The organism is Tateyamaria sp. syn59, assembly GCF_007995245.1.
GTDB lineage: Bacteria > Pseudomonadota > Alphaproteobacteria > Rhodobacterales > Rhodobacteraceae > Tateyamaria.
Window position 1 is genome coordinate 1 of record NZ_VCBA01000001.1, and the last position, 56,944, is coordinate 56,944.

Here is a 56,944-nt window from a genome sequence, read left to right on the forward strand (position 1 = left end):
GGTTGGGTGCGTTTTCAGCCCGTTTTGTCAGACGATGTAAATTGCGCAAGTGACCAGCATTCCTTTGATTTGGTTTATTATTTGTGAGACTATTTCCCAGTATCAATCCTAGACGAGCCCGCGAATGAAAGCCGCTTTTGTGACCGTTTTTTCAGTCATTAGTCTGGCGATGATTTTCACAAGCTCAGCGACGGCAAATCTGTCCGGAAGCCAAATCTGCGATAAAATGATGGCTGATGGACGCGGCGGAGGTTTTTCGCGAAGCGATTGCCTATGCACGTACCGGGTCGCGGATGCGGTTCTGGACGAAGACTTAAAGTCTTTGCTGTTCGACTCTTGGTACAATGGAACGAACAACATGCGCGCAATGGAAAGACTGCCAAGACAGAACCGGGTCAGAAAACAGCTTCGAACGATGGAACGTTCACTCAACACAAATTGTGGATTGAGGAATTAAGACTGCCGCGTGCGCAACGACACTGCGCCTTTTGTAAAGACTGTTCAAGCCATGCCATGTTGCGAGGTGTCGCAAAACTTGGTGGTGTAGAAGAGCACCAGTCAGTTCGCGCCCGTATCCAGCCAAATTGTCACTGGTCCGTCGTTTGTGAGACCTACCGACATTTCCGCGCCGAATTTACCTGTTTCAGTTTTGATACCCAGATCACGCAGGGCTTGGGCAAATTGCAGGTAAAGCGCCTCGGCCTCATCCGGATTGCCCGCTCCCGAAAAGCCGGGGCGGTTGCCGCGTGATGTGTCTGCGGCCAGCGTGAACTGGCTGACCACCAGTGCGCTGCCGCCAGATTGCAGGATCGAGAGGTTCATCTTGCCCGCGTCATCCTTGAACAGTCGCAGTTTGGAGACCTTCGTAGCGAGCGTCTTGGCCGTGTCAGACGTGTCGCCGGGCATGGCGCAAACTAGGACCAGGAGGCCCGGACCGCATTGGCCGACCACTGCGCCGTCGACTCTGACGGAGGCTTCGGACACGCGCTGTAGGAGCGCTCTCATTCCTTCCACTCCATGACGTCTGCGACCTGTGCTCGGTCTGTGCGGAAGCTGTTGGCAGGGTGGTCTGTATCGGGATAGCCGAGGGATATGGCGCAGAGGATGTGTCGATCTTCTGCGATGTTGAAATGCTCACGTACAAACGGGGCTTGGGCGGCGATGGCGGCTTGGGGGATGGTTGCGACGCCCAAAGCCTGAGCGGCGAGGCAGAAGGCTGTGACAAAGCCGCCCGTGTCCATGGCGCCGTAGGGGCCGAGCACTTTGGGGCTGGTGATGATTGCAACGTGGGGTGCGCCGAAGAGGCGATAGTTCTCCATCATCTGCTGGGCAGAGGAGGCGAGGTCGCCTTTTTCGATGCCCACCGCGTCGTACAGTTGGAAGCCGCAGGTGCGGCGGCGGTCGCCATAGATGCCGGGGTAGCCTTCGGGCCAGGGCATGTCCGGGGCTGGTGGTGTGGTGCTGGCAGCGGTGTAGAGTGCGTCGCGGAAGCGGTCGGTTTCGGCCCCGGCGGTCACGATCACCTGCCAGGGCTGGGCGTTGCACCAGCTTGGAACCTTTTGTGCGGTTGCGATGATGCGTTCAATGTCGGCGCGTGGTACTGGATCGCCCCGGAAGGCGCGGCATGAGAAGCGGGCGGACAGGAGCGCGTCGAGGGTGTCGAAATCGGTCATTATTGGGCTGCCGCAACAAGGCCTATGGCGGTCGCCACGATCAGGCCGATAACGACGGCGATGGCGATCTTGATCGTGGACCACGGCCGTTCACCCTGCACCCGGCCGGTGCGTCCGTTCACCACAAAGCGGTAAGTCTCGCCCCGGTACTTGTAGGCGGCGAGCCAGACGGGCAGCAGCACGTGTTTGAAGGTGATGGCCCCCAGCTTGGTGTCGATCGAATGGATGCGCTGGCGGTCGCCGCCGATGTCGAATTTGACGTCGCGGGCGATCACGCGGTCCATTTTCGCGCGGGCTTCCTCGAAGCCCTCTTCCAACTCGACTGCATAGCCTTCGGCCCTGAAACCTGCCAGGAATTCGGGGGCGTAGGGCTCCATTTCGCTCAGGTCCCAAGGCTCCAGCGCGTCGGTGAAGCGGTTGGGGAGAGATTTGGAGGCCAGCACCAGCACGTCGTCGAAGAAGCGGGCGACCTTGCCCCGGGCGGGGCGCCAGCGCACTTTGGCCACCTGCACCTGCTGGCGTTTGCCGTCCCGCATGACGGTTTTTGTCTCATAGTAAACGGTGCCACGTTCGCCGGAATAGCGGCTGCGGGTGTCGGCATCAAAGGTCCAGTAGGGGACGTAAATGCCCTGCATGGCGCGGCCCTTCCGGGCGTAGTCTTGCAGGCCGTTCGGGGCGAACCAAAGGCTGCCCAGCCAGTTGGTCATGGCGTCCCGCGCCTCCGCCTCTGTTAGGGCGAAAGGTAAGACGGCGCGCGGCTTGATGTGCCGGTGTGCGCCGGTGTCTGTGACGACGGGGGTGGCGCAGAACGGGCATTCGGTGGCGTGGAGGGTGGCGTCGAATTCCACTTGCGCCGCGCAGTTGGGGCAGGTCGAGACGCGGGTTTCCTCGATCTCTGTGCTGGGCAGGTCAGCGGTGAGGGCGGCGCGGTAGTCCAGTTCGGCAATTGGGGCGAGGGTGCGGGGGGCGTCGGTGTCCATGGGGGCCGTGTTGCCGCAATGGTCGCAGACAAGGAGCCCCGCGCGTGGGTCAAAGCGGAAGTCGGCCCCGCAATTGTCGCAGGGAAAGCGGTGATCAGCCTGGGTGGCCGGTGTGGTCTGGTCGGGAAGATTGGTCATAGGATGGAGTGCATCGCCTTGGGCGTGATGCGACGCAAGGCGCCGTCGCCAAGTGCGGTGTGTCGCCAGAGGTGGAAGATTGCGTGCAGGGACGAGGCGGCGATCAGGTAGGAGTAGAGATCGACGAGTGCCGGACCGCCCCAACGCCCGCCGAGCATATACCAGGCGGTGAGGGCGGCCACGAGGCCAAGCGCTGCGTACATGCCACGGCTGAGCCAGGGATGGGCGGTGCGTAAAGCGCCTTCAAGCTTGGGGCCGGGACCGTTCAGCAAGCCCTGCGCGACGGCAAGCGCGCACATGCCGAGGCCAGTCAGCACAAAAGCCCAAGCAACCACCGGGATCGGCCCGCCTGCCACCAGCAAGATTAGGAAAACGAAATTCGCCCAGTGCAGGGCAATGGTGGCTGCGCGGCGCATGGCTGTTCCTTGTCCAGTCGCGGCGAGGGTATCGGCCTTGGCCGGGGATGGCTACTGTGAAAGGGGCGTGTATCAGAGTGCAGCGCCTGCGTCGGTGACCCGCCCTTCGATCAAGTGCAGCCGCTTGGCGATGGTGAACTCGCCGTCCGAGCGCTTCATCGTATCATGGACGGCTCTTTCGATCTTTTGTCGGGCTCTCGCACCCGCTGCGTCTGCCTGTGGGGTCGACAGGAGATAGCTGACGAGGTCCTCAGCCTCGGTCACCACCATGACATCATAAAGATCGTGGCGCACCACGTTCGAGAAGGTGCTGCACATCAGGGTTTCGGTAGCCTTTGCATCCAGGGTCGTGTCTCCCCATCCGCCGTTGGCTGTTCCAAAGACATGAGCCGCGAGTGCGCGCAGTTCGGCCATGTTGTCGGTGCCATTGACTGTCACGCAACACCGCCCAGCTGGTCGTAGAACGCGGGCAAGCTCGCGCAGGGCGCCTGCGGGGTTTGGCACGTGGTACATCATATGCATGGCGAGGACTGCATCGAAACGTGCCGCAGCGAAGGGGAGGGCAGTGGCATCGGCAGCGATATAGGCGATGTTGTGCGACGGGTGTGTGATGCTCAATGATGCTTGAGCCTGTGCGACCATGCCCGGCGACAGGTCGGTGAGGGTCAGTGACAGGTTTGAGGGTGTGGCAGGCAACGTTGCCTGCCAAAAGGTGCCTGTACCACAGCCGATATCCAGCACGTGTTCTGTGTCACCCGGTGCCAAGTGCTCGGACACCCAGGAAAACCAGTCGACGTTTGCATACTTCGCGTGCAGGGTCTGACGCGCCATAAGCCGGTCTGGCGTGGCGTAGTGTTCAGGAGCAGCTTTGGACATGGGGCGAGGTTAGCCGCGCGCGTGTTGGGCGACCACTGCGGGTACGGCTCTGGGCTTTTTCCCGCCGCTGGATCGGCCTCAGATCCCAGGCGGAGGCGGCGGGGGCAAGATTGTGAAAAGCTGCGCCAGTTCGGTGACGTCCTCTGCCTTCATCCAGCCGTCCTGACCTGCCGTCCAGACATAGCTTTCGCGGCTCAACTCTCCAGCTTGAGCCATGCGGCCAAGCTGGGCTTTTGAGAACGGGCCTTTTGTTTCGCCATTCTCGGCCACGTGCCAGACATGCTCGACCGGGGGCGGGGGTGGCGTTGCGCCGCCGCGTGCGGGTTGCGCGCCCCACGGGCCTGAGCTTGCGGCCTGCTGGCCCATTTGCAGGCCCATCGCTGCGCCCAGCCCGGCCTGCATTGCATCTGATGCGCCACTGCCCTCGCGCCCGAGCGCTTCTGCCGCCTGGAACTGCATGTATTCGTTCAAATTTCCGATCACGCCCATGGAGGAGCGCTTGTCCATCACCTCTTCCACCGCGGGCGGGAGCGAGATGTTTTCGATGTAAAGCTCGGGCAGGGTCAGGCCGTATTCAGCGATCTGGGCGCTGATCTCCTTGGCCACGAGCTGGCCCAGCTCGCGCGTGTTGGCGGCCATGTCCATGACGGGGATGCCCGATTTGGCGAGGGACCGCGACATTTCCTGCACGATGATGTTGCGGATCTGGAAGCTGATCTCGTCCATAGTGAACTCGCCATCGGTGCCGACGATTTCCAAGAGGAAGCGGGCCGGATCCGCCACCTTGACCGAGTAGGTGCCGAATGCGCGCAGGCGGACGGGACCGAATTCCGGGTCGCGGCAGATGATCGGGTTCTTGGTGCCCCATTTCAGGTCGTTGAAGCGGGTGGTGTTGACGAAATAGACCTCGGATTTGAACGGGCTTTTGAAGCCGTGGTCCCAGTGCTGCAGCGTTGTCATGATGGGCATGTTGTTGGTCTCAAGCATGTAGAGACCGGGGGTGAAGACGTCGGCCAACTGTCCTTCGTGCACGAAGACGGCGGCCTGGCCCTCGCGGACGGTCAGCTTGGCGCCATACTTGATTTCGTGGCCATGACGCTCAAACCGCCAGACCATGGTGTCGCGGCTGTCGTCCACCCAATGGATGACGTCGATGAACTGGCCGGAGAGGAAGTCGAAAATGCTCATGCTGAGCCTCCTTTGGTCTGGTCGTCACGATGGGCCGATGGCGGTGGCCTCGGCCGCGAGGGTGCGGACGATGGGCTGCGCCTCGGTCAGGCCGATGCCGGGGCGCAGGCGTTCGTCGTAGAGCATCCCCAGCAGCTTCACGTCATGGCCTGTGAGCAGCGCAAACTCGTCGTCATCGTTGAAGATGGACGGGCGCGCGTCGGGGCTGTCATTGGCAAGGCCCAAGCCCTGTGCCAGTTCCTCGTGTATGCAGGACAGGCGCAGAAGATCTGGGTTTTCGGCACGGATCACGGCCACGGCGGCGGTGTAGGTCGATCTTTCGGGGCCGCTGGAATACGCCGCGACCGCGCAATAGGCGTCGCGCGGCAGGTCGCGGACGGGGCCGACATTGATGCGGTTGACGCCCGGCAGGCGCGTGGCGCGGGCATTGAGTGTGTCGGCCCGGTCGTCTTCGGACACGAAGAAGACCAGGAAGTTCGGGTTGTCGGACACGGAGACGGGGTGGCCCGTCGCCTGCGAAAGCCTCCGCGCATAGGCGATCACGTCGTTGGTGTCGCGTGTGCGTTGGCTGGGCGGGACGGATGGCCCAAATTCGATCCCGATGCGCACGGGCGCGGTCCAGCGGCGCAGGGCGCTGGCCGATCCAGGCCGCACGCCGGGCCCCGCATATTCGTTGAAGAAAACGATGTTTTCGAAGTTGCGCGCCAACATGTCAGCGGTGAAGGGCGTGTCGGGCCCGCCGCCATCCTGCCGCAGCAGCCCGGCGGTCAACTGGCTGGACTGAACTTGCGCAAGATATGCGCGCAGTGCGGCGCTTTCCTGCGACGTGGCCTGAATGTCCGGGACCGGAGGAGGGGCAAGTCCCGCGGGCCTGGCCCGTGGGGTCAGCACTGGCTCGACCGGTTGGAACATCTCGCACGCGCCAAGCAGGCCCAGGACGATCAAGCCGCCCCAGGCTTTGATACCGCGTGTGATCCGTGTCGCCGTCATCGTCGTCTGGTCAGTTCGGCACCGACGTGCCCGCGGTGTCGCCCACGCCGTCCTTTCGCGCCTTGGCGGAGGCCAGCGTGTCGCGCAGGTCGGCCTCCATCTTCTTCAGTTCTTCTTCGGCGGCGGCGCGCTTGGCTTTGCCTTCGTCGGCAATCTGGAGGCTTTCCTCGATGGTGCCGATCAGGTCGGCGTTGGCCTGTTTGACGGCTTCGATGTCGAACACGCCGCGCTCCATCTCGGTCCGGATCGCCTTGTTGCTTTCGCGCAGGTTCGCGGCGTTGGCCGTGAGTAGTTCGTTGGTCAGGTCGTTGGCGTCACGGACGGCGGCAGCGGCTTCGGCGCTGCGCTGGATCGTGACAGCCTGCGCCAGTTGAGTTTCCCACAGGGGGACAGTGTTGACGAGGGTCGAGTTGATCTTGGTCACCAGCGACTTGTCGTTTTCCTGCACCAACCGGATTGAGGGCAGGGATTGCATGGTCACCTGACGGGTCAGTTTCAGGTCGTGCACCCGCCGCTCCAAATCATCGCGGGCGGCGCGCAGGTCGCGCAGTTCCTGCGCTTTCATCACTTGATCATCTTCGGCAGCGGCGTCCACTTCGGCCTGTTTTGCCGGGATCACCTTGTCGTCCAGTTCCTTGATCTTCTCCTCGCCCGCGGCGATGTAGAGCGCCAGTTCGTCGTAGAACTGCAACGTCTTTTCGTAGAGCAGGTCGAGCGACTTGATGTCCTTCAAGAGCGTGTGTTCATGCGCCAGCAGGTCGTCGGTGATCTTGTCGATCTGGCCCTGCACCGTCTCGAACTTGGCGGTGAACTTGGCGAAGGGGGCGGCACGGCCCAGCAGCTTCTCCCAGAAGCTGCGCTCGCGCCGCACGTCGAGTTCGGAGACCGAAAAGCCACGGATTGTGGTCACGATGTTGCGCAAGCTGTCGCCTGCCGGGCCCACATCCTTGTTGCGGACGTCCTGCAGCATGGACTGGCTGATTTCCTGCAATTCGGCCTGCGCGGCAGAACCGAAGGACACGATGGATTGCGTGTCTTCCATGTCGATCTCGTCCATACGGGCGCGGATTTCTGTGCCCACGGGCGCGTCGGCCTGTTCGAGCAGGACAATCGCGTTGGCGTCCTTGGGTTCGGGCAGCACCACGGCGGTGACTTCCTCGACTTGGGCGAGGGCGGCTTCGGCCTTTTGGCGGACTGTTTCGGACATGACGTGATCCTTATGTTTAGACATCATCGGCGGGCGACACGCGCACGCCTTCGCGCTGCAAGCGGTCGCGCAGCACGTCGATTTCGATGGTGAGGTCGGAGCGATCCTCGGTGAGCAATTTGCGGGTGCGCGCGGCGAAATTCTCTTCCAGATCGTCCAGAAGGGCCGCGTAGTCGGCGCGGGCTTGTGCGTCGCGGCTGCGCCCGTAGATGTCGGCGAACTTGACCGTCGCGTCACGCGCGCCGATCAGGTAAATACCCAGATATTTGCGGGCGGCGGTCAGGTCGCGCGGATCTTCCTCGACCGTGCGGATTAGGTCGCGCACGGTGGTCTGGAATTGGTCAAGCCGCAGTTCCATCTTGCGGTCCTCGGCCCGTTTCATGGCGTCGCGCATGTCGGCCAGCAACTCTTCGGCCCCGTCCACGACGCGGGCCACGCGGTCTTGTTGGAAGCTGTCGACGCCTTCGAGCCCCTTGGATTTCAGGGGGTCAATGCCGAAGGCTGCAAAGTGCAGGCCGAAAGCTGCGAGGCCGTAGAGGAGCGGTGCGATGATGCCGGGATCAGAGCGGTAGGCGGCCAGGGTGATGCCGAAGCCGACGAGGAAGGCGGCGATGATCTTGCGCGGCAGGGCCGGGCGGCGGGCGACCTTGCGTGCGTGGTAGGCCGCTTCGGCCTTGAGCCCTTCGCGCAGCATGAAGGCACCGCCGGTCAGAAAGCCTGCGGACACCAGTGCGGTGACAAGGCCCGCGGCACCGTCGTTCAGCGCCAGAAACACCATCGGAACGGCGGGCACGAACATCAGGTTGGCGCGCGCACCGACGGGATCGACCTTGGCCCGGTCAAAGGCCGGGCGGTTGCTCGTGTCGGGTGCGTCGGTGGGGGCGGGGCTGAATTTGCCGCCAAAGCGCTTGGCCATTGTTTCAGCTCCTTCCCGCGCAGGGAACGGGGTAGGTCAGCGTTCCGGCGGGGTATGCGCGCCCGGATTCAAAACAGGTGACACGGTTGGGACCGTCGGCCCAGTATTGATGCGGATTGGTGCCGCGCTTGCCGTCCTGCAGATAGCGCATGTGGCCCCAGAAGGTCCCCTTTTCCGGCCCGCGCCAGGCACGACCCAGTTGGAAGTGCAGGTGGCGCACGGCCACGATACATTTGAAATCTCTGTGGTTGTTGCCAAGCACACCGATGGTCTGCCCGCGCCGCACGCTCTGGCCCGCCTTGACCTTCATCTGGCCGAGATGCCCGTAGGCGGCAATCAGGCGTTTGCCGTCGGTGCCAGTGCCATGATCGACCACGATTGTCGGCCCCCAGCAGGACCCGATATCGGTTTCGAGTACGCGCCCGTCGGCGGCAGCGATGATCGGCATGCCGTTGGGGCCCTTGATGTCGATGCCCTGATGTCGCGCTCCGCGGCGCAAGCCGTTCACGCCCATGCGCGACTGGAATTCGGAGGCGATCTTGGGCGCGCCTGTCGGGTACGTCACCTTGGCACTGTTCTGCGCCTGCGCGGTCGTGTGCGGGATGGCAAGCAGGGCGCATGCGGCGATGGCCAACGCCTTGACTGCGTGCCGAGCTTTGACCCGGCGCGAGATGAGTGCGATGGGCTGCGCCAACCTACAGACCGCCCAACAGGCCCAGCGTCACGCCAAACATCAGCGCAAGCAGCGCGGCAAAGGCGATTTTCTGAAATGCGGTTGGCTCCATCCCGGACTTCCCTGTTGGCTATCAGACATATAGCCCCTTTGCTGATGCGGCACTAGGGGGGCACGCGTCCGCTCCTCTGCATGAGAGGTGTGATGCGCAAACGACTGGCGCAAGGGGAAAGATTTGCGCATTGCGTCATATGCGGGGCTAGCGCCGCGTGGGCTTGCGTGTGCGACGCGGTTTGCCCTTGGGTTTCGCCGCGCCGGTCTCCGGTTCGGGGTCGAGACCCAGCTGGTCGCGCAGGACGCGGCGTCGAACTTCTTCGACCGTGCCCTGTTTCAGATCGCCCAGTTGGAACGGGCCGTAGCTGACCCGGATCAGCCGGTTTACCGACAAGCCGATGCTGTCCATGGCGCGCCGGATTTCGCGGTTCTTGCCCTCGCGCAGCCCCACTGTCAGCCACGCATTGGCGCCCTGTTGCCGGTCAAGCGTGACTTGCATGGGTTGGAAGCGCTCACCCTCGACCGTAATGCCCTTTCGCAGTGGCTCAAGCTGTGGGTCGGTGGGCCGCCCGTTCACCCGCACACGGTAGCGGCGCATCCAGCCGGTGGAGGGCAGTTCCAGCTTGCGCTTGATCCCGCCATCATTGGTCAGGAGCAGGAGCCCCTCTGAATTTAGGTCCAGCCGCCCGATGCTCATCACCCTTGGCATGTCTTCGGGCAGGGCGTCGAAGATGGTCTTCCGCCCTTGTTCGTCTTTGGTTGTCGTCACGAGGCCCGCGGGCTTGTGGTAGAGCCAGAGCCGTTCCGGCTCGGCCGCTTGCAGGGGTTTGCCATCGACGCTGATCTTGTCGGCATCCGTGACGTTCAGCGCCGGACTGTCGATGCGCTTGCCGTTCACGCTGACGCGGCCTGCGGCAATGATCTCTTCGGCGCCGCGGCGGCTGGCGATGCCGGCGCGGGCGAGAACCTTGGCGATGCGGTCGCCTTTCGGGGTGCTGTCGGTCATAGGGTGCCCTTAGCGGTGGGTTGCGCGCCACGCAAGCGGCGTGGCAGTGGAAGGAGATGGAGTTTCGGTCGTTCATGGATCAGGCGCTGGAAGAGGCGCGGGCAGCGGGCGCGCGCGGCGAGGTGCCTGTGGGCGCGGTGGTCGTGTCGCCCGAAGGACAGATCGTGGCGCGGGCCGGGAACCGTACGCGGGAGCTGAGCGATCCGACGGCCCATGCAGAGGTGCTGGCAATCCGCGCGGCCTGTGCGGATGCCGGGTCGGAACGGTTGGTCGGTCATGATCTTTACGTGACGCTGGAGCCTTGCGCGATGTGTGCGGCGGCCATTGCGGCTGCGCGGATCGGGCGTTTGTATTACGGGGCGTCTGATCCAAAATCGGGCGGTGTTGCCCACGGGGCGCGGGTGTTTTCGCATGCCCAGTCCCATCATGTGCCGGAGGTTTATGACGGGATTGGTGGAAGCGAGGCTGAAGAGATGTTGAAACGCTTTTTTGCATCTCGCCGGTAGCCGTTTTCTTTGAAAGAAAACGGGCCAGAATTTCTGGAAAATTTCGGGTACGCGGTCAGAGAGAGATGGGTTTCATCACCTCGGGTTCGATCACCTTGACTCCGGGCAGACCTTCGCGCAGCACGTCTGCGGATTGTTCGAGAAGCGGGAACGTCCTGTAATGACACGGGATTACCGTTTCGAAGTGGAAGTAGTGGCGCGCGGCATATGCCGCCCCTGCCATGTCCATCGTATAGTAGCCGCCCGCCGACAGGAGGCCGATGTCGGGTTTGTGGTAGTCCCCAATCCATTGCATGTCGGCCATGATATCTGTGTCGCCGGAGATGTAGATCACCTTCTCTTCGCCCCGGATGATGAAGCCGCATTCCTGGCCTGAATAGCGCGGATTTGCGTCCTCACCGATGGAGGAAGAGTGCGAGGCTGGCACCAGGGTCGCGGTGACATTTCCGAGGCTGATCGTGCCGCCGCGACCGTATGCGTGACCTTGGATCGCTCCCTGTGCAAAGAGGAGGTTGCCCAGTTCGAAGATGGCCGAGACGGGCGCGCCGGTTTTCTTGCTGATCTCGACGATGTCCGAGGTGTGGTCGAAATGGCCGTGCGTCACGAGGATATGTGTGGCGTCTTGGAGGGCCGCTTCATGCTGGTCTTTAGCGAGCATGGGGTTGCCGGTGAGCCAGGGGTCGATCAGTAGGACCTGGTCCTCAATCTCGATGCGGAAGCTGCCGTGGCCAAGCCAGATGATGTTCATGTTAGTCTCCCTTTTTGGGCGAGTTTAGCGCCTGTTTCCGGCTGCGGGAGCCTCCGGCGGCGGTTTTTTTGGCAAAGTGAAGAGGGATGCGATTCGCGGCGTGATTTACTCGGTTTTAGAGAAGGTTAGGCGACGGAAGTGTGATGCACCGCACATGCACAACCTGTACACAGCCCGTGCACTGCATTGGAGCATCCTGTGTCGGGCTAACCTGGCGTGCGGTGCCCCCTCTTGAACCGCGCGGGTTGAAGGGTAGGTGAGGTTTTATGGAACTCTTGCGTCAGATTGACGGGTATTGCGAGCGGGTGGGGCCGCACTATTGGGCCGAGCCGGTCAATGCGGTGACCAATGCCGCCTTTGTTCTGGCCGCGCTCTGGATGTGGCGGCGTAGCGCGGGGGTGCCGTTGGCGCGTGCCTTGTGCGGTGTTCTGGCGCTGATTGGGCTGGGCAGTTACCTGTTTCATACCCATGCGCAGGTCTGGTCGGCCATTGTTGATGTGGTGCCCATCGCGGCGTTCATCCTTTTGTACATCTTTGCCATCAACCGGGATGTGTGGGGGATGCGGACGGGCTGGGCGCTGGGCGCCACGGCGCTGTTTTTCCCCTATGCCGCCGCGACCGTGCCACTGTTTCAATACGTGCCTGTGCTGGGTGTATCGGCGAGCTATTTACCTGTTCCAACCCTGATCCTGATCTATGCCGCGCTGCTGTATCGGCGTCACCCGGATCTTGCGCGCGGGTTTGCTATTGGGGCCGCCATCCTGCTGGTGTCCCTGACGGCGCGTTCCGTCGATGAAATGCTTTGCGCGCAGATCCCGCTGGGCACTCATTTCCTGTGGCACATCCTGAATGGCGTCATGCTGGGCTGGATGATCGAGGTGTATGTGCGTCATATGCGCAGCCAATAAGGGGCCAACAGGCTTGAAGGCGCACCCGCCCCGCGATAAAGCCGCCCAAGACGCAAAAGAGGGATTTCATGTCCATCGATCAAAGCACCGCCGCGCGCGTGGCGAAACTGGCCCGGATCAAGGTCGAGGAGGATCAGCTTCCGGCCCTGGCCGCTGAATTCAATACGATCCTTGGCTTCATCGAGCAGCTGAGTGAGGTGGATGTCGAGGGCGTGGAGCCGATGACCTCCGTCACACCGCAGCGCCTCAAGCGGCGCGTGGACGAGGTGACCGATGGCGGCCAGCAGAACAAGGTGCTGGCCAATGCCCCCGACGCCCGCGAGGGGTTCTTTGCCGTGCCAAAGGTGGTTGAATAATGGCTGATTTGAACAAGCTGGGGCTAGCAGAGGCCCGTGATGCACTGCGCAAGGGTGATGTGACATCTGTCGACTTGACCGAGGCGTGTCTGACCGAGATCGAAGGGGCAGGGGCGTTGAACGCTTTTGTCCACAACACGCCCGAGATTGCGCGTGAGCAGGCCAAGGCGGCGGATGCGCGGATCAAGGCCGGTGATGCGCCTGACATGTGCGGGTTGCCCATTGGCATCAAGGACCTGTTCTGCACGAAAGGCGTGCCGAGCCAGGCCGGGAGCCGGATTCTGGAAGGGTTCCTGCCGGAATATGAGAGTACGGTCAGCGGCAACCTGCTGGATGCCGGTGCGGTCATGCTGGGCAAGTTGAACATGGATGAGTTCGCCATGGGATCGTCGAACGAGACGTCCGTGTATGGCAATGCTGTGAACCCATGGCGGCGTGGCAATGATGAGGCGGCGTTGACGCCGGGCGGGTCGTCCGGCGGGTCGGCTTCTGCTGTGGCCGCTGATCTGTGTTTGGCGGCCACTGGCACCGATACGGGCGGGTCTATTCGCCAGCCTGCGGCCTTCACCGGCATCACGGGCATCAAGCCTACCTATGGGCGGTGTTCGCGTTGGGGGGTGGTGGCCTTTGCCTCGTCCCTCGATCAAGCGGGGCCGATGACCAAGTCGGTGCGCGATGCGGCGATCATGCTGGAAACCATGTGCAGCCACGATCCGAAGGATTCCACCAGCGCCGATCTGCCGGTGCCGAATTTCGAGGCCATGCTGACCGGCGACATCAAGGGCAAGAAGATCGGTATTCCAAAGGAGTACCGCATGGACGGGATGCCCGATGAGATCGAGACGCTGTGGACGCAGGGCCGCGAGATGCTGGCCGATGCGGGTGCGGAGATTGTCGATATTTCGCTGCCCCATACCAAGTACGCTCTGCCTGCTTACTATGTCATTGCGCCTGCTGAGGCGTCCTCGAACCTCGCCCGCTATGACGGGGTGCGCTATGGGCATCGCGCCAAGCTGGACCAGGGCGATGGCATCACCGAGATGTATGAAAAAACTCGCGCCGAGGGCTTTGGCGACGAGGTGAAACGTCGCGTGATGATCGGCACCTATGTGCTGAGTGCCGGCTTTTACGACGCCTACTACAACCGGGCGCGGAAGGTGCGGACGCTGATCAAGAAAGACTTTGAGGATGTCTTTGCCCAAGGCATCGATGCGATCCTGACGCCTGCGACGCCGTCGGCCGCTTTTGGATTGGGCGAGGCGTCGGATGATCCGGTGCAGATGTATCTGAACGACGTGTTCACCGTGACCGTCAACATGGCAGGTCTGCCGGGTATTGCCGTGCCAGCGGGAACCGATGCGCAGGGTTTGCCGTTGGGCCTGCAGTTGATTGGCCGTCCATGGGAAGAGGGTGATTTGCTGAACACCGCTTATGCGCTAGAGGCACGGGCGGGATTTGTAGCAAAACCGCGGAAATGGTGGTAGTTCGGTTCGATCAAAACCCAAAAGGGTAGCGCAGATGATACGTTTCCGCAGTTTCCTGATCCTCGGCGCCGTGGCCGGACTGGCCGCGTGCCAGCCCGCAATCCCCGACAGCAACCCGGATGAATTTGTCAATCCGGGCCGTGGCGTGGGATTTGACAATCCCAATACGCTGGCCGCCCGCGAGGCCCGCGATGCGCAACTGACTGGACCTGTGGTACAACCCGCCCCGGCTGTGGGTGCGCAAACGCTGCCGCCTTCTACGGCCGGGCAAGCCTCTGGCGCGGCGGGGCGCCCGGTTCAGGGTCAGACGCCGCGTGCTGTGTCGAACCCTGCATCGCTGGATGCCGAGCTTGCACAGATTGCCGCCGAAAACGATGCCGCGGCAGCGCAGGCCAATTCCGGTAGGGCGGTCGTCAATGCAAGCCCTTCCAATGCAGCGCCCGTGATCCTGAACAATCCGGGCATTTCGGATGAGAATGACTTTGATGCGGTGTCGTCTCGCCAGTCCATCGAGAGCGATGCCGCCCGTTTGGAAGCGAACCGGCAGCAGTATCAGGTCGTGCAGCCTACCGCCTTGCCCTCAAGAGCGGAAAGTGCGCAGCCGAATGTCGTCCAGTACGCCCTGCAGACGCGGCATCCCAAGGGCACGCAAGTGCATCGCCGGTTCGGTGTCGGTTCAGCTGCGCGTTTTGAACGCAATTGCGCAGCATACAATTCCGCCGACGAGGCGCAGATCGACTTTCTGGCCCGCGGCGGGCCTGAGCGGGATCGCCAAGGGCTGGACCCCGATGGGGATGGTTATGCCTGCGCATGGGACCCGGCCCCGTTCCGTCGGGCGGCTGGCAACTGATCGTCCACCAGCATACATCGGCCAATTGCGGACTGCGCCGTGACGGGCTGCGGCCCACCCATGTTGTGCTGCACTACACGGCCATGGCGACGGCCGAGGCGGCGATTGAGCGGCTGTGCGACCCGGCGGCCGAAGTCTCGGCGCATTACGTGATCTGCAAGACGGGGCGGGTGACCCAGCTGGTGCCGGAGGGCCTGCGCGCCTGGCATGCGGGGGCTGGGGAATGGGACGGATTGCAGGACATCAACTCACGGTCGATCGGCATCGAACTGGATAATGATGGGCAGGGGCCTTTTGCGGCGGCGTTGATGCAAAGCCTTGAGGCGCTGTTGGCGAGCATCCTTGCGGGTTGGGCGATCCCGCCTGAAAATGTCATCGGGCATTCCGACATGGCGCCGGGTCGTAAGTTCGACCCCGGACCGTTCTTTGATTGGGCGCGGCTTGAGGCGCGCGGCTTGGCCGCGCGACGTGTGGTAGAGGTGTGTCCATCCAGCACGGACAACGTCGCGTTTCGACATCTGGCGCGGGCTGCCGGATACGCCGCTGACGTGTCAGACGATGCGCTTCTTGCTACGGTACGCCTGCGCCATCGGCCAGACGCGACTGGGCCGCTTGGTCCCGAGGACTTCGCCGCATTGACACGCAGAACGCCGGTCTCCATTTGAGCGCCGCGATCCATCTTCATTTCGCCAGATAAACCGCCGCCGGAGGCTCCCGCACCCACCACTGGCGCAACACCACCCATTGACGCGCCCCCGGTTCCACACGTATGCGCGTCCGGCGCGGAGGGGCGGATGGCCGCGGCAGTGATGTCGAGGAAAGTCCGGACTCCCAGAAGCAGCGGTGCCGGGTAACACCCGGGCGGGGCAACCCGACGGAGAGCGCCACAGAAAACAGACTACTCCGGTCCGCCGGAGAAAAGGTGAAACGGTGGGGTAAGAGCCTACCGCCGGGCTGGCGACAGACCGGGCATGGCAAGCCCCACCGGGAGCAATGCCAAATAGGGATCGCGTGGACCGGCAACGGTCCGGGGCCGCTTCTGCCCCAGCAGGTCCGGGTTGGCAGCTAGAGCGGCACTGGCAACAGTGTCGCAAGATGAATGGTCATCTCGGGGCGGGCAACCGCCCTAGACAGAATCCGGCTTACAGCCCCTCCGCGCGTTTTTTCTGCTCCTGTGGCTGAACCCGCTCCGGTCGGGGTTGACTCGAGGCGGGGCGCGGGTAAAAGCGCGTTTCAAGATGAATTTCCCGCTGGCGGGCCGAGCAGGCTTTTCTGGCGATGCAGGAGACAGAACATGGCCAAGCCAACCACGATCAAGATCCGCCTGAATTCGAGCGCAGGCACCGGCCACTTCTATGTGACCAAGAAAAACGCACGCACCATGACCGAGAAGATGGTCGTACGGAAGTACGATCCCGTGGCGCGCAAGCACGTTGAATACAAGGAAGGCAAGATCAAGTAAGATCGCCCTCTTTTGATTTCAAAGGCCGCGCCCTCCGGGACGCGGCCTTTTTCTTTTCCTGGAGATGGATCATGGACAGCTTTAGGCTCACCCGCCGGTCAGATGGCCTTGTGTACCGCTTTGCGCGCGACGCGCAGGTGGCGAGATGCTATCGGCGCGCGGATCGGTCGGATCTGACCCTTGTCTGGGATGAGGTTCTAGGCTGGATCATGCGCGATCCGCAGAGCGTTGCGCTGGTTGGCCGGACATGGGAGGTGCGGGTGGCAGAGCAGGGCGCCCGCCCGCCCGCCCGAGGGCCCTTGGGTCACGGCGAAAGGGGCCAAGAGCTATGTCCTATGCATTAATAGAATAGGAGCAGACATGATGCAGGTCAGACCCACGACCAAAGCGGATTTGGCTGCCGTGGACGCGCTGTTGGCACGGACTTATCCTAAGTTGCTCAAGGCTGATTATCCCCCCTCCATCCTGGTGACAGCCCTGCCGATCATCAGCCGTGCGCAGCCTGCGCTGTTGAGTTGTGGAACTTACTACGTGGTCGAGGAGCACGGCGTGGTGCTTGGGGCAGGTGGGTGGACGGCGGACAAGTCCGACCCAACCCGCGCGTTTATCCGGCACGTTGTGACCGATGACCGTGCGCTGCGGCGCGGGATAGGACGCCGGCTGATGGCACACATCTTTGATACGGCGCGGGCGCATGGGGTGACGCGGATGGAATGCTGGGCCACGCGCACGGCGGTTCCGTTCTATGCGGCGGTGGGATTTGAAAAGATCGGTCTAATTGATGTGCCCTTGGCCGATGGGATCACGTTTCCATCGGTGCGGATGATGCGCGATCTTTAAGGTCGGCGGGGTGGTCTGTTTTGCGCCTGTGCGCAAAAGGCGCCCGCCCACCGACCCGTTCCGGCGCCCCTTGGAAACGAAAAAGGCCGGTCACGAGGACCGGCCTTTCCCTAGTCTATGTGAGGCAGGTTATTCCTGCTGTCCCATAAACATCAGCAAGAACTGGAACATGTTCAGGAACGAGATGTAGAGGCTCAGCGCGCCGTCGGAGGCGGCTTTGTCCAGCCATTCCTGATCGCCGTGCGATGCGTGGGCGATATACGTGTTCTTGATGTCCTGCGTGTAGAACGCGGTCAGGCCTGCAAAGATCAGGACACCGATGGCCGAGATTGCCATCATCATCACACCCGATTGCAGGAACAGGTTGATGATCATCGCGACGATCAGACCGATCACACCCATCATCAGGAACGTGCCCATGCCCGACAGGTCTTTCTTCGTGGTGTAGCCGTAGAGGCTGAGACCCGCGAAGGCGATTGCCGTCACCAGGAAGGTCTGCGTGATCGAGTAGGGCGTAAACACCAGGAAGATCGAGCTCATCGACACGCCCATTACGGCCGCAAAGATGAAGAAGCCTGTCTGCACGGCTGCGGCAGAGCCACGGCGCATGAGCGCGCCCCAACCGAACAGGATGAATGCCAGAGGGGCAAACATCACGACCCAGCGCAGCGGTGTCGTGTAGAGCACTTCACCAAGCCCTGTCAGGTACTGGCCTTCGCGCAGCGCGACTGTTGCGCCCGTTGGATCGGATGTCACAGCCAGGCCAGCGATGGACCAGGCCGCCAGAGCGGTGATCAGCATGCCGCCGGACATCGTGCCGTAGACTTTATTCATGTGGGCGCGTAGGCCCGCGTCGATCTGGGCGGCGCGTGTACCGGCCGCGGACCGGATCGTATTCAACTCAGCCATTGTTGACCTCCAAATTGATACAGGTTCCGGTGGCACAGCCACCGGTCGCGGATTTCCGCCCGCGTTGCATCAAATATCGGGTCAGTGCGTGGGTCATTCAAGGGTTTTTCAAGGGTTTTGCGCCTCTGACGTGCGACATTCCGACCGTTTTTGTCATAAATGCCGCACGACGGGGTTGTTTGACCGTTGCGCCGATCAGGTGCGCCAAGTTGCGGGCACGTCCCAGATTGGTTTTGCGCTTTCGCGGGCGGCCTGGCGCGCATTGACGCCGATGTCGTCGAGGGCGCGGTCGTCAAGCTGGGCAAGCGCCCGGCGGGATTTCCAAACGCTCAGCAGCGTGCGCAGCGAAAAAGGGTGCCGCGCTGCCGCGGTGAGGGTCGTGCTGCGGGTAGTGATGTCGGTGAGGGCCATGATCTGTCCTTTCTGCATTCGTGATTGAATTGTCTGATCTCATCGTTTCTGTTGATATATATGGAAGAGGATGGCACATTCGCAAAACGAATGTTTTTGATGGAACGCATCAGGAGGTGTGATGTGAGAAACCTGGACATAACCACCCTGCGGTCGTTTGTGGCGGTTGCTGAAAGTGGGGGCGTGACGCGGGCGGCCGGATTTCTACACCTGACGCAATCGGCTGTTTCGATGCAGTTGAAGCGGCTGGAGGAGTTGCTGGGCCTTGATCTGTTCGACAGATCAGGCCGTACGATTGCCCTGACTGCCTCGGGCGAGCAGCTTCTGGTCTATGCACGCCGCATGGTGGCATTGAACGATGAGGTGATCACGCGGCTGACCGATCAGGCCTATGAGGGCGAGATCACCCTGGGTGTGCCGCATGACATTGTGTATCCCGCTATCCCCCGCGTGCTGAAACAGTTTCATGCTGCCTTTCCGCGGGTGAAGGTGCAGCTCGATAGCTCGTACACACGGCGGCTGAAGTCGGAGTTTGCCAAGGGGGCCTGCGATATCATCCTGACCACGGAGACCGGGATTGATGCAGGGGGCGAACAGCTCTGCACCAAGCCGCTGTGCTGGGTTGGCGCCCCCGGCGGGTCCGCATGGCGCCAGCGGCCGCTGAAGCTGGCCTTTGGTCGGCAATGCACCTTCCGCCCGCGCGTGGTCGAGCGGCTGGACGCGGCGAACATTCCCTGGGACGTGGTGGTGGAGACCGAAAGCGACCGTACAATCGAGGCGACCGTGAGCGCCGATCTGGCCGTGCACACGATGATTGAGGGGACCGAGCCGCCACATCTGGACCGTATCGAACATGGTGGGGCGCTGCCTGATCTGCCAGCGCACAGCATCAACCTCTACGGTGCCGGTGGTGCCACTGGCGAGGTGCATGAAGCGCTTGTCGGATTCCTGCGCCGGGCGTTCCAGACGGGCGATGCGGTGGCGCTGCGCGCGGTTGCCGGGGTGTGATCATGTGCGCCGAATCGATGATATGAGCGGAAACTAGCCGATGGATAAAGCCAGCGCTTATCCCTTATTTGGTTGGGAAAGGCGCGCTTTGTGCAGGAGATTTATGCTCACATTTCAATTATAGGTGGCAAAATCGGTGCGCGTTTTACCGTCTAACGTGTTGAAGCATCCGAACAAACCGCCGCATCCCTGTGCCATATGTAACAGTGCAAAATGCACCCTGTTTCGGTCTGGGCCGTGAAAAACATCCCCAGGATCGGGGGCGTTAACGTTTTGAATTCGCGCGTTGCGGGTGGATTTCATTGAAAACGGACAAATGAGAAGTTAGTATTAAGGTCAATACTCAGCGCGCAATTTCTCTTAAGCGCTCTTTTCGCGGCGCTGACGACACACTGAGCATCAAGGTTGGAAACACATGGCACATCTGGTGGATACACATGTCGGCAAGCGCATCCGACAGCGCCGATGGCTGATCGGCATGACGCAGCAGAAACTTGCTGACATGGTCGGCATCAAGTTTCAGCAGATCCAGAAGTATGAGACTGGCGCAAACCGTGTCAGCGCCTCCCGGCTTTGGGATATTGGCGAGGCGATGGGTGTTCCGGTTGCCTTTTTCTTCGAAGGGTTGAAGGAGGATGCCGCGCAAGAGGCGACGTCCGGCAACGTCCCTTCGGACATGCTGAGCGACAAGGAAGCGATGGAATTGGTGCGCACGTACTACGCCATTCCCGAAGCACAGCGCAGGCGCTTGTTTGAACTGGCGCGTGTGCTGACCGACGTCGCCTGACGCGCATTCAAATTCAGTTCTTGCGCAAACCGGAGCACTCTGGCACCCGGTTTTTATGGCGCACTCTCTTTCCGAGCTGACAGATGTGGCACACGCGATGGCGGATGCTGCATCCTCTGCAATCCTGCCGCATTTTCGCGGCGCTGATCTTGGCACCGAAAACAAGGATGAAGGCGGGTATGATCCCGTGACCATCGCAGATCGTGCCGCCGAACAGGCAATGCGCGCGGTGTTGGCAGAGAAGAGGCCCACAGATGCCATCCTCGGCGAGGAGTACGGCGCGCAATCGGGCCAAAGCGGGCTGACCTGGGTGCTTGATCCCATCGATGGCACGCGCGGCTTTGTGTCTGGAACACCCACTTGGGGGGTTCTGATCGCGGTCGGGGACGAGGCTGGCCCGGTCCTTGGCATGATCGACCAACCCTATATCGGCGAGCGGTTTTGGGGCATAGACGGGTCGGCCTGGTTGAAGGGCCCCCGCGGTACAGGCAAGATCGCCACGCGCCCGCCGCGCGCCTTGTCGGAGGCCGTGCTTTTCACCACATTCCCCGAGATAGGCACCCCAACCGAACGCGCGGGGTTCGAAGCCGTCGCGGAGCGCGTCAAGCTGGTGCGCTACGGCATGGATTGCTACGCCTATGCGCTGCTGGCGGCGGGGCAGATTGATTTGGTGATCGAGGCGGGGCTGAACAGCTATGACATTCAGGCGCCCATCGGCCTGATCGAGGCGGCAGGCGGGGTTGTGACCGACTGGTCCGGTCAACCGGTGCACGAGGGCGGGCGCGTCGTTGCTGCATCGCACCCTGAGATGCATCGCGCGGCGTTGGATATCTTGGCGGGCTTCGTTTGACCGAAACGTTGATCCGCGCTGCGTCTCATGTCGTTTGTATGGACGATGACCGGCGCGTGTTGCGGGATGCGGATGTCTTGCTGCGCGATGGTCAGGTGGTTGCGCTTGGGCAGAGTTTGACCACGGCGGGTGAGGTTGTTGACGCGGAGGGCTGTGTCGTTACCCCTGGCCTCGTCAACACGCACCACCATTTGTATCAGACCCTGACGCGTGCGGTGCCTGCGGCACAGGATGCGTTGCTGTTTGGCTGGTTGCAGACGCTATATCCGATCTGGGCACGGTTCACGCCGGAGCATATGTATGTCTCCGCTCAGATAGGATTGGCGGAGCTGGCCCTGTCCGGGTGCACGCTTTCGTCGGATCACCTATATCTCTATCCCAATGGCGTGCGGCTGGAGGACACCATCGCGGCGGCCGAAGAGGTCGGGCTGCGCTTTCATCCGACCCGCGGCGCCATGAGCATCGGTGAAAGTGACGGCGGACTGCCCCCCGATGCGCTGGTCGAGGAGGAGGCGGTGATCCTGTCCGACATGGCGCGTGTTATCGACGCTTTTCATGACGCGGCACCGGGGGCGATGTGCCGGGTGGGTGTGGCACCGTGTTCTCCGTTCTCGGTCAGTCGGGAGTTGATGCGCGATGCGGCTGTGCTGGCGCGGGACAAGGGCGTGATGATGCACACCCATCTGGCCGAGAATGACGAGGATATCGCCTATTCCCTCGAACAGTTTGGCTGCCGTCCCGGCCAATACGCCGAGGATCTGGGCTGGGTTGGCCTCGATGTTTGGCATGCCCATTGCGTAAAATTGGACGCGTCGGAAATTGACCTTTTTGCCCGCACGGGCACCGGCGTGGCGCATTGCCCCTGTTCGAACTGTCGGCTTGGTTCCGGCATCGCGCCGGTGCGCGCGATGCGCGATGCGGGTGTGCCTGTTGGGTTGGGCGTGGATGGCTCGGCCAGCAATGATGCGGGCAATCTGGTGGCCGAGGCCCGGCAGGCGATGCTGTTGCAACGTGTGGCGCGGGGGGCTGACGCCATGAGCGCGCAGGAGGCATTGGAGATTGCCACGCGGGGCGGGGCTGACATTCTGGGCCGCCCGGAGTGTGGGCGTTTGTCCGTTGGCGCGCGGGCGGATGTTGCGATTTGGGATGTGAGCGGGATCGAGGCGGCTGGCAGTTGGGATCCGGCGGCTCTGTTGCTTGCGGGGCCGAACACGGTACGCGACCTGTTTGTCGAGGGGCGGCAGGTTGTTCGGGATGGGCAAGTGACCACGTTTGACCTGCAGGCGGCGATGCGAAAGCAGGCGGTCCTCGCGAACGGGTTGATGGACGGCTAGCGCTTCTGTCCGGCAACCCAGACATCAGCAATGGCCCGGTCGTCGCCCATCATGATGGTCGGAAACACCGCATCCCAGATGTCCTCGGCCCGTGCGTGGCGTTGCGCGATGGCGGAGGTCGAGGCGAGGTTGAGAACGCAAAGGTCTGCGGCAAGGCCTGATGCGATCTGCCCGATCTCGTCGCTGTGGTGCAGGACGCGGGCAGATCCTGCAGTGGCAAGCCAAAGGAGCTGAGCGGCATGCACGGCGACCCCGCGCAATTGCGCGATCTCGTAAGCGGCTGCCATGGAGCGTAGCATCGAAAAAGACGACCCGCCGCCCGTGTCCGTTGCTAGCCCCGCCCGCAGACCCTGCGATGTCAGCCCCATCAGGTCGAAAAGGCCCGACCCGATGAAGGTGTTTGATGTGGGACAATGCACCAGCCCGGCACCCACTTCGCGCAGGCGATGGATCTCGCGCGGTTCAAGGTGGATGGCATGGCCGTAGAGGCCGCGCGTCCCCAGCAGCCCGTGCGCCTCGTAGGTGTCGAGATAGTCGCGCGCTTGGGGGCAGAGGTCACGGACCCACGCAATCTCGTCCACCTGTTCGCTGAGGTGGGTTTGCATCAGCGCATCGGGGTGTTCGGCCCAGAGCGCGCCGAGGGCGGCCAACTGGTCCTCCGTCGACGTGGGAGAGAAGCGCGGCGTGATGGCATAGCGTGCGCGGCCTGTGCAGTGCCAGCGTTCCAGCAGCGCCTTGCTGTCGTCATAGGCGGATTGGGCGGTGTCGCGCAGCCCGTCGGGCGCGTTGCGGTCCATGCAGGTCTTGCCCGCGACCACAGCCATGTTGCGGTCGGCGGCAGCCGTGAACAGCGCATCGACGCTTGTCGAATGGATCGTGCAGAAGCTTGCAACGGAGGTGGTCCCATGATCCAGCAGCAGGTCGAGATAGGTGTCCGCCGTGCTTTGTGCGTAATCCGGATCGCCAAAGCGCATCTCTTCGGGAAACGTATAGGTGTTCAGCCAGTCGATCAGCCGCTTGCCCCATGAGGCGATGATCGCCGTCTGCGGGTAGTGGGCGTGCGCGTCGACAAAACCCGGGCAGATCAGGTGGCCGGGGTAGTCGTGGCGCTTGGCGTGCGTGCCTTGGGCCGTGGCTGCGGTGCCCGTGGCAACGATATGACCGTCCTTCACCAGCACGGCGCTGTTTTCCTCGATCCGCACAGCGTCGGGCCAAGGGACAATGAACGGGTCGTCGGTGAATGTCAGCACATGGCCGGTCAAAAGCTGGGCAGTCGTCATCCCCGCCTTATGCCGGGGTGGGTGCACCTGCGCAAAGCGAAATGCGGCCCATTGTCAGCCTATGGGGTGCGCCCTATGGTCTGGCCAGACGCGTTGGAAGGGAGATAGAGGCCATGTCAGATCAGACCGACGTGCCCGAACCCGGCCAGGACGACAACGCCTATGTCCTTGAGCGCAAAGACGTCTCTGCCATCCTCTATGCTGTCGATATCGAGGACCGCGATCAGCTGACCGCGCTGATGGAGCCGCTGCATGCGGCCGACATCGCGGACCTTCTGGAACAGATCAACGCCTTTGATCGGTCCCGCCTGATCCGGCTGTATGACCGCGAATTTGATGGCGACATCCTGTCGGAACTGGACGAGTCGATCCGGGAAGAAGTGATTTCCGTTCTCAAGCCTGCGGTGCTGGCCGAGGCGGTGCGGGATCTGGACAGCGACGATGTGGTCGACCTGATCGAGGATCTGGATGATGCGCAGCAGGAACAGATCCTTGATGCGCTTGAGGACACCGACCGCGCACTGGTTGAACAATCGCTGACCTTTCCCGAGTATTCGGCCGGGCGACTTATGCAGCGCGAGGTCGTCATGGCGCCCGAGCACTGGACCGTGGGTGAGGCCATTGATCGGTTGCGCAGTGCGGAAGAGGATGAATTGCCGGGGCAGTTTTACCACATCGTGCTGGTCGATCCGCGCCTGCACCCGGTGGGCAATGTCACCTTGGGCAAGCTGATGCGTTCGCGCCGTGAAGTATTGCTCGCCGATCTCGTTGAGGAGACGTTTCAGGTCATCCCGGCAAGCCAGGACGAAAGCGATGTGGCCTATGCCTTCAACCAGTATCACCTGATCTCGGCGCCGGTTGTGGATGACGAGGGGCGGCTGATCGGTTTGATCACCATCGATGACGCCATGGCTGTGCTGGATGAGGAGCACGAGGAGGACATACTGCGTCTGGCCGGTGTGGGCGAGGAGTCGGCCCTCTCGGACTCTGTGCGCGAGACGACAAAGCGGCGTATTCCTTGGTTGGCGGTGAACCTTGTGACGTCGATCCTGGCCTCGCTGGTGATTGCTCAATTCGATGCAGCCATTGCGCAGATCGTGGCGTTGGCGGTGCTGATGCCCATCGTTGCGTCCATGGGCGGCAATGCGGGCACCCAATCGCTGACCGTGGCTACCCGTGCCCTGGCGACCAAGGACCTGACGGGCGCCAATGTGTGGCGCGTGATCCGGCGCGAGGTGTTGGTGGGGCTGATCAACGGGGTTGTCTTTGCCGTGGTTATGGGCGTCGTCGGCATCATCTGGTTCGGCTCGCCCGCGCTTGGCTATGTGATTGCGGCGGCAATGGTCGTGAACATGGTGGTGGCGGGGCTGGCCGGCACCGGCATACCCATCTTGCTGGACCGGATCGGGATCGACCCGGCGCTGGCGTCCGGGGCGTTTGTGACGACGGTGACCGATGTGGTCGGGTTTTTTGCCTTTCTGGGCCTTGCTGCGGCGGTGCTCTTGTGACGGGGGCGGACGCTGTTTGCGCTGGCGCGCAAAGTCGCCCCACCCGCCGTCCCGTAGGGGTGTCCGCATGGGACTGACCGAGGATAAGGCGGCCATCCGCAAGGCGGCGTTCGCTGCGCGCAAGGCCGCGTTCGATCTGGATGCCGGTGGCGCATCGGGCCTGTTGTCCTCGGTTCTGGCAGGCTACCGCGGCGTGCCGGTGTCCGGTTACATGCCCATCCGGTCCGAGATTGATCCGCTTCCTGCCATGGCCGAGGCGGCAGCGCATGGGCCCGTGGGCGTGCCAGTGATCCGGGCCGCCGGTCAACCCTTGGTGTTTTCGATATGGACGCTCGATGCGGAGATGGCGGAAGGACCGTTTGGGGCGCAGGTGCCCGCGGTTGAAGACTTGATGCAGCCTGAGATCGTCATCGTGCCCCTCGTGGCCTTCACCCGCGCGGGCGCGCGGCTGGGTTATGGTGGCGGGTTCTATGATCGCACGCTCGAACAATTGCGCGCCGAACGGGCCACACTGGCTATCGGCTTTGCCTACGGCGCGCAACAGGTGCAAGACCTGCCTGTAGAGCCGACCGATCAACCGCTCGATATGATCGTGACCGATACCGAAATCATCGAGGTCTGAGGGGGCCAGCCCCCCGGCCTGCGGCCGTCCCCCGGGATTTTTTGAAACAGGGAAGGGACGCGGGTCGGCGCATTTCGCTTGCCGTTCTTGTCCGTCGGGGCATATGGGCGGGTATGAGATTGCTTTTTCTGGGTGACGTCATGGGCCGGTCTGGCCGTCAGGCGATCACCGATCACCTTCCGCGTTTGCGCACCGATTGGGATCTAGATTTCGTCGTGGTCAATGGCGAGAATGCGACCTCGGGCATGGGGCTGTCGGGGGCGCATGCCCGCGTCTTGCTGGATGCGGGGGCGGATTGCGTGACCCTGGGTGATCATGCCTTCGATCAAAAGGACATGCTGGGCTTTATCGAGCAGGAGCCGCGCATCATTCGGCCCCTGAACTATTCGAAGGCGGCCCCCGGTAAGGGCGCGCGCCTGTTTACGGCCCGCAACGGCAAGAAGGTTCTGGTGGCGCAGGCCTTGGGCCAGGTGTTCATGAAGCGCCCCTTTGACGATCCGTTTTCCGCGCTGGAGACCGTATTTCGGATCCACCCCTTGGGTGGGCAGGCGGATGCGATCATGGTGGATTTCCATTGCGAGGCGACATCCGAGAAGATGGCCATGGGCCACTGGTGTGACGGGCGGGCCAGCTTGATGGTGGGCACCCACACCCATGTGCCGACGGCCGACGCGATGATCCTGTCGAAGGGTTGCGCGTACCTGACCGATGCGGGGATGTGCGGCGATTACAATTCGGTCATCGGGATGCAGCGGGACGAGCCCCTACGCCGCTTCATCACCGGCATGCCAAAGGAACGCTTTGCCCCGGCCCTTGGGCCTGCGACACTGTCGGGGGTGTATGTCGAGACAGGCGATGATGGCCGCGCCACACGGATCGAGATGGTCCGCGACGGTGGGTTGCTGCAGGCCGGCGGTCCATGACGGGCCGCGCGGCGCTGGGGTTTACCGCCGTGCTGATCCTTTTGGGGGCAGGGTGGGGCTTGACCATGCCGCTCACCAAGATTGCTGTCAGCACCGGCTACCAGCATTTCGGGCTTTTGTTCTGGCAACTCGTCATTGGCGCTGTGGTTATGACGGTGATCGCCGCTATGCGCCGGGTCCACCTTCCGCTGGGACGCCCGCAGATACGCGTCTATGTGGTTATTGCGTTGATCGGGTCTGTGCTGCCCAATTCGGCGAGCTATCAGGCCGCCGTGCATCTGCCGTCCGGCATCATGTCAATCCTGCTGAGCATGATCCCGATCTGGGCTTTTCCCATTGCGCTGTCGCTGGGGCTCGACCGCTTTGAATGGCGCAGGTTCGGGGGTATCTTTGCCGGACTGACGGCGGTGATGCTGATCGTCTTGCCTAATGCCAGTGTGGCGGGCGGTATTCCGATCCTTTGGGTATTTGTCGGGTTGATCTCTGGTCTGTTCTACGCGTTTGAGGGCAACTATGTGGCGCGCTGGGGCACCGCGGGGCTGGATGCGATCCAGGTGCTTTGGGGGGCCTCGATCGTCGGGGCCATCGTGGCACTTCCGCTCGCGCTTTTCAGCGGGCAGTGGATTGCGCTGCGCCTGCCGCTTGGGGCGGCGGAGATGGCGCTTGTCCTCAGTGCAACAACCCATGTGCTGGTGTACGCGGGCTATGTCTGGCTGGTGGGCCGGGCCGGTCCTGTCTTTGCCGTGCAAGTCAGCTTTCTGGTGACCCTCTTTGGCGTGTTCTGGGCCAAGCTGATCTTGAGCGAAGATTATGCACCCACGGTCTGGATCGCCCTTATCCTGATGCTTTTGGGGATGTTTCTGGTTCAGCCACGCAGGAGCCGGGTTGAAGACGCCGGCCCCTTGGGGGACAGTGTCCGCTGACCTGCGCACGTTGAAGGGCCGCACCATGGGGCTGATGGAGCTTTCGCAAACCGGCAATGCCGTCCTGACACTGGTCGTGGTGGCCGTGATGTTCGTGCTGTTTCTGCGCGAGCTGTTCCCGACCGAGGTGGTGGCGATCAGCGGAACGGCGCTGCTGCTGGCCACGGGTGCGCTGCCCTACGAAGATGCGCTTGGGGTGCTGTCAAATCCGGCGCCGTGGACCATTGCGGCCATGTTCATCATCATGGGGGCACTTGTGCGGACCGGCGCGCTCGACGCCTTTACTGGGCTTGCCGACCGAAAGGCGCGCAGCAACCCGGCGTTGGCGGTTGTCATGCTGATGGCCTTTGTCATTCTCAGTTCTGCCATCGTGTCGAACACCCCCGTTGTTGTGGTGATGATCCCGGTTATCATTCAACTGGCCAAGACGATGGGGTTGGCCCCGTCCAAAATGCTGATCCCGCTGAGCTATGCCGCGATCCTTGGTGGGACACTGACCCTGATCGGCACGTCGACCAACCTGCTGGTCGACGGCGTGGCGCGGACGCAGGGGATGGCGCCGTTCACGATTTTCGAGGTGACGCCGCTGGGCATCATCCTCGTCACCTGGGGCATGATCTATCTGCGCTTTTTCGGCCCCATGCTGTTGCCCGAGCGCGACAGCATGGCGGGGTTGCTGAGTGATCGCAGCCGCATGAAGTTCTTTACCGAGGCTGTCATCCCACCGGAATCGAACCTGGTTGGCCGCGACGTGACGGGTGTGCAGCTGTTCAAGCGAGACGGCGTCCGCCTTGTTGATGTGATCCGGGGCGATCAGTCGCTGCGCCGGAACATGGCTGACGTGCAGCTACAGGTGGGCGACCGGGTGGTGCTGCGCACGCAGATGACCGAGCTGTTGAGCCTTCAGCGCAACAAGGAACTCAAGCGGATTGACCAAGTCGGCGCGGTCGAGACAACCACGGTGGAGGTTCTGATCACGCCGGGGTGCCGGATGGTCGGCCGGTCTCTGGGCGCGCTGCGGCTGCGGCGGCGATATGGTGTCTATCCGCTCGCGGTGCACCGGCGAAACCAGAACATCGGTCGCCAGTTGGATGATCTGGTGGTCAAGGTTGGGGACACTCTGCTGCTTGAGGGTGCGCCGGAGGATATTCAGCGGCTCGCCGCAGATATGGACATGGTTGACGTGTCCAAACCGTCGCAGCGGGAGTTTCGGCGCAGTCACGCGCCCATCGCACTGGCCGCACTGTTGGGGATCGTGGTGCTTGCCGCTTTCGGTGTGGCGCCGATCCTGATGCTGTCGATCCTCGCCGTGGCCACCGTTCTGATCACCCGCTGCATTGACGCGGACGAGGCGTTTTCCTTCGTGGACGGACGGCTTTTGGCGCTGATCTTTTCCATGCTGGCCATTGGCGCCGCACTGGAGGCGACGGGGGCTGTCGCGCTGATCGTGGATGCCGTCGCGCCGGGGTTGATGGTGTTGCCGCCGTTCCTGATCGTGTGGGCGGTGTACCTACTGACGTCGGTCCTGACGGAGCTGGTCAGCAATAATGCCGTGGCCGTCGTTGTGACGCCCATCGCGATCGGATTGGCAGGCGCCTTGGGGATCGACCCACGGCCCCTTGTGGTGGCGGTGATGGTTGCCGCATCAGCCTCGTTTGCGACGCCGATTGGGTATCAGACCAACATGCTGGTCTATGGGCCGGGCGGATACAAATTCACGGATTTTATGAAGGTCGGGATCCCGTTGAATTTGAGTGTCGGTTTGCTGGCCTCAGCTGTCATTCCGTTCATTTGGCCGCTGTGATTGAATGCAAACTCCGAGGTGGTCGCGCATTTATATAAGAAAAACAGAATTTTGTACAATTATTCTCAACTAAGATCTAAACTAAGGTGACTGGCCGCTTAACATAGTATTCGGGGCGTTGTGAGGTGCACGCGACCGGACAAGTCGGACTGGATCGGTGCCGGGAGATGGGCGTAATTCTGCCTTTTGAGAGAGGCAAATCGGATGCAGATTGCTTGTGGTGTGGCCAATGCAGCACTGCACAATTCGGCAACTGCGGCCGTAAGACATTTTTTACGCTCGGCTGTTACCGATCAGGCATAACGCCATGTCTGATCTTCGCCGCCCCACGCACCTTGTCACGCCCGCTTACGAGGACAACGGATTGTTCCGGTCGCCCGTGCGCCGGGTCACAGTCGGTCTTGTCCCGCAGGCGCATCGCAACAACCGGCAGGATCTGGTGGTCCGCGGCTTTCTTCCCGATGGTGCGGTGATCGAGGTGGTGTTCGCGGGGCGCCGCAACGCGCAGGCGGTGAGTATTGAAAAGCGTTTGCGGGCGCTTTTGTTTCACGCGCGGGCGAACATCCCCGGATGGCGCGCCGAGGGGCTGGACACGGTGCAGTTGCCCCTGCGGGTTGAAGGTGTGTGGCGGTCACGCTTTACCCGCGATGCATGGGGTTGTGAGACGCGACACTACCAGCTGATTGCTGCGCGCTGGGCGATGTTTGACGAGGCGGGCGTCGCGCACCTCTTCGGAGAGGCGCCGGTGCATCTGGCGCCACCGCGCCCTGTGCAGATTGACGGATAACGCGCCGCTGAGTGCAGTGTGACGGACGTCCTTTCGGTGTGAATTGATGTCTGCTCCGTGCGTGTACCGATCCGAGCTCTTGTCCGAGCTTGACCCGTTCAAGTTTAGAAACCGTCGGCTGGAGAGCGCAAATCATGGCGCCGCCTGTGATTGGCGGAGGGTCGATTGAGGTAATACCCGCTGGTCCGAATAAGGTGGTGCGGCCTCCGATGCGAACTGACGGTCAGTGAAAGCTCTGAGCCTGTGTCAGCAATGCGCGTCTTATACGGGTTACCCGTTTTCGTGGCCGTGCGGCGTCAGGTGATTGTCAGCGGGCGGCATGGCTCAATTGTTTCGCGCGAAACGGCCATGATCTCGGACAGTCCCCCTTGGGCGTTCGGGATCCCGATCACTGTTACGTCCCACCGTGCCATACGCTTGCGTCCGGTTGGGCAGTCGGCCACGAAATGCGCCATCTTGCCCGCCTGTGCTGCGGCCACGGCACCGTTGATCAGGTCCGTGCTTTGGGGCGGCCACAACTCGGCCCAGTATTTCCCCAGCACCTGCGCGAGATCGTCGATGTCCATGGCGCAACGGCCATTGTGGCTCATGTAGGTGATCCGCCCATCGGACGAGAGCAGCTTCACGCAATCGCGCGTGCAGGCCATCATGGCCGCACTGCGTTCGGGCGCAGGGAAGCCGAGGTCGTTCATCTCTATCAGGTCAGCGTTCTGGGTCATGGTCTTGCACTGTTTTGGCTGTGTCGCTTGCGCGCATGGCTAAGGTGGTGCGGTAAATTGGCGTGTCGCGTGCAACGATGCAAGTTTTGGAACAGGTTACATAGCGTCGCAGGTTTGGGTCAGGCGATGGCGGTTGAGCGGCCCGCGTTGCGGCCCGAGAAGATGCAGCCGCCGAGGAATGTCCCTTCGAGCGCGTTGTAGCCGTGATAGCCGCCGCCGCCGAAGCCTGCGACCTCGCCTGCTGCGAAGAGGCCGGGCACTGGGGTGCCGTCCGCGCCGATCATCTGGCTGTCGAGCGTCGTGTGCAGCCCGCCGAGTGTTTTACGCGTCAGCACGTGCAGCTTGACCGCGATGAGCGGGCCGTTGGCGGGGTCGAGGAACTTGTGCAGTTTGGCTGTCCGCAGCAGCCTGTCGCCCCGGTAGTTGCGCGCGGCGTGGATCGCCATCATCTGCGCGTCCTTGGAGAACGGGTTGTCGATTTGTGCGTCGCGCGCTTCGATCTGTTTGCGTAGTTTGGCCTCATCAATCAGGTTGCCGCCTGCGATCTGGTTCATGCCGCGCACGAGGGTGGTGAGGTCATTGGCAACGACGAAATCCTCGCCCCGTTCCTTGAACGCCTCGACCGGGGCGGTTGCGTTTTTGCCGGACAGGACGCGCTGCTTGATCACCTCGGACCATTTTTTCGAGGTGAGGTCGGGGTTTTGTTCGGAGCCCGAGAGGGCGAATTCCTTTTTGATGATTTTCTGCGTGAGGACGAACCAGCTGTAGTCGTAGCCGGTCGCCAGGATCTCGCGCAGGGTCGACATGCTGTCGAAGCCGGGGAGCGCTGGGGGTGCGAACCGGTTGCCGGTCGCGTCGAACCACATGGAGGAGGGGCCCGGCAGGATGCGGATGCCGTGGCTGGGCCAGATCGGGTCCCAGTTCTTGACCCCTTCGGTGTAGTGCCACATGCGGTCGCCGTTGATGACGTGGCCGCCTGCGGCTTCCGAGATGCCGATCATCCGCCCGTCCACATGGGCGGGTACGCCTGCGACCATGGAGGCGGGTGCGGGGCCGAGCCGGTCGGTGGGCCAGACCTTGCGCACCATGTCGAAATTGCCGCCGATGCCGCCGGAGGTGACGATGACAGAGGGCGCTTTGAGGGCGAAGTCGCCGATTGCGTCGCGGTTGGTTTTCTGGCCGCGTGCGGCGCTGTCGTCGGCGAGGAGGGTGCCGCTGACGCCTTTGGCTGCGCCGTTTTCCATGTCGATCCGGTCGACCTGGTGGCGGAAGTTGAATTGGATGAGGCCGGTGCGTTCGTGTTCTTCGCAGCGGCGGATGAAGTGTTCGATGATGCCGGGGCCGGTGCCCCATGTGATGTGGAAGCGCGGGACAGAGTTGCCGTGCCCATCGGCGTAGCTGCCGCCCCGTTCGGCCCAGCCCACGACGGGGAACCAGCGCAGGCCCATGGCGTGGAGCCAGGGGCGCATTTCACCGGCGGCGAAGTCGATATAGGCCTCGGCCCATTTGCGGGGCATGGCGTCTTCGTCCCGGTCGAACTGGGCGCTGCCCATCCAGTCGTTGAGGGCGAGGTCGCGGCTGTCTTTGATCCCTATGCGCCGCTGTTCGGGCGTGTCAATCATGAAGAGGCCGCCGAGCGACCAGAAGGCTTGACCGCCGAGGAAGCTGCGGGGTTCCTGATCGACGATGATCACCTTTTTGCCCCGGTCGCCCAGTTCGGCGGCGGCGGCAAGGCCTGCGAGGCCGGAGCCCACGACGATGGCGTCTGCTTGATCCATGAGTGTCTCCTTAGGCTCTGCGGAACCACGCCACGAAGGGCGCGGCGACGATGTACATGAGGATACCATAGACGCCCGAGGGCAGGGCCATGGCGCTGAGCCCCTCGGCCTGGCCCGAGATCAGGGCGGCGAGGGTGATACCGAGGGTGGCGTTCTGGATGCCGGTTTCGACCGAGATGGTCTTGGCCTGGTCCCAGGGCAGGGCGAGCGCGAGGGCGAGACCCAGGCCGATGAGGAGGAGGGCAGCGTTCAGGACGATGAGGGCGGGGCCGAGCGTGCCGAGATTGGCGGTGAAGACATCCCAGTTGGCGGCGAGGGCTGCGACCACGATGATGATGAAAAGGAGCGTGGCGAGGCAGGACAGGAACGGCTCGATCCGGATGGCGAAGCTGGCAGCGAAGTGGCGGATCAGTACGCCGATGAGCACCGGGAGGGTCACGATGATGAAGACCGAGATGGCGAGGCCGGTGACCGACACGTCCGGGGCTGCGTCGCCCATGAAATGCACGACGGACCATGCGGCGAGGATGGGCACCGTCAGGATGCTGAGCAGGCTGACCACGGCGGTGAGAGAGACGGACAGGGCGACGTCGCCCTTGGACAGCCGCGCGATCATGTTCGATGTCACGCCGCCCGGGCAGAAGCTGAGCAGCATGAAGCCCACGGCGATTTCGGGGCCGAGGCCGAAACTGAGGACGATGGTGTATGTGACGACGGGCAAAAGGATGATTTGTGCTGTTGCGCCGGTGGCGAAGGCCTTGGGCGTGCGCAGGACGCGAGCGAAATCGGCGAAGGTCAGGCCCACGCCAAGGCTTAGCATGATGATCGCCAGCGACAGTGGCAGCACCACGTTGATTAATATGTCCATGATGTCTTCTCCCTGATGGCGAGGTTAGACGGGCAGATTGGCGGCGCGCAACGTTGACGCTTGGTCAGCCGTTTTCTGAGACAGAAAACAGACCGGAATTTAAAAAAAATTCCGGCGCCCGGTCAGAGCGGCCAGAAGACGAGGATGGCGGGGATCGACACGGCGATCACGATGACCTCCAGCGGCAGGCCGATGCGCCAGTAGTCCCCGAACTGGTAACCGCCGGGGCCGAGGATCAGTGTGTTGTTCTTATGCCCTATGGGGGTGAGGAAGGCTGAAGAGGCCGCGACTGCGACGGCCATCAGGAAGGGGTCGGGGGACACGCCCAGCGTCTGGGCCATCTGGATGCCGACGGGGGCGGCCACGATGGTTGTGGCTGTGTTGTTGAGCACGTCAGACAGGCTCATCGTGACGATCATCAGTACCGTCAGCACGGCCCAGGCGGGCAGGCCGTCGGTCATGGTGACGAGCCAGCCTGCGATGAGTTCGGTGCCGCCGGACTTTTCCAATGCGGCGCCCAGTGGGATCATGGAACCGAGCAGGACGACGACGGGCCATTCGATATGGGTGTAAAGCTCGGAGAGCGGGACGATCTTGGACAGCACATAAGCCACGACCACAAGACCGAGGGCGATGGGCAGGTAGAGCAGACCCACGCTGGCGGCGGCGACGGCGCCTGCGAAAAGGCCGATGGCGAGCCAGACTTTTTCATCCGCGGTCACCGCAAGCCCGCGTTCCGCCAGCGGCAGGCAGCCCAGCCATTGGGTGACGTCATGGCCGGTGTCGCGGGGCACGAGCAGAAGGAGGATGTCGCCTGCGCGGATGGATGTTTTGCGGATCTGCTTGGTGATCCGTTTGCCGCCGCGCGAGATGCCCATGAGCACGGTCGATTGCCGCCAGCTGAGCCCGACGCTTTGCGCGGTGCGCCCGATCAGGCGGGATTGGTCTGTGACCACGACCTCAATGATTTCAACGCCTTCCCCGGCGGCGTTCAATTGCTTTTCGCGTTTGGCGTCGGCGACGGACAGGCCGAGGGCGGCGCGGAATTCGTCGAGCGCGTCTGGCGTGGCTTCGAGCACCAGCGCGTCGCCCTCTTGCAGCAGCGCGTTGCGGGCGCGGCCATAGCGGCGCTGGCCGTCGCGGATCAGGCCGATGATTGCGACGTCGGCCTTTTCGGCGTCTTCGTAGAGTTCGCCGACGCGCTTGCCTGCGTGTTTGGAGCCTTCGGGGATAGTGAGTTCTGCGATGTATTCGGAGAGCGCCTCGGTCGGGCCTTCAGCATCGGCGCGGGCAGGGATGAGCCGCCAGCCGATGAGGGCGACAAACGCGAGCCCGGCGATGGCCGCGAGCCCGCCCACGGGGGCGAAGTCGAACATCCGGAAGGGCTCGCCCAGGGCATCCTCGCGGATCGTGGCGATGATGATGTTGGGAGGCGTGCCGATCAGCGTGACCATGCCGCCGAGGATGGTCGCGAAGCTGAGCGGCATGAGGCTGAGCCCCGGTGATCGCCCCGCCTTGCGCGCGGTTTGCATGTCCACCGGCATCAGGAGCGCGAGGGCCGCCACGTTGTTCATGAAGGCCGAGAGGACGCCGCCGATGGCCCCCATCAGCGTGATATGCGCGCCGAGGGAGCGGGACGCATCGACCAGTGTGCGCGTGATCAGAAAGACCGCGCCGGAGCGCACCAGACCGGCAGAGACGACGAGGACCAGTGCCACCACGAGCGTGGCCGGGTGGCCGAAGCCGGAGAAGGCATCTGCGCTTGGCACCACGCCGAGAACCACGCCGAGCATGAGCGCCGTGAAGGCGACGATGTCGTAGCGGAACTTGCCCCATAAGAGCAGGCCGAAGACGGCGCCGAAGAGAGTGAAGAGGATGATCTGGTCTGTCGTCATCCCGGCAGGGTAGGGATGTGGGGGTTGCGGTGCCAGTTGTAATTCGGTCACGCGGTTTTGCTGCCGCGCTGAAGCGCGACGACATTTTGAAGGGGGCTCTGCCCCCGGCGCTGGCGCGCCTCCCCTGAAGTATTTTTAGCCAGAAGAAGGGGTTAGGCGGGCACTTGTATTGTGCGGTGGGGTGGTTGGGTCCAGTCGACTTTTGGTCCTGCGGGGATGATACCCAGCGGGTTGCGCAGCTCGGATGGGGAGAAGTAGCCCGCCTTGTAGATGTCGGGTTTGACCGTGTCGGCCACGTCGGGCAGGGCGTAGAGGGCGCGGGCGTAGTCCCAGAGCGCCGGGTAGTCGCTGAGTTTGGCCAGGTTGCATTTGAATGCGTAGTGGTAGGCCACGTCGAAGCGGGCGAGTGTGGGGAAGAGGCGGAGGTCGGCTTCAGTGAGGGTGCCGCCTGTGAGTGTTGTGTTGTTGGTGAGGTGGGTTTCGAGCGTGTCCAGCGTGGCGAAGAGGTCGGTGACGTCGGTATCGTAGGCCTCTTGCGTGCGGGCGAAACCGGCGCGGTAGACGCCGTTGTTGACTTTCTTGTGGATGAGGGTGTTCCAGCGGTCGATTTGCGCCTCGTGTTCGGGTGGGCAGAGGCGGCGGTTGGGGTCGAAGGCGGTGCCCAGCATCCGGGCGATGTCGGCGCTTTCGTTGGAGACTATTTGTTTTGTTTCCTTGTCCCAGAGGACCGGGACCGTGATCCGGCCTGTGTAGGCGGGGCGGTGCCGGGCGTATACGTCGTGCAGGGCGGTGGCTTGCAGTTCGGGGTCGGAGAACGGACCGTCTGTGTCGAAGACCCAGCCCTGGTCCGTGCGGCGAGGTTTGGCGATGCTGATGGAGATGGCGTTTTGCAGTCCGAGGATTGCGCGGACGAGGAGGGTGCGGTGCGCCCAAGGGCAGTTCCAGGCGACGAAGAGGTGATAGCGGCCCGGGGCGGGGGTGAAGGTGCCGTCCGGGGTGATCCAGTTGCGGAGCGTGCTTTTGGCGCGTTCGTAGGCGCCGTTTTGGGTGGTGCCGTGGCCCGGGTCTTCGGCCTCGTACACGCCGTTGATCATGACGCCCATGGGCTGTCTCCTGTTTGTGTGCTTGCACGGTAGCGGCGGGGGCGGCGTGCGCCACGCACGGGGGCTCTGCGCGGGTGCACAGCGTGGCCTTGCCCCTGTGGTGGGCGATGTCTTATAGACGCCCGGACCACCGAATTTGCGAGACAGGAGGCGCGCATGGCCGGGCACTCAAAATGGGCGAACATCCAGCACCGCAAGGGGCGTCAGGACAAGCTGCGCGCCAAGCTGTTTTCGAAGCTGTCGAAGGAGATCACCATCGCCGCCAAGATGGGCGATCCCGATCCCGACAAGAACCCGCGCCTGCGTCTGGCGGTGAAAGAGGCCAAGTCGCAGTCGATGCCCAAGGACAATATTGACCGGGCGATCAAGAAGTCGGTTGCGGGTGAGGGCGAGGATTACGAGGAAATTCGCTATGAGGGTTATGGCCCTAATGGTGTGGCTGTGATTGTCGAGGCGATGACCGACAACCGGAACCGGACGGCGTCGACCGTGCGGTCGACCTTTACCAAGAATGGCGGGAACCTGGGTGAGACGGGCAGCGTGGGCTTTATGTTCGACCGCAAGGGGGCTGTCAGCTACCCGGTTGAGGTGGGTGACGCGGATACCGTCATGATGGCCGCCATCGAGGCCGGGGCCGAGGATGTGGAGAGCACGGAGGACGGGCATGTGATCTGGTGTGCCGACACAGATCTGAATGAGGTGTCCAATGCGCTGGAGGCGGAGTTGGGAGAGTCGGAGTCCACCAAGCTGATCTGGCGTCCTACAACGACCACCGAGATGGACCTGGAGGGCATGCAGAAGCTGATGAAGCTGGTGGATGCGCTGGAGGATGACGACGACGTGCAGACTGTCACCACCAATTTCGAGGCCAGTGACGAGGTTATGGCGCAGCTCGACGGGTAATCGGGCTCGCCTCGGTGTGGGGCAATTGCGAGAATTGAGTTACGAGGCGTCTGATTTTGTCAGGGGGCAGGCTGTCCTCTCTTTACGATCTTTCCGTCTGAAGCCGTCTGGCAAACCAAAAGCGCAGGCAATCATTTTCCGACAGTTAACCTTGCGCGGCATCGTTACGCTTTGTCGGGGCCACACTCGGCGCTCAGTCAGGGCTCCTTAACATCGGCGGACGCCAATGGGGCTTTCTTCGGTGATGCGATGCGTTTGGATGTCTCTTTGAAACCCCTTGATATTTTGAGCGGCCGTTGCCGCACGCATGACTAGATCTGCAATGTTTTGCGACACTGACAAAGCCGTACGGCCTGCACTTGCTTTGCGATGAGTCGATGGGCCGTATGCGGCCCCCATATCTAACATATCCAGACCTACACCGGCGTTTGTTCAGAAGACGCGTTTGACTCCGTTCTGAACGCGCGGCTTTTCAGACGGTTCGGAAATTTTCGGGGAAGTTTCGGAGAACTTTCAGGTCTTGGACGGCCCAAAACTTCATCTTCGTCTCAGCCGTTCTCGTGCTGCGATTGGGTTTTGAGTGTGGGCCAGACTGTTCCGTTTGCTGGCAGAGACCCCTTCAACATTTGGCGGCACCGCAGATTCCAGGGCTGTGGCCCAGACGAATTGATCCAAATGGAGACGACAATGATCAACATCCGTGATGCCAAGACCGTCCGATACGCCAATGACACCCGGCTCGCCACGGTCTATCCCGACTTCTCCCAATCCGGCATGTGGTACATCGTGCCCGAGCCACTGTTTGCCAAGCGCACGGTCGCGGGTCGTGAGATCCCTGTGTTCAGCCTAGTGGAATACACCACGCAATCCGGCGACGTGATGGCCACCTGCACCTTTACCGTGCGGCTTGATGTGTCGCCGGAGGCGCTGGCTGCGGTGCGTGCGGCTATTCCCGGTGCAACATTTGGCCAGCTCGACTGGATTTCGAGCGCGGTGACAGCGACCTTTTCCATCGAAGGTCAGGAATATGTGTTTCTTGCCGAACCCAGCATGGCGGGCACCAACGAGGCGACGTTCATCATTCCCCTCGAAAGCCAGGCCATGGTCAACTTTTTCAAGGCCAATTTCGGGCCGAACGCGCCCGCCACATCCGGGCTGAGCATCGACTATGACGTGACCACGCTGGCCAAGCTGCAGGCCGTGAAGGCGACCGTGTCGTTCAACTCTGATCAGGCGTACGAGTACGAAAAGACGGTTGATGTCAAAAAGAACATGTGGGGGTCGGTTACGGAGCGCAAGACCACGATCCGCCAGTCGCTGAATGCGTCCGAGGCCGGATCGACCGAGATCGACTACAACATCGAAAACCCGTCTGAAGAGTTCAAGCGACGCATCGAAAACTGGGCGTTCAAGGCGCTTGAAAGCCTGGTGGATCAGGCAGTTGAGACAGCTGCCAATACGCTTGGGCCCGGCAACGCGGACCGGATGAGCGCGAAATTCGTGGCCTCGTTTTCCAAGGAATACAAAGAGAACCAGGTGATCGAGTGGGTGATCTCACCGCAACAGCAGCTGCCCGCGGACGAGATTAGCGCCAATTGGGGCGAGCACTATAGCACCGCGGATTTCCGGCGACTGATCACCAATTTCAACATCCTTGGAGACTTGAAAGATGCCGAGGTCGAGAGCGTGAATCTGTCGGCGGTGTATCACGGGACCACGAAAACCCATGAATTCAAGCCCGGGGCATCCACCCAGTGGACTTTTGACGTCGACGGTCAGAAGGACGGCGGTGGCCACTTCGATCCCGAATACGAGTTTACCTACAAGGTGACGCTGACCGACGGGCAAAGCTTTGAGGTCGGGCCGGAAAAGACGGCGGACACCAACATCTCGATTGGGTTCTCTGATCTTGGGCTTGTGAAGGTCAATTTCAGTGGCGATGCGTTGGACTTCGATGTGATCGACAAGGTCGGCATCGACTTCATGTTCAACACGCCTCTCGGCGCGCCGAACGTGCGTAAATACGAAGAGATCACCAAGGAAAAAAGCGTCGCCAAGTTCAAAAGCGACACGTCCCTGCATCTGAAGAACTTCGATTACTACTACCGGTTGACCTACCACGCGTCGGTGAAGCCGGGGGAGGAAGCGAAAGACGGCGGTGGTAGGGCGACCTATGTCATGGCCCCCATCGTCAACAGTGGCGGCAAGGCCAAGACCACCGTCTTGCTAGAGGATCCGTTTCAGGAGGTCTCCTACGGCATTGTCACCAGTGACAGCAACGACAGCGACAAAAAGGTGGAAATTGAGCAGGTCCTGCTGACGGCCACCTATGATGATGACATCAATGGGATGAACTTCCGGGAGCAGGTGCAGTTCAAGACCGAGGACACGCAGTTCCAGGACATTACACTCCTGACGGTGGACAATCCCAACGGCTCCTACGTGCGTCTGAATGGGCTTGTTCGTATCAAAGATGGCCCGAGCCAGCCGGTGCGCGACGTGTATGTGCCTGGGCGGTCGTCGTTCCTCGAATTTGTGCCCGGACGCCGCCAGTTTTCGGCCAAGTTCGACGCCACGCTTGTGGATTGGGAAACGGTGCAACTGGTCAAGGTGGATGCCTTTACCGTGCTGCCTGAGCAGGTGCTGAGCCGCCATTGCACGGCAAACGAGATTGAGCACAAGAAGGATCTCGTGCAGTCCATCTCGTTCGGTGCGCAACCGAAGCAGGAGGATGGAACGCGTCTGCCGACGCCGGACCAGTTCTTTACCTTCTCTTACCCCGAAGGCCAAAGCCCGTCCTACTATTATGAGGTGACGTATTATCACGTCGGCAAAGCCGCCAACACGCATGTGGCGGAGGTCGAAGGTGATCTGGCAACAGTGATCCTGCCACGTGACGGCAATACCCCGGATCGAGTGGTTATGGAGGCCGTCGCGGACCGGCATGGTGCCTTCACCGTTCTGCCGGCGTTGCAGTAAGAGCGGCGGGGGATTGGTGCGATGCTAGAGACCTTTTCCATACCCGCCCCCGGCCACGGCGCTGCCCCGTTTTCGGGGTGGCCTTTGGGCCCGGGACGTCCGTTGACAGCGTTGGTGGCGGATTGCCTGGCACCCGCCACAGACATGAAGTCGGTCCTGACCGCAAATGGCAGCCCGCTCGAGATCGGATTTGCCGCACAAGGCGGCACACCGCGCTACACGCTTGAGGCCGCGTCGCCCGACACACCAATGCTTGCCCGGGTCGGCGCGGTGCATGCGAGAGCACTTCGTCACGGACTTGCCTTGCCCTGCGACGAGAGATTTGTCGCGCTCCAGAGGGCTGCGCCCGATGCGCTCGAATTTGGTGCCTGGTTGGGTCTGAGGATGCGCGGAGGCGACGTCGCGCCCAAGCTATATATCGAGATGCCGCGCGATCTGGATCCGCAGCTCCTGCAGATCTCTGGCCATCCTGCCTGGCGGGGGCTGATGCCCCGTTTGGTGGGGCTGAGCGATGATACGGACGGTGGGGTCGTCACAGAGCTTTACTTTGGTGGCGCGCCTGCCACGCGCGGCGGGCTGAGCGGCCTGCTTCTTGAGGCTGGTTTCTACGACGTGCGCGCCGTGCCGCGCTTGTTCGATCTGCTTCAAACGGTCAATCCCGGCGCCGCAGACAAGCGTTTGGCCTGCCACGATGTCGGTGTCAGTTTTGCCCATGGACCAGATGGCAAGCTGTTGGCGATTTCCATCTTGCTCTACGCAGAGCAGGTGTTTGGCGGAGGGCCGAAACTGCGACTGCGCGTTGCGCGTCTGTTTGAATTGCTGGGCGGCAATCCGACTGCGTATCTGGCCGATACAGCGGCGGCGCCGGATCCCGCGCGGCATGGAATTCTAAGCCTGACGGTGACGCCGGATGGGACCATGGCTGCGCATATCGGCCTCAGCGCCGATCCCCTTTCTTTGAACATTCAACAGGAAAGATTGATCTGATGACCCAAGCTCCTTTTGCTGTCATGGCACAATATCCTTTCGCGGCCACGGCCAACCCGGCAAGCGACAACGTCCTGTTCAACACCCGCTTCACCGAAGTGCTGGAACCCGTGCAGACCGTGGCGCCGGGCACTGATTTCAGCCTGCATCTCAACGACGCCGGACGGTTGGATCTGTATACGGTCGGCACCGGTCAGAACGTGTTTCGGATGCGCCGGACGTCCGGCAAGGCCACTGAATATGACCGCGCCGATCTGGGGTTCGAGGCGCGGGCACTGGCCGTTTTTGATGCGCCGGGCAAGGTCAAGGGGGCCGATACGCCTGACATCATGGGCGTCGATCAGGCCGGATCGCTGACGCTGGCCAGGTTCAATGAAGAGACGGGTGCGTATGTTCAGAAAGTGTCGCAACCTGAAAAGGCGAACGAGGTGCTGTCGCAGTTCAAGGCGGTGGCCTTGGACGATACGGTTTACGCCTATGTGGTGTTCGATGACGGAACGGTCGCCAACAACTATCTACAGTTGAGCGACGGGGCATGGGCCTCCGAACACTGGGCACCCTTGTCGGCGCCGGGTGGCGGACCCGCGAAGGTGCTGAAGATCGCGACCTGTCAGAACAACATGCGCCAGAACGCGATCTATGCCATTTCGCCCGATAAATCCGTCTGGTTCGCCGACAGCCGCAACCGGTTCACCGAATTTCAGGATCTGGGGTTCCTGACGGTGCGCGACATCGCAGTCATCGAAGACAGCGACAACCTGCTGAACATCGTTGCCATCGGACATGACAACCAGACGTCCGATCCAGATGGGGTCTGGGTCAAGCGTCAGAAGAAGTATCCCTCGGAGCCGGGGCGGATCGAGTGGGACGACTGGCAAAAGATCTCGGACAGGGTCGAAGGCGAAGCGCTGCGCGTGTCGCTGGATGCAACCGGGCTGGTCACGATCTTCGTTCTGGGGGACGGAGAGGAAAACCGGCTGCACGTGATCCGTGAAATTCGGGATGCGCGGCGCGGCCGCACGGGTTGGACCATAGCATTCCCGCTAGGCAATCCCGTGCCTCATGCTGTCTTTGCCGTGGCGCAGGACGCTCAGGATCTGGCCGAGGCGTTCCTGATCTCGACCGATGTGACGGGGGGGACGCAGGCCGTCACCCGGTTCTGGCAGGACCCAAGCACGACGATCTGGTACTCAGAACATCTGCGCATTGCGCAACCCGACGAGGCCATCCGCCTGCCGGTCCATTCCGTCGAGATCACCGTGCAGGATGGCACGCAAGTGGCGCTGCCGGATGCCGGAGTGTCGATCAAATGCGACACGGCTGGCACCTTGCGGTTGAACGGCCGCAGCTATCCGATGGGTCCGCTTGAAGCGCCGGTGCGGCTGGTAACCGACCCCGGCGGCGTGATCCGGGCCACGTTCGTGACCAGTTCGCTGTCGTCGCCGACGCTCGTGATGCGCCTCGATGGCATGAGCGAGGACGAGGCCATCACCTGCGAGATGAACGCCGATCTGCAGGACCGGCTGGGTAAGGTGACCGAGGATGAGCTGCTGGCCCAGACCAAAGCCAACGGCGAGCCGCTGGTGCCGGGCACGACCGAGGATGAGCGTAAGGCAAACGCGCAAGCCATGGCCGAGATCAGCCAGAAGACGATGTCGCTTGGCAAGCCCCAGGATCAGCTGCGCCTGATGTCACAGACCCCCTATCTGTGGGGTAATTCGCGACCCGGACCGCGTTACCATTTCCGGGCGCGCGACGACAATCCGGCGCATCTGGACCTGGCCGCCATCCCCGAACAGCATTGGCGCATCCGCTTTCCCGATCAGGGCAGCGTGCGCGTCGAGGACATAACGCCCGATGAGGCGCATGCCACCCTGAGTGCCGCCGCCAACAAGAACACCCTGCCCGATGATGGGGCCTTGAGATCCTTGGGTCTCGGCCAATCCATCGGGGAGTTTTTCGGTGATCTTTGGCAGGCAGTGAAAAACGGAGTGGCCGAGATTGTGGAGGGGCTGAAAGAGATCGTGGTGACCACGATCATCGACCCGATCAAAAAGATCGTTTCAGCCGTCAAAGCCGTTGTTAAACTTGTCATCGACGGTATCGAGTATCTGGTTGAGCAGACGATCAAGCTCATCCAGCAGGCTTTTGATTTCCTTGAAGGCATTTGGGCCAAGCTCAAAGCGTTCTTCGAGGACCTCTACAAATGGCTCGCCTTCCTGTTCGACATCAAGGACATCGCGCGCACCAGTGAGGCCGTGGAACATATGATCGAGGTCGGCATCGACTTTTCGATTGTGGCGGTCAAACACATCCGCGGTCAGGTCGAGGAGGGGCTGAACACCATCTCGGACCGGGTGAAGGAGGCGATGGACGCCTGGGCCAAGGACCTTGCGGGGGAATCGTTCAACTCGTTCTCCAACAAGGACCAGACCCCCGCTGACAAGGCGCGCGCGGACGATCTTTCGGCCCACAATCCGGTCGGGGGTGCGTTCCGCGACAATTACCAGCAGGCGCGCGATCCCTCTGGAGCGCTGGCCGGGCAGGCGTTGGCCTATGAGGATGACACCGCGCTGGGCGAAATCATCTCGACCCTCGATCAACTGAGCCAGAACTTTCAGTTCGGTGACGGCAAGCAAGCCTTTGACGATGCACTTGGCTATTTCAGAAAGATCGGGTCAAGCCGCGGTGACATGATCAATCTGGCGATGGCCGGGATGGTCAAGGTACTGGAGGCGGTGTCATTGACGGCCATTGCGCTGGCGCGCGGCGTGATTCTGTCGATCTTTGATCTGCTGATCCTGCTTTTGAAATTGGTCAAGCGAGCCGCGACGGCGGATATCGAAGTGCCGATTGTCGGGCCGATCTACAAGTTCTTCACCGGCAAAGATCTGACCTTTCGCGTGACCGGCCTGATGGCGTTGCTGGTCGCTGTTCCGGCCACCATCGGGTACAAGGCGGGCACAGGTTCGGCGCCGTTTGCGGATCAGGCCGCCGTCGATGAATTCAAACGCAGTGTGACTGTCGAAAGCTTGGCGCAGTCTGCCGGGTTCAGCGTCAGCAGCGGGACCTTGGCCAAGGCCGGCAAGACGGTCGGTGTCAGCCGCACGGTCAAGAAGGTCATGCAATGGTGCGCCTTTGGCACATTTGTCTTCCGCATCTTTGTCGAGCCGCTACAGAACATGATCGTTGGCGCCAAGCAGCTTGCAAATATCAACTCGGGCCCAGGCATCAGCAAGATCAAGGTTTTTAATTTCGGAAACACTGTCACAGGGCTGGTGGGCGCGTGTACCTGGATTTTGAGGCTGTTGTCTTCCGTGTTTTCGGCGCCGTGGTTGAATTCAAGTGATGCGCCCGCGCCGGGCTGCGGGTCCGGCAAGGCCTATGGGGCAATTGTCTGGATCATGCAACTCGCATTGGGGCCGGTGTTGGGCGCGATCCTGTGGTTTGCCAAAGTCGTCTTTGACAAGGACACCGGGGTTGTGAACATCATCCGACTGATCATTTGGGGGCTGGTGCACACCGTTATGGTCATTGCGCAGGCCATCGCCGGGGGCTTTTCCTCGGGCCTGGCGATTGCGCGGGGCATCATTTCGCCCATCGTCGCGCAGTTCTTCTGGTTTGGCCTTCTCAAGGAGGTGTCAAAGCCGACAAAGACCATTTCGATCTGGGCGGTTGCGGGATGCTCTATTCTGGGCATGGGAGCCAATGCCGTTATGATGGCCATTGAGGCCAGCGCCGACGACGAGGTTGCGGTTGCCCATGCGGTCTGATCCTCACATCCCGCCCCGCGATGGATCGGGGCGGGATCGTTTTTACCAGAAAAGTGGATTTAACGATGTCGATAGATGAGGCCGCCGATACGCTTGTTCTGACCTACAACGTATGTTGGGAGGCGATGACCCACACCTCTGGTCGCGGGTATTGCGGGCCGATGTGCCAGGCCTGTCCCATCGTGCCGGGCCATGAAAAGCTGACCGAATGCGCGCTGAACATGGCGCAGTGTATTGATGCATTACCGTCACGGCTGGGCGTGCCGAACTATGCCTTTATCGGGCTGCAGGAGGCGAGCCGCTTCTGGGAGTTGACCTACCATGCGCCGCGTACGCTGGCGCGGATGGAGGCGGTGCATGGCAAGTCGCGGCAGGAAACCATCGCCTGCTTCTATGATCCCGAGCGGTACTACATGACCCATGAACCCATCGAGAGTGCGCTGAGTGGCGGGCGCCCCTTTCAGATCCTGATCTGCGGTGAGACCGAAGGGGACGACGGCGTGATTTTCGTCAATGTGCACAATGGTCATGGCGCTGAATACGGGTTCGACCTTTTGACCGAAAAGCTGAGTGAGGCCATTAAGTGGCGCACCCTGAGCCCTGCTGAGCGTGGGTACCGGATCATTGTGACCGGGGATTTCAATGAGGCAGGGTGGGACTGGTCGCGCGGTGTCTTGACGAGCCGGTCATGGCGCCCGTTTGCGCAAGCGGACATCGCGACCGAGGTGCATATCGGACCGGAACAGCCCTTTAGCTGCTGTCAGACAAACACGGGCGGCAACTGGAACGCGCCGGGCGGTGGCATCGCCAAGGGCAACCGTGCAGGCGACTACATTTTCGACAGTCATGCACCCGCAGAGGTACGAATCCCGCCCAGCTTTGACCCGGCCTACACCCAATCGGACCATTTGCCGGTCATAGCGCTTTTGGATGCGTGCGCGAGGCAGGATCAGACGTGAGCGCGTGCGGGACGCTGCCCGGTGCGGCGCCCCGTTTTTAAGTGAATTGAAAACAAGACGGAGCCTATGCAGATTACGACCCAGACAGTTCGTGACATTACGATTTTTCCCTATGTACCTGGCGTCGCCGCCACGTTCGAGCCGGTTGTGTCCGGGGCCAGCGGGGTTTGGCAGCAGCGGCGTTTGCTGAACCACGGACAGGAGCGGCTGGTTCTTGATGCCGAAGTGGCGCCAAACGCGCTGCGTGCGGGTGCGAGCTATGGGTGGCGGGGGCATCTGGCCGATGGCACGTCGACCGGTGCAATGTGGACGTTTTGCACCGACCTGGCGCCGCGTGTCGGATTTGGCGTCACGCGCAATTGGGCCCGGCCGGGCTGCGCGTCACCGCTCTACGGGGCGCTTGAGGACGCGGTGTTGCGGCTTGAGCCGGTGCAGGACGTGATTGTCATGATCCCATCGCCCAACCCGACCGTCGGTCTGGCACAGGCGCAATTGGGTCGGGCGGGTTGGTTGGTGATGATGTCATCTGTTGTGCCCGCATGCGTCGGCTTTCTGATCGAGGAGGCAAAACTGCCATCACACCTGTGTGAGGGGGCAGAGGGCGTCTCGATCAAGGCCACATCGCTGCGCACCTTGCAAACCATTGGTTTGCAAGAATTGCGGTGCGTACAGGCCGGTGACACAAGTATGTTCCTGCGCGAGATATCCTCGTGTTGATGGCTCTGAAAAAAAGAGTTGGTCCGCCCAAGGAATTGCGGCACTTTCAACCCCGGGGGGAGGCACGAACGCAGGCGTTACACCCTTGGAGGGGAGCGTTTCGGCTTATGGACGGGACAGGCGATAGGGGTGACTTGGTCCAGCTGGGCCAGGTAACGTATGTTCCGGTCTCTGATCGGCTGATTGATCCGCACGGGCGCGACATATCCCTGCGTGCGCAGTCTCTGCAGGTTCTGCGGCATCTGGCCAACAAGAATGGCACGTTGGTGTCGCGCGACGATTTGATTTCGACCGTCTGGGCGGACGTCGCTGTAACCGATGACAGCCTGACGCAGTGCATCAAGGATATCCGGCAGGCGCTGGGCGACAGTGGCAAGTCCATCCTGAAAACAGTGCCAAAGCGCGGTTACATGCTGCAGGGCGATGTCCAGCCCTCATGGGGCACGGCGCAGACTGCGCCCGGATTTGCACAACCCCAAACGCCTGTGACCAATCGGGCCATCGTGCCGCAGTTGGACCCGCGGGATATGCTGCCGACCCTGGTCGTTGTCCCGTTCATATCGAAGGGCGGACAGGACGCAGATGTCTTTGGCACGTTCTTTGCCAGTGAAATCGCCAAGGCACTGAGTGCGCTGGACGATGTCAACGTTATCTCGCAGCTCTCGACCCGGACGCTCGGTCAAAACGATCTGAGCCACGAAGTGCTGGGTCAGAAACTGAACGCGGATTTTGCGCTGACCGGGTTCGTGATGGCGCATGGCACGCAAATCGTTGTTTCGCTTGAATTCGCCGAGATCGAAAGCGGGTTCATGCTCTGGTCGGACCGGGTGCAAACAACCTTCGATCCGCTTGCGACAGAGACCGAAGGCGTTGAGATGATCGTGGCGCATATCCAGCGCGCCATCATGCTGAACGAGGTACGCCGGGTCGGTGCGCAGCACCTGCGCGATCTCAAGCTGTTCAGTATCCTGCATGGTGCCGTTGGGTTGATGCATCGTTTTGTGCCGCGCGACTTCCAGATGGCGCGTGTGCTTCTCGAACATGTGATTGAGCAGGCGCCGAACCACCCCACGCCCCTGGCCTGGAAAGCCCGCTGGCACGTGCTGAATTCCGTGCAGGGCTGGACGGATGCGCGCACTGGGTCGGAAACCGCGCTGGAACTGACGGCCATGGCGCTGGATCTTGATCCGCAGCATACCCATGCACTGGTGTGCGAGGGCCAGGCACTGGTGCATCTGGCCCGCCGGTTGGATGCCGCCGAAGACCGCTACAGTGCGGCCCTTGCCTCTAATCCGAACGACGCCAATGGCCGCGCTTTGCGTGGCATGCTGCGGTCGTTCACGGATCGCGGGGACGAGGGCAAGCGCGACACCGAACGTGCGCTGCATCTGACGCCGTTGGACCCGCACCGTTTTTTCTTTCTCGCGCTGGCTGCGGGATCGTGCATTGCGGTGGGCGACTACGACCGCGCAGTGACACTGGCCAAGGAGTCGCTGCGGCTGAACCGGACCCATGTGTCGACCATGCGCATGCTGGCGGTGGCCCAGTTGGGCGCCGGGGACGGCGATGGCGGGCGGCGGACGGCGGCCGAACTTATGGACATGCAACCGGGGCTGCGCGTCAGCTCCTGGCTCAAATCATCGCCGAGCGCAGACTACGCCAATGGCGCTCAATTCGCGACGATGCTTCGGGATCTTGGGATCCCGGATTAATTTCAAAGAAGGAAAGGGTGGGGCTATGCCGAGAGAAAGTGGATACAGCGGTTATTCGGGTTACAGCGGATACAGTGGTTACAGCGGATATAGCGGTTATTCGGGTTACAGCGGATATTCTGCGTTTGGCGGCTTCGGCGGCGAAAGCCCGGATGCCGCACTGGCGCTGACAACCAATCGTGACGGGATCGTGTCGAGCAAACTCGACAAGATCACTTTCCCTGCGCCGGGTGGCTGGGATGATCCGGAAACGATCAAACGTCTGTCGCCCGAGGTGCGGGCGGCGCTTTACCAGTCCGAACTGGCCCCAAGCGTCGAGGTGACCGCATCGCTGTCCGAAGCGGGTCCAACCACGACCGTATGGCGCCGTATGGGGCGCAAGCAAGGAGGCGAGCGCGAGGTCAAAATGGTTGAGATGACCGCGCCCGACATCACACAGTTGGCCACACAGCTGGACTACGTGATGGGCTATGCGCAGATCCGCACCGATCGTCTGGCCGAGGTCACGGCACAAATCGGTTTGTCAGAGCCGTTTTATGCGACCATCGGCTATATGGGCCCGGACCGCACGCCATACACGTTGGCGCTGCTGGACGCCGCTGCTGCCTTTTCCTTTACCGTGATCCAGCGCACGAAGTTTTCGCTGGGCGTCAAGCGGCCGATCGAGTTTTCGCCGCAGGTTCAGCCGATGATCCCTACGCCGACCCACGCGACCCTGCCCAGTGGGCACGCGACCGAGGCATTCATGATCGCACGTCTGCTGTGGAAGCTGTTGCTGGCCAGCAAGGCGCCGCAATACCAGGAAAGCTACTGGGGCGAGATGCTGATGCGCCAGGCTTCGCGGATCGCCATCAACCGCACCGTGGCGGGTGTGCACTTCCCCGTCGACAGCGTCGCAGGTGCAATTCTTGGCCTGACGCTGGCGCAGCATATCGAGGCAGAGGTGAAGGGCACGCAGTGGACCTCAAGCAGTTTCGACGGGCCCGCCTTCAGCGCCAAAGAGGATTTCAACTGGACGCAGATCTACGATGTCAGTGACGACATGATGTTCCCGCGGATGGAACATGACGGCTGTGTCTGGGGCACGTCCGTGGCCGACCGGAAGGGCACGGGCCAGGTCTCTCCCATCCTGTCGTGGCTGTGGGACAAGGCGGTCAGCGAATGGGCCGACATTGGCGGCGCAGGGTAGGGGGCGGTCATGTTGAAATGGATCGCGGCCGACCCCGCAGAAGACGATGTGCTCAGTCACACGGCCGACTTTCGGCTTGGCCGTGCCATTCACCTTGATGAGCCGAAGGACTGGTGGTCCGTTCTGTTGGAGATCGAGGGCAGCATCGACGCGTTTGCAGAGCGGGCGGCGCCGCTGGCCGAAGATATCATCATTCCCGTGTCCTATGACTCGGAGGACCGCGAAGCACCGGCGTCACGCCAGCCCTTTGTCCTGTTTGCCCGCCAGCGGGCCGTGACAGCGTTCAATTATGAGCCGGAAGCCTTCGGCATCCTGTCGCTTCTGCTTGGGGCAGAGACACCGGCGCGGTTTCTGGATCGACACGCGACGCCCCCGCCGATGACGGAGATCCCGGTGAGCGATGATACGGTGGTGATGGCGGTGATTGATGACGGCATCGGCATTGCGCACAACCTCTTTCGCACCGGTCCAACGACCAGCCGTGTGCAGTTTGCCGCCATTCTGGAGGCAGAGCCATTGGCCACAGGATCGCACGCATCGGTCGGCCGCGCGCTGTCACAGCAGGATGTCGAGCATTTGCTGACCCAGTGTACCAACGGCGCCTACCTGGACGAGGATCTGTTTTACACGGCTACGGGTCAGGTCAATTATCTGACGCAGGTCTTTTCCACCGTTGCCTTGCGCAGATCGCACGGCACACATGTCACTGCGCTCGCAGCAGGCTACGAGATGGAAGCGAATGTTGCGAACAGGCCGATCATATGTGCCGCGCTTCCCGCGCGGGTGGTGGAAGACACCACCGGTGTCAGCTTTTTGCCGAGCCTGTATCTCGCCTTTCACATGCTGGTGAAACAGGCGCGCCGGTTCAAGACGTCCGCAGGCCGTGCCCCGGTGCAGTTCAACTTTTCCTACGGTAACTCGGGCGGGCCGCATGATGGCACCGGTCTGTTCGCGATGCTCTTCGAGCATTACTTTGGCGCGCACACGCAATGTCCTCAAAAGGCCTGGCTGACCTTGCCGGCCGGCAACAGCAACCTGCAACGACTGCACGCACAGGCCACGGGCGCTAAGACCAAGCTTGACCTTGATGTGCTGCCAGATGATCGCACGACGTCGGAGGTCCAGTTTTGGACACCGTTCAACGAGGGCAGGGAGCCTATGCCGGTTCAGGTGACTGTCGAAACGCCGCATGGCGCCGTGAGCGTGCTCGGGACGACCGATACGATGTCGCAGCGTTTGATCGACGAAGACGGGCGCGAAGCTGCGCGATTGTCCTATGAGTTTATCGGCGCACCTGTGATGCGCGGATTGTTCACGCTGAACATCAATGCCACGGCCAGTCATCTGGACGAAGTGCTTGCCCCGTCGGGCACCTGGCGTCTTGAGATCACCCGTGACCTTGGCCAGAAGCCGATCGAGGTGCCGCCGGTCGAGGTCTGGATCCGGCGCGACGAGACGTTACCGGGCTTTCAGCCGGGCGGCAGGCAAGCTTTTTTCAGCAACGATGATTATGAACGCTTTGGCGCATTCGGTCTGCCTCTGCCCGTGGATCCGAAACACACAACTTCGCCCATCCGGCGCGCGATGACGATCAGCGGCTTTGCCTGCGGACAGGCCCCCATCACCGTCGCAGCATATACCGAACGCGAAGAGGTCGTGTCGCTTTACTCTGGTGCCGGTCCCCTGAACCGTCCGTCATCCCCGCAAGCCTCTGATCGTGAGGGCCCGGATATGGCGGCCAAGGGCGATGACAGCTTTGTTCTTCCCGGTGTGCTGAGCGCGGGATCGCGCAGCGGTACAATCGTGCGTCAGGGCGGAACAAGCGTCGCCGCTCCGCGCGTCGCGCGCGCGGCATCGTCTGCCATCGCGGCGGCGTCCGGAACAGCGCGGGAATGGGCCAGTGATCCGCTGCGCGACGACCCCCACGGTATCACTCGGTTTGATCTGAAGGACGGCACGTCCCAGCGCACGGGGTCCGGAGGATACGCCATCGCTGTGCAGGACCACCTGCCGCGTCCGGATGCCGAACGCTAATTAGTGAACGGTTGCAAATATTGGGCGGTCTGCGTCGCCCGCGATGCCCAATCTCTCTCGTCCGTGTCGTACTCTTTGAAAAAACAAAGCGCCGCCCAGTCACCAAGGGCGGCGCCTATTCCTGCCGTGAACGACTGTAATTCTGGTGATCAGAAGAACAGTTGCCGCGCCACCTGGCTCCAGCTTTGTGTGCCATCTGCATGAGGTGCGGGTGTCTGACGGCGCAAGCGGCGCATCAGGCCCTTAAGGTCATTCAATCGGGTGCGCGCGGCGGCACCGCCCGCGCGGCTTTGCACGGACAAAATCTTTTCCTGGGTCTGTAACGCAGCCTCGATCAATTCGAGGTCCTGCTTGGTCAAATCAACGGTATGTGTGTCGTCGAGCATCGGAATTTATCCTTGTTATCGTTGACCAGCATATGGGATCTGCAAGGTGATACGCCAATCATCATAGATCAGATCAACGTGATACCTGTGTCAGGTGACATATACCGGCAGTAGTTTGCGCGTGATCCGTCACGCGGGTTGCAGGGATATAGGGAGCGTTTTCAGAGAATGCTCTGCACATTTGCGCAAGGCTGCTGTGCAAAAAACGTATAGCTCGTGCGGGCTTGTGGTGCGGAGTTGATATGGCTCGGCCTCATCGGGCTGGCCTGTGGGTTCAATGATGGCGTCATTCCTTCCCGGTTTTCATAACCTCTTTGTCTCTTTTCCTCGTAATCGGGGCGCAGACTGCGTTTGTCTTGAGACACGGGTTGCGCGGTGCACACGTGTTTTTTGCTGTTGTTGCCTGTTCTGTATCGGAGGTGATCCTGATCACTGCAGGTGTATTTGGATTTGAGATCCATCGCATCTGCGGTGCCGAGTTTTGCTGTGCTATGTGTGGCAGAATGCTTAGTCGGCGTGGTGTGAAAGGGCCGTTCTGCATACATGTCGGGTCTGAGACGCAATCGCTGCGCGTGACGGTGGCGATCACGTGGTTAAACTCGCATGTCTACTTGGATACCGTGGTGTTGATCGGATCGGTGTCGTTGCAATACTCCGACCGTGGGCACAGCAGCTGCTGGACGCCATCATCGCGCTGACTATGCGGGCCCCCGAATTGAAATTGCTGCTGCTCTGACGCCTTGTGCTTGACCCCGCTTTTGGGGTTGATGGGCGCATGACGTCTTCCCCCTCCCGTCCACTGGTGGCCATCTTCTGGATGCTTGTCACAGGCTTCTGCTTTGTCGCCGTGACGGCGCTGGTCAAGTATATGGGCGATCGTATTCCCCCGGCAGAGGCGGCGTTTTTGCGGTATCTGCTGGGTCTGGTGTTTCTGCTGCCGATGCTGCCTGCGCTGCGGGCGGCGCATCTGACAGGGCGTCAGTGGCGGCTTTTCACGCTGCGGGGGGCCTGCCATTCGATCGGCGTGATCCTGTGGTTCTTTGCCATGACGCGCATTCCCATCGCCGAAGTGACGGCGATGAATTACCTCGCTCCTGTCTACGTCAGCATCGGCGCTGCGCTGTTTCTGGGTGAGAGGCTGGCGATGCGCCGGATTGCGGCCATTGCCGTCGCGCTGATCGGGACGGCGGTGATTCTGCGTCCGGGCTTTCGCGAGGTGGCTCCCGGGCATATCGCGATGCTGTTCTGTGCGGTCAGCTTTGCAGGGTCCTACCTGCTCGCCAAGATCATGGCGGATGAGGCGAAGCCGGCGGTGGTCGTGGCGATGCTGTCCATCGTGGTGACGATCTGTCTGGCACCGTTCGCGGCCGCCAATTGGGTGTGGCCGACGGGAGCAGAGTTGGGGCTGCTGTTTCTGGTCGCCTGCTTTGCGACTGCCGGGCATTACACGATGACCATGGCTTTTGCTGCTGCTCCAGTGACGGTGACGCAGCCGGTGACGTTCCTGCAGTTGGTTTGGGCCGTGCTATTGGGCGTGCTTGTCTTCGCGGAGCCGGTGGACATCTGGGTGATCCTGGGCGGCGCGCTGATCCTGGCGGCCGTGTCATTCATCACGTGGCGCGAGGCGGTGTTGAAACGCCGCCCCATCACGCCACCGAGCCCGGCCACCAAGCTGTAAATTATTATTGATTGACGGATCAATAAAAAACGGCATGCTACAGGGCGTCTGCACAGGTGGGGGGCGTATGCCCAAAGTTGGAATGGAGCCGATCCGGCGCGCTGCGCTGGTGCAAGCGACGATTGCCGAGATTGGCGAGGCCGGGTCGCTGGATGTGACCGTGGGCCAAATCGCCAAGCGAGCGGGCATGTCCACAGCCCTCGCGCACCATTACTTTGGGGGCAAGCACCAGATATTCCTGGCAGCAATGGAGCAGATCCTGCGCGATTTTGGTGTGGAGGTTGTTGAGGCGTTGCGCGATGCGCGAACCCCGCGGGGCCGTGCCGAGGCGTTAATCGAGGCAAGCTTTGCGCCGTCATCCTTTGCGCCTGCAACCGTCGGGGCATGGATGACGCTCTATGCCCATGCCACGACCCATCCTGAAACACACAGGTTGCTGGTGCTGTATCAACGCCGGTTGCGGTCGAACCTGACCCACGCGCTGCGCGGGATCAGCAGTGATCCTTATGGCGATGCCGAGATGCTGGGCGCGTTGATTGATGGGCTGTATCTGCGCGCTGCTCTGGCCAAAGATGCATCGCGAGACGCGGCCAAGGCGACTGCGTTGCGAGCGCTGGATACTTTGACAGGACAACATCAATGACGCAGCCGAACATATTGATTTTCATGGTAGACCAGTTGAACGGGACGTTGTTCCCGGACGGTCCGGCAGACTGGCTGCATGCGCCAAACCTCAAGAAGCTCGCGGCGCGGTCGACCCGGTTTCGCAACGCCTACACCGCCTCGCCGCTTTGTGCGCCGGGACGTGCGGCGTTCATGTCTGGCCAGTTGCCAAGTGCGACCGGTGTCTACGACAACGCGGCCGAGTTCCCGTCCTCGATCCCCACCTATGCGCACCATCTGCGCCGCGCTGGGTATCAGACCTGCCTGTCAGGCAAGATGCACTTTGTCGGCCCTGACCAGTTGCATGGGTTCGAGGAAAGGCTGACGACCGATGTGTACCCGCCCGATTTCGGCTGGACGCCGGACTATCGCAAGCCGGGTGAGCGGATTGACTGGTGGTATCACAATATGGGCTCTGTCACGGGCGCGGGTGTGGCCGAGATCACCAACCAGCTCGAATATGATGACGAGGTGGCCTACCACGCGACGCGCAAGATCTATGATCTGGGTCGGGGGCACGACCCGCGGCCATGGTGTCTGACGGTCAGTTTCACGCACCCACATGATCCCTATGTGGCGCGCAAGAAGTACTGGGACCTCTACGAAGACTGCGAGCATCTGATGCCGGAGGTGGGCCCGATCCCCTACGAAGATCAGGACCCGCATTCACGGCGTATTCTCGATGCCAATGACTGCGACAACTTCACAATCTCGGAAGAGGATATCCGCAGGTCGCGACGCGCCTATTTCGCCAACATCTCCTATCTCGATGACAAGATCGGTGAGGTGTTGGAGGCCCTTGAGGGCACGCGGCAGGAGGCGATCATCCTGTTTGTGTCCGATCACGGTGACATGCTGGGTGCGCGCGGGCTGTGGTTCAAGATGTCCTTTTACGAAGGGTCGGCGCGGGTGCCGCTTATGATCTCGGCCCCGTCAATGGCGCCTGGGCTGATCACTGATCCGGTGTCGAACATCGACGTGTGTCCGACGCTTTGTGATCTGGCTGGCGTGGATATGTCCGACGTGATGCCGTGGACAACCGGGCAGTCGCTGGTGCCCCAGGGGCAGGGGGTCGCGCGGACCGAACCTGTGGCAATGGAATACGCGGCCGAGGCGTCCTATGCGCCCATGGTGTCGCTGCGCTATGGCAAGTGGAAGTACAACAGATGCGCGCTGGATCCCGATCAGTTGTTTGATCTGGAAGCGGACCCGCATGAACTGAACAATCTGGCGGATACACCTGCACATCAGGGCACGTTGATGCAATTGCAGGCAAAAGCGGACGCGCGCTGGAATCTTGAGCGATTTGACGCTGATGTGCGCGAAAGCCAAGCGCGGCGCTGGGTTGTTTATGAGGCTTTGCGCCAAGGTGGGTATTATCCCTGGGATCACCAGCCGCTGCAGAAGGCGTCAGAGCGGTATATGCGCAACCATATGGATCTGAATATTCTGGAAGAAAATCAGCGCTTTCCGCGCGGAGAGTAAACTGTCACATGAGGCATTTGGTGCGGGCCGGTGATGGAAATAGAAAAAGCGCCGCCGCCAACGGGTCAACATGGAGGGACCTTATTCATGCTAACGACAATTATCTCATTCGGGGTGCTCATGGCCTTTGTGCTCGTGGCCTTCGTCACCATAAAATACTGGAACGTACGCCTGACCGGTCCCCAGCCGGTCAGCCTGTTCGTGTTCATCGCGATCCTCTTCACGTCCGGTCTGGACGTGGGATTGATCATGTTCCCGATTGCCTTTGACTTCCCGCTCTATGCCGACACGGCAACCGAACCGGCCTATGCGTTCACCAATCCGCTGGCGCTTGAGTTCGGGTTCTGGGGCTTTCTGATCTGGGCCTTTTATTTCCTGACGGCGTTCTACTTCTGCGCCATCGAGCCGCGGGTGAAGTTCTTTGAGAACGGCATCGTGAAATTGCTGAACAACCTGGTGATCATCACCACCTGCGCGTTCACCGGCGCGCTGTTCCTGATCTACATGCCTTACTACATCCCCGAAGTGGGCGATGGCGAAACAGTGATCCCGGCCTTCTACGTCATCTGTTTCCTGGTGATCCTCGCGGCGTCCTACTCCTCGACCGACATCAAATACGTCAAGGTTCTGTCCGTGGCCTCGACGCTTGTTTTCTTTGCCCTAATCGCGGGCATGTGGATCAACGCTGGCATGGGCTTT

The 56,944-nt window shown here is 61.7% G+C and carries 54 protein-coding genes and 1 other RNA gene (1 of these 55 cut by a window edge); 33 read left to right on the forward strand and 22 right to left on the reverse strand.

Features of this window, described 5'->3' with window-relative positions; all coding sequences use genetic code 11:
• Positions 1-558: 558 nt before the first annotated feature.
• The 11 genes from dtd to FD715_RS00055 form a co-directional block, all read right to left on the reverse strand.
• Positions 559-1,005 (reverse strand): D-aminoacyl-tRNA deacylase, encoded by a 447-nt coding sequence (gene dtd / locus FD715_RS00005; protein WP_147103381.1) that lies wholly within the window; start codon positions 1,003-1,005, stop codon positions 559-561.
• Positions 1,002-1,673 carry a nitroreductase gene (locus tag FD715_RS00010; RefSeq protein ID WP_147103383.1) on the reverse strand — a complete coding sequence of 224 codons (672 nt, stop codon included), beginning with the start codon at positions 1,671-1,673 and terminating at the stop codon, positions 1,002-1,004. The genes dtd and FD715_RS00010 overlap by 4 nt, the downstream gene beginning before the upstream one ends.
• Positions 1,673-2,791, reverse strand: a complete 1,119-nt coding sequence (locus FD715_RS00015; protein ID WP_147103386.1) for a TFIIB-type zinc finger domain-containing protein — start codon at positions 2,789-2,791, stop codon at positions 1,673-1,675. The genes FD715_RS00010 and FD715_RS00015 overlap by 1 nt, the downstream gene beginning before the upstream one ends.
• Complete coding sequence (locus tag FD715_RS00020) at positions 2,788-3,207, reverse strand: hypothetical protein (RefSeq protein WP_147103389.1); 420 nt, start codon at positions 3,205-3,207, stop codon at positions 2,788-2,790. The genes FD715_RS00015 and FD715_RS00020 overlap by 4 nt, the downstream gene beginning before the upstream one ends.
• Positions 3,208-3,279: 72 nt before the next feature.
• Positions 3,280-4,083 (reverse strand): class I SAM-dependent methyltransferase, encoded by an 804-nt coding sequence (locus tag FD715_RS00025; protein ID WP_147103391.1) that lies wholly within the window; start codon positions 4,081-4,083, stop codon positions 3,280-3,282.
• A gap of 78 nt (positions 4,084-4,161) precedes the next feature.
• Positions 4,162-5,271 carry an SPFH domain-containing protein gene (locus FD715_RS00030; RefSeq protein WP_147103394.1) on the reverse strand — a complete coding sequence of 370 codons (1,110 nt, stop codon included), beginning with the start codon at positions 5,269-5,271 and terminating at the stop codon, positions 4,162-4,164.
• Between the two features lie 24 nt (positions 5,272-5,295).
• On the reverse strand, positions 5,296-6,261 hold the full coding sequence (locus FD715_RS00035; protein ID WP_147103397.1) for a DUF2927 domain-containing protein: 966 nt from the start codon (positions 6,259-6,261) through the stop codon (positions 5,296-5,298).
• Positions 6,262-6,271: 10 nt separating this feature from the next.
• A complete protein-coding gene (locus tag FD715_RS00040; protein ID WP_147103400.1) occupies positions 6,272-7,468 on the reverse strand; it encodes a toxic anion resistance protein in 1,197 nt (398 codons plus the stop codon).
• A 16-nt stretch (positions 7,469-7,484) separates the two neighbouring features.
• Complete coding sequence (locus FD715_RS00045) at positions 7,485-8,384, reverse strand: 5-bromo-4-chloroindolyl phosphate hydrolysis family protein (RefSeq protein ID WP_147103403.1); 900 nt, start codon at positions 8,382-8,384, stop codon at positions 7,485-7,487.
• 4 nt (positions 8,385-8,388) lie between these two features.
• Positions 8,389-9,078, reverse strand: coding sequence for a M23 family metallopeptidase (locus FD715_RS00050; protein WP_147103406.1), 690 nt, complete (start codon positions 9,076-9,078; stop codon positions 8,389-8,391).
• Positions 9,079-9,316: 238 nt separating this feature from the next.
• Complete coding sequence (locus FD715_RS00055; RefSeq protein WP_147103409.1) at positions 9,317-10,117, reverse strand: pseudouridine synthase; 801 nt, start codon at positions 10,115-10,117, stop codon at positions 9,317-9,319.
• Positions 10,118-10,173: 56 nt separating this feature from the next.
• Here FD715_RS00055 and FD715_RS00060 point away from each other — a divergent pair, with 56 nt between their 5' ends.
• Positions 10,174-10,623: a nucleoside deaminase gene (locus FD715_RS00060; RefSeq protein WP_147103412.1), complete on the forward strand. Its 450-nt coding sequence runs from the start codon at positions 10,174-10,176 to the stop codon at positions 10,621-10,623.
• A gap of 55 nt (positions 10,624-10,678) precedes the next feature.
• On the opposite strand, the gene FD715_RS00065 is transcribed toward FD715_RS00060, so the two are convergent.
• On the reverse strand, positions 10,679-11,371 hold the full coding sequence (locus FD715_RS00065) for a metal-dependent hydrolase (RefSeq protein ID WP_147103415.1): 693 nt from the start codon (positions 11,369-11,371) through the stop codon (positions 10,679-10,681).
• Between the two features lie 266 nt (positions 11,372-11,637).
• On the opposite strand from FD715_RS00065, the gene FD715_RS00070 reads away from it, so the two are divergent.
• The 9 genes from FD715_RS00070 to FD715_RS00110 all read left to right on the forward strand — a co-directional run bounded on the left by FD715_RS00070 (position 11,638) and on the right by FD715_RS00110 (position 17,271).
• A complete protein-coding gene (locus tag FD715_RS00070) occupies positions 11,638-12,279 on the forward strand; it encodes a ceramidase domain-containing protein (protein ID WP_147103419.1) in 642 nt (213 codons plus the stop codon).
• Between the two features lie 68 nt (positions 12,280-12,347).
• Positions 12,348-12,635, forward strand: a complete 288-nt coding sequence (gatC, locus tag FD715_RS00075; RefSeq protein WP_147103422.1) for an Asp-tRNA(Asn)/Glu-tRNA(Gln) amidotransferase subunit GatC — start codon at positions 12,348-12,350, stop codon at positions 12,633-12,635.
• Positions 12,635-14,119, forward strand: coding sequence for an Asp-tRNA(Asn)/Glu-tRNA(Gln) amidotransferase subunit GatA (gene gatA / locus FD715_RS00080; protein WP_147103425.1), 1,485 nt, complete (start codon positions 12,635-12,637; stop codon positions 14,117-14,119). Before gatC ends, gatA begins: the two co-directional genes overlap by 1 nt.
• 34 nt (positions 14,120-14,153) lie before the next feature.
• The gene (locus tag FD715_RS00085) at positions 14,154-14,969 is read left to right on the forward strand and encodes an excalibur calcium-binding domain-containing protein (protein WP_147103428.1); all 816 of its coding nucleotides are present in this window, start codon (positions 14,154-14,156) and stop codon (positions 14,967-14,969) included.
• Complete coding sequence (locus FD715_RS00090; protein WP_147103431.1) at positions 14,930-15,634, forward strand: N-acetylmuramoyl-L-alanine amidase; 705 nt, start codon at positions 14,930-14,932, stop codon at positions 15,632-15,634. The genes FD715_RS00085 and FD715_RS00090 overlap by 40 nt, the downstream gene beginning before the upstream one ends.
• Before the next feature lie 117 nt (positions 15,635-15,751).
• Positions 15,752-16,130, forward strand: an RNA gene (rnpB, locus tag FD715_RS00095) — RNase P RNA component class A.
• A gap of 133 nt (positions 16,131-16,263) precedes the next feature.
• On the forward strand, positions 16,264-16,431 hold the full coding sequence (rpmG, locus tag FD715_RS00100) for a 50S ribosomal protein L33 (protein ID WP_011454349.1): 168 nt from the start codon (positions 16,264-16,266) through the stop codon (positions 16,429-16,431).
• Between the two features lie 71 nt (positions 16,432-16,502).
• Positions 16,503-16,775 (forward strand): hypothetical protein, encoded by a 273-nt coding sequence (locus FD715_RS00105; protein WP_147103434.1) that lies wholly within the window; start codon positions 16,503-16,505, stop codon positions 16,773-16,775.
• A 16-nt stretch (positions 16,776-16,791) separates the two neighbouring features.
• The gene (locus FD715_RS00110; protein ID WP_147103436.1) at positions 16,792-17,271 is read left to right on the forward strand and encodes a GNAT family N-acetyltransferase; all 480 of its coding nucleotides are present in this window, start codon (positions 16,792-16,794) and stop codon (positions 17,269-17,271) included.
• Positions 17,272-17,400: 129 nt separating this feature from the next.
• Here FD715_RS00110 and FD715_RS00115 read toward each other — a convergent pair whose 3' ends face one another.
• Together FD715_RS00115 and FD715_RS00120 are read right to left on the reverse strand one after the other, a co-directional pair.
• The gene (locus FD715_RS00115) at positions 17,401-18,180 is read right to left on the reverse strand and encodes a Bax inhibitor-1/YccA family protein (RefSeq protein ID WP_147103439.1); all 780 of its coding nucleotides are present in this window, start codon (positions 18,178-18,180) and stop codon (positions 17,401-17,403) included.
• 195 nt (positions 18,181-18,375) lie between these two features.
• Positions 18,376-18,591: a DUF1127 domain-containing protein gene (locus tag FD715_RS00120; protein ID WP_147103442.1), complete on the reverse strand. Its 216-nt coding sequence runs from the start codon at positions 18,589-18,591 to the stop codon at positions 18,376-18,378.
• Positions 18,592-18,714: 123 nt separating this feature from the next.
• Here FD715_RS00120 and FD715_RS00125 point away from each other — a divergent pair, with 123 nt between their 5' ends.
• From FD715_RS00125 to FD715_RS00140, 4 genes are all read left to right on the forward strand, one after another.
• Positions 18,715-19,599, forward strand: a complete 885-nt coding sequence (locus FD715_RS00125; RefSeq protein ID WP_147103445.1) for a LysR family transcriptional regulator — start codon at positions 18,715-18,717, stop codon at positions 19,597-19,599.
• A 415-nt stretch (positions 19,600-20,014) separates the two neighbouring features.
• Entirely contained in the window at positions 20,015-20,386 is a 372-nt protein-coding gene (locus tag FD715_RS00130) for a helix-turn-helix domain-containing protein (RefSeq protein WP_147103447.1), read from the forward strand.
• 55 nt (positions 20,387-20,441) lie between these two features.
• Positions 20,442-21,236 (forward strand): histidinol-phosphatase, encoded by a 795-nt coding sequence (gene hisN, locus FD715_RS00135; RefSeq protein ID WP_147103450.1) that lies wholly within the window; start codon positions 20,442-20,444, stop codon positions 21,234-21,236.
• Entirely contained in the window at positions 21,233-22,570 is a 1,338-nt protein-coding gene (locus FD715_RS00140; protein WP_147103453.1) for an 8-oxoguanine deaminase, read from the forward strand. Before hisN ends, FD715_RS00140 begins: the two co-directional genes overlap by 4 nt.
• Here the strand turns inward: FD715_RS00140 and guaD are convergent.
• Positions 22,567-23,850: a guanine deaminase gene (gene guaD / locus FD715_RS00145; RefSeq protein ID WP_147103455.1), complete on the reverse strand. Its 1,284-nt coding sequence runs from the start codon at positions 23,848-23,850 to the stop codon at positions 22,567-22,569. The two genes, FD715_RS00140 and guaD, sit on opposite strands and share 4 nt — an antisense overlap.
• Positions 23,851-23,963: 113 nt before the next feature.
• Here guaD and mgtE point away from each other — a divergent pair, with 113 nt between their 5' ends.
• The 6 genes from mgtE to FD715_RS00175 all read left to right on the forward strand — a co-directional run bounded on the left by mgtE (position 23,964) and on the right by FD715_RS00175 (position 30,417).
• A complete protein-coding gene (mgtE, locus tag FD715_RS00150; protein ID WP_147103458.1) occupies positions 23,964-25,358 on the forward strand; it encodes a magnesium transporter in 1,395 nt (464 codons plus the stop codon).
• Between the two features lie 67 nt (positions 25,359-25,425).
• A complete protein-coding gene (locus FD715_RS00155) occupies positions 25,426-25,980 on the forward strand; it encodes a 5-formyltetrahydrofolate cyclo-ligase (RefSeq protein WP_147103461.1) in 555 nt (184 codons plus the stop codon).
• A gap of 113 nt (positions 25,981-26,093) precedes the next feature.
• Complete coding sequence (locus tag FD715_RS00160; protein ID WP_147103464.1) at positions 26,094-26,903, forward strand: TIGR00282 family metallophosphoesterase; 810 nt, start codon at positions 26,094-26,096, stop codon at positions 26,901-26,903.
• On the forward strand, positions 26,900-27,826 hold the full coding sequence (locus tag FD715_RS00165; RefSeq protein WP_147103468.1) for a DMT family transporter: 927 nt from the start codon (positions 26,900-26,902) through the stop codon (positions 27,824-27,826). The genes FD715_RS00160 and FD715_RS00165 overlap by 4 nt, the downstream gene beginning before the upstream one ends.
• A 25-nt stretch (positions 27,827-27,851) precedes the next feature.
• Positions 27,852-29,630 (forward strand): SLC13 family permease, encoded by a 1,779-nt coding sequence (locus tag FD715_RS00170; protein ID WP_147105085.1) that lies wholly within the window; start codon positions 27,852-27,854, stop codon positions 29,628-29,630.
• Positions 29,631-29,937: 307 nt separating this feature from the next.
• The gene (locus FD715_RS00175; protein ID WP_147103471.1) at positions 29,938-30,417 is read left to right on the forward strand and encodes a hypothetical protein; all 480 of its coding nucleotides are present in this window, start codon (positions 29,938-29,940) and stop codon (positions 30,415-30,417) included.
• A 296-nt stretch (positions 30,418-30,713) separates the two neighbouring features.
• Here the strand turns inward: FD715_RS00175 and FD715_RS00180 are convergent, their stop codons facing one another.
• From FD715_RS00180 to FD715_RS00200, 5 genes are all read right to left on the reverse strand, one after another.
• Positions 30,714-31,136, reverse strand: a complete 423-nt coding sequence (locus tag FD715_RS00180) for a PAS domain-containing protein (RefSeq protein ID WP_147103474.1) — start codon at positions 31,134-31,136, stop codon at positions 30,714-30,716.
• Positions 31,137-31,255: 119 nt separating this feature from the next.
• Positions 31,256-32,914 carry an FAD-binding dehydrogenase gene (locus FD715_RS00185; protein ID WP_147103477.1) on the reverse strand — a complete coding sequence of 553 codons (1,659 nt, stop codon included), beginning with the start codon at positions 32,912-32,914 and terminating at the stop codon, positions 31,256-31,258.
• Positions 32,915-32,924: 10 nt separating this feature from the next.
• Complete coding sequence (locus FD715_RS00190; RefSeq protein ID WP_147103480.1) at positions 32,925-33,782, reverse strand: bile acid:sodium symporter family protein; 858 nt, start codon at positions 33,780-33,782, stop codon at positions 32,925-32,927.
• Positions 33,783-33,904: 122 nt separating this feature from the next.
• Positions 33,905-35,677: an SLC13 family permease gene (locus FD715_RS00195; protein WP_147103483.1), complete on the reverse strand. Its 1,773-nt coding sequence runs from the start codon at positions 35,675-35,677 to the stop codon at positions 33,905-33,907.
• 152 nt (positions 35,678-35,829) lie between these two features.
• Positions 35,830-36,780, reverse strand: a complete 951-nt coding sequence (locus FD715_RS00200) for a glutathione S-transferase family protein (RefSeq protein WP_147103486.1) — start codon at positions 36,778-36,780, stop codon at positions 35,830-35,832.
• A gap of 156 nt (positions 36,781-36,936) precedes the next feature.
• On the opposite strand from FD715_RS00200, the gene FD715_RS00205 reads away from it, so the two are divergent.
• The 9 genes from FD715_RS00205 to FD715_RS00245 all read left to right on the forward strand — a co-directional run bounded on the left by FD715_RS00205 (position 36,937) and on the right by FD715_RS00245 (position 52,033).
• Entirely contained in the window at positions 36,937-37,683 is a 747-nt protein-coding gene (locus FD715_RS00205; RefSeq protein WP_039682648.1) for a YebC/PmpR family DNA-binding transcriptional regulator, read from the forward strand.
• 687 nt (positions 37,684-38,370) lie between these two features.
• A complete protein-coding gene (locus FD715_RS00210; RefSeq protein WP_147103489.1) occupies positions 38,371-40,662 on the forward strand; it encodes a hypothetical protein in 2,292 nt (763 codons plus the stop codon).
• Between the two features lie 144 nt (positions 40,663-40,806).
• On the forward strand, positions 40,807-41,649 hold the full coding sequence (locus FD715_RS00215) for a hypothetical protein (protein WP_147103492.1): 843 nt from the start codon (positions 40,807-40,809) through the stop codon (positions 41,647-41,649).
• 23 nt (positions 41,650-41,672) lie between these two features.
• Positions 41,673-45,422: a hypothetical protein gene (locus FD715_RS00220; RefSeq protein WP_223274682.1), complete on the forward strand. Its 3,750-nt coding sequence runs from the start codon at positions 41,673-41,675 to the stop codon at positions 45,420-45,422.
• A 65-nt stretch (positions 45,423-45,487) separates the two neighbouring features.
• Positions 45,488-46,381 carry an endonuclease/exonuclease/phosphatase family protein gene (locus tag FD715_RS00225; RefSeq protein WP_147103499.1) on the forward strand — a complete coding sequence of 298 codons (894 nt, stop codon included), beginning with the start codon at positions 45,488-45,490 and terminating at the stop codon, positions 46,379-46,381.
• A gap of 66 nt (positions 46,382-46,447) precedes the next feature.
• Complete coding sequence (locus FD715_RS00230; RefSeq protein WP_147103502.1) at positions 46,448-47,098, forward strand: hypothetical protein; 651 nt, start codon at positions 46,448-46,450, stop codon at positions 47,096-47,098.
• A gap of 107 nt (positions 47,099-47,205) precedes the next feature.
• Positions 47,206-48,810, forward strand: coding sequence for a winged helix-turn-helix domain-containing tetratricopeptide repeat protein (locus FD715_RS00235; protein ID WP_189799371.1), 1,605 nt, complete (start codon positions 47,206-47,208; stop codon positions 48,808-48,810).
• A 25-nt stretch (positions 48,811-48,835) separates the two neighbouring features.
• Complete coding sequence (locus FD715_RS00240; protein ID WP_147103508.1) at positions 48,836-49,999, forward strand: phosphatase PAP2 family protein; 1,164 nt, start codon at positions 48,836-48,838, stop codon at positions 49,997-49,999.
• Between the two features lie 9 nt (positions 50,000-50,008).
• Entirely contained in the window at positions 50,009-52,033 is a 2,025-nt protein-coding gene (locus FD715_RS00245; RefSeq protein WP_147103511.1) for a hypothetical protein, read from the forward strand.
• Positions 52,034-52,182: 149 nt separating this feature from the next.
• Here the strand turns inward: FD715_RS00245 and FD715_RS00250 are convergent, their stop codons facing one another.
• Both FD715_RS00250 and FD715_RS22405 read right to left on the reverse strand, forming a co-directional pair.
• Positions 52,183-52,419, reverse strand: coding sequence for a hypothetical protein (locus FD715_RS00250; RefSeq protein ID WP_076626835.1), 237 nt, complete (start codon positions 52,417-52,419; stop codon positions 52,183-52,185).
• A gap of 161 nt (positions 52,420-52,580) precedes the next feature.
• Positions 52,581-52,964: a hypothetical protein gene (locus FD715_RS22405; RefSeq protein ID WP_189799372.1), complete on the reverse strand. Its 384-nt coding sequence runs from the start codon at positions 52,962-52,964 to the stop codon at positions 52,581-52,583.
• 230 nt (positions 52,965-53,194) lie between these two features.
• Between FD715_RS22405 and FD715_RS00260 the strand changes: the two genes are divergently transcribed.
• The 4 genes from FD715_RS00260 to FD715_RS00275 all read left to right on the forward strand — a co-directional run.
• Positions 53,195-54,097 carry a DMT family transporter gene (locus tag FD715_RS00260; RefSeq protein WP_223274683.1) on the forward strand — a complete coding sequence of 301 codons (903 nt, stop codon included), beginning with the start codon at positions 53,195-53,197 and terminating at the stop codon, positions 54,095-54,097.
• Between the two features lie 67 nt (positions 54,098-54,164).
• Positions 54,165-54,740 (forward strand): transcriptional regulator BetI, encoded by a 576-nt coding sequence (betI, locus tag FD715_RS00265; RefSeq protein WP_147103515.1) that lies wholly within the window; start codon positions 54,165-54,167, stop codon positions 54,738-54,740.
• A complete protein-coding gene (gene betC, locus FD715_RS00270) occupies positions 54,737-56,245 on the forward strand; it encodes a choline-sulfatase (protein WP_147103518.1) in 1,509 nt (502 codons plus the stop codon). Before betI ends, betC begins: the two co-directional genes overlap by 4 nt.
• 87 nt (positions 56,246-56,332) lie before the next feature.
• On the forward strand, positions 56,333-56,944 hold the 5' portion of the coding sequence (locus FD715_RS00275) for a BCCT family transporter (RefSeq protein ID WP_147103521.1). It continues 570 nt past the right edge of the window; only the first 612 of its 1,182 coding nucleotides appear in the window; the start codon lies at positions 56,333-56,335; its stop codon lies off the right edge, out of view.

Bases quoted from the DNA above. Each gene is read 5' to 3' on its own strand.
- dtd (WP_147103381.1), bottom strand. From the start codon at position 1,005: ATGAGAGCGCTCCTACAGCGCGTGTCCGAAGCCTCCGTCAGAGTCGAC.
- FD715_RS00010 (WP_147103383.1), bottom strand. From the start codon at position 1,673: ATGACCGATTTCGACACCCTCGACGCGCTCCTGTCCGCCCGCTTCTCA.
- FD715_RS00015 (WP_147103386.1), bottom strand. From the start codon at position 2,791: ATGACCAATCTTCCCGACCAGACCACACCGGCCACCCAGGCTGATCAC.
- FD715_RS00020 (WP_147103389.1), bottom strand. From the start codon at position 3,207: ATGCGCCGCGCAGCCACCATTGCCCTGCACTGGGCGAATTTCGTTTTC.
- FD715_RS00025 (WP_147103391.1), bottom strand. From the start codon at position 4,083: ATGTCCAAAGCTGCTCCTGAACACTACGCCACGCCAGACCGGCTTATG.
- FD715_RS00030 (WP_147103394.1), bottom strand. From the start codon at position 5,271: ATGAGCATTTTCGACTTCCTCTCCGGCCAGTTCATCGACGTCATCCAT.
- FD715_RS00035 (WP_147103397.1), bottom strand. From the start codon at position 6,261: ATGACGGCGACACGGATCACACGCGGTATCAAAGCCTGGGGCGGCTTG.
- FD715_RS00040 (WP_147103400.1), bottom strand. From the start codon at position 7,468: ATGTCCGAAACAGTCCGCCAAAAGGCCGAAGCCGCCCTCGCCCAAGTC.
- FD715_RS00045 (WP_147103403.1), bottom strand. From the start codon at position 8,384: ATGGCCAAGCGCTTTGGCGGCAAATTCAGCCCCGCCCCCACCGACGCA.
- FD715_RS00055 (WP_147103409.1), bottom strand. From the start codon at position 10,117: ATGACCGACAGCACCCCGAAAGGCGACCGCATCGCCAAGGTTCTCGCC.
- FD715_RS00060 (WP_147103412.1), top strand. From the start codon at position 10,174: ATGGAGTTTCGGTCGTTCATGGATCAGGCGCTGGAAGAGGCGCGGGCA.
- FD715_RS00065 (WP_147103415.1), bottom strand. From the start codon at position 11,371: ATGAACATCATCTGGCTTGGCCACGGCAGCTTCCGCATCGAGATTGAG.
- FD715_RS00070 (WP_147103419.1), top strand. From the start codon at position 11,638: ATGGAACTCTTGCGTCAGATTGACGGGTATTGCGAGCGGGTGGGGCCG.
- gatC (WP_147103422.1), top strand. From the start codon at position 12,348: ATGTCCATCGATCAAAGCACCGCCGCGCGCGTGGCGAAACTGGCCCGG.
- gatA (WP_147103425.1), top strand. From the start codon at position 12,635: ATGGCTGATTTGAACAAGCTGGGGCTAGCAGAGGCCCGTGATGCACTG.
- FD715_RS00085 (WP_147103428.1), top strand. From the start codon at position 14,154: ATGATACGTTTCCGCAGTTTCCTGATCCTCGGCGCCGTGGCCGGACTG.
- FD715_RS00090 (WP_147103431.1), top strand. From the start codon at position 14,930: ATGGGACCCGGCCCCGTTCCGTCGGGCGGCTGGCAACTGATCGTCCAC.
- rpmG (WP_011454349.1), top strand. From the start codon at position 16,264: ATGGCCAAGCCAACCACGATCAAGATCCGCCTGAATTCGAGCGCAGGC.
- FD715_RS00105 (WP_147103434.1), top strand. From the start codon at position 16,503: ATGGACAGCTTTAGGCTCACCCGCCGGTCAGATGGCCTTGTGTACCGC.
- FD715_RS00110 (WP_147103436.1), top strand. From the start codon at position 16,792: ATGATGCAGGTCAGACCCACGACCAAAGCGGATTTGGCTGCCGTGGAC.
- FD715_RS00115 (WP_147103439.1), bottom strand. From the start codon at position 18,180: ATGGCTGAGTTGAATACGATCCGGTCCGCGGCCGGTACACGCGCCGCC.
- FD715_RS00120 (WP_147103442.1), bottom strand. From the start codon at position 18,591: ATGGCCCTCACCGACATCACTACCCGCAGCACGACCCTCACCGCGGCA.
- FD715_RS00130 (WP_147103447.1), top strand. From the start codon at position 20,015: ATGGCACATCTGGTGGATACACATGTCGGCAAGCGCATCCGACAGCGC.
- hisN (WP_147103450.1), top strand. From the start codon at position 20,442: ATGGCGCACTCTCTTTCCGAGCTGACAGATGTGGCACACGCGATGGCG.
- guaD (WP_147103455.1), bottom strand. From the start codon at position 23,850: ATGACGACTGCCCAGCTTTTGACCGGCCATGTGCTGACATTCACCGAC.
- mgtE (WP_147103458.1), top strand. From the start codon at position 23,964: ATGTCAGATCAGACCGACGTGCCCGAACCCGGCCAGGACGACAACGCC.
- FD715_RS00155 (WP_147103461.1), top strand. From the start codon at position 25,426: ATGGGACTGACCGAGGATAAGGCGGCCATCCGCAAGGCGGCGTTCGCT.
- FD715_RS00160 (WP_147103464.1), top strand. From the start codon at position 26,094: ATGAGATTGCTTTTTCTGGGTGACGTCATGGGCCGGTCTGGCCGTCAG.
- FD715_RS00165 (WP_147103468.1), top strand. From the start codon at position 26,900: ATGACGGGCCGCGCGGCGCTGGGGTTTACCGCCGTGCTGATCCTTTTG.
- FD715_RS00170 (WP_147105085.1), top strand. From the start codon at position 27,852: ATGGGGCTGATGGAGCTTTCGCAAACCGGCAATGCCGTCCTGACACTG.
- FD715_RS00175 (WP_147103471.1), top strand. From the start codon at position 29,938: ATGTCTGATCTTCGCCGCCCCACGCACCTTGTCACGCCCGCTTACGAG.
- FD715_RS00180 (WP_147103474.1), bottom strand. From the start codon at position 31,136: ATGACCCAGAACGCTGACCTGATAGAGATGAACGACCTCGGCTTCCCT.
- FD715_RS00185 (WP_147103477.1), bottom strand. From the start codon at position 32,914: ATGGATCAAGCAGACGCCATCGTCGTGGGCTCCGGCCTCGCAGGCCTT.
- FD715_RS00190 (WP_147103480.1), bottom strand. From the start codon at position 33,782: ATGGACATATTAATCAACGTGGTGCTGCCACTGTCGCTGGCGATCATC.
- FD715_RS00195 (WP_147103483.1), bottom strand. From the start codon at position 35,677: ATGACGACAGACCAGATCATCCTCTTCACTCTCTTCGGCGCCGTCTTC.
- FD715_RS00200 (WP_147103486.1), bottom strand. From the start codon at position 36,780: ATGGGCGTCATGATCAACGGCGTGTACGAGGCCGAAGACCCGGGCCAC.
- FD715_RS00205 (WP_039682648.1), top strand. From the start codon at position 36,937: ATGGCCGGGCACTCAAAATGGGCGAACATCCAGCACCGCAAGGGGCGT.
- FD715_RS00210 (WP_147103489.1), top strand. From the start codon at position 38,371: ATGATCAACATCCGTGATGCCAAGACCGTCCGATACGCCAATGACACC.
- FD715_RS00215 (WP_147103492.1), top strand. From the start codon at position 40,807: ATGAAGTCGGTCCTGACCGCAAATGGCAGCCCGCTCGAGATCGGATTT.
- FD715_RS00220 (WP_223274682.1), top strand. From the start codon at position 41,673: ATGGCACAATATCCTTTCGCGGCCACGGCCAACCCGGCAAGCGACAAC.
- FD715_RS00225 (WP_147103499.1), top strand. From the start codon at position 45,488: ATGTCGATAGATGAGGCCGCCGATACGCTTGTTCTGACCTACAACGTA.
- FD715_RS00230 (WP_147103502.1), top strand. From the start codon at position 46,448: ATGCAGATTACGACCCAGACAGTTCGTGACATTACGATTTTTCCCTAT.
- FD715_RS00235 (WP_189799371.1), top strand. From the start codon at position 47,206: ATGGACGGGACAGGCGATAGGGGTGACTTGGTCCAGCTGGGCCAGGTA.
- FD715_RS00240 (WP_147103508.1), top strand. From the start codon at position 48,836: ATGCCGAGAGAAAGTGGATACAGCGGTTATTCGGGTTACAGCGGATAC.
- FD715_RS00245 (WP_147103511.1), top strand. From the start codon at position 50,009: ATGTTGAAATGGATCGCGGCCGACCCCGCAGAAGACGATGTGCTCAGT.
- FD715_RS00250 (WP_076626835.1), bottom strand. From the start codon at position 52,419: ATGCTCGACGACACACATACCGTTGATTTGACCAAGCAGGACCTCGAA.
- FD715_RS22405 (WP_189799372.1), bottom strand. From the start codon at position 52,964: ATGTATGCAGAACGGCCCTTTCACACCACGCCGACTAAGCATTCTGCC.
- FD715_RS00260 (WP_223274683.1), top strand. From the start codon at position 53,195: ATGACGTCTTCCCCCTCCCGTCCACTGGTGGCCATCTTCTGGATGCTT.
- betI (WP_147103515.1), top strand. From the start codon at position 54,165: ATGCCCAAAGTTGGAATGGAGCCGATCCGGCGCGCTGCGCTGGTGCAA.
- betC (WP_147103518.1), top strand. From the start codon at position 54,737: ATGACGCAGCCGAACATATTGATTTTCATGGTAGACCAGTTGAACGGG.